Below are 53527 nucleotides of genomic sequence, written 5' to 3'. Positions count from 1 at the left end.
CCACCGCGCTGCCCCTCAAGGGCGAATTCGTGGCTTACCAGTTCCCGGACACGGCGGGCGGCCGCGGCTGGTCGCTCCAGATCCCGGTTCCGGTCGACTGGGCCGCCACCCACGACAAGGACCGCGCGACCTACCGCCGCGGCGACGTGGTGCTGGAGGTCGACCGGGTGCCGCTCGAGCAGGAGGATCCGATGAGCGGTCTGGTGGCGCTCGACAAGAAGTCCGCCACCCTCCCGGGCCACTCGCCCGGCACCGTCGGCCCGCACGACCCCGTCGGCGGCTACGACGCCGCCAAGTGGGAGTTCAGGTACGAGGGCGACGGTGTCGCCCGGCAGGTCCGCGAGATCGGCATCGGCGTCGGCGAGGCCCTGGTCACCATCCGCTACGACGCCCCGGTGGCGCAGTTCACGGACAACGTCAAGGTCCTCGCCGACGCCCTCCGGGTCACCGGCGCCGGCTGATCACCGGAACGCCGCCTGGAGCGGGCCGACGGCGAAGTACGCCACGAAGGCCAGGGCGATCACCCACATCAGCGGGTGCACCTGGCGGGCCTTGCCGGTCGCGGCGCGGATCACGACGTAGCTGACGAAGCCGGCGCCGATGCCGTTCGCGATCGAGTAGGTGAACGGCATGACGACGATGGTCAGGAACGCGGGCAGCGCGATCGAGTAGTCGGTGAAGTCGATGTCGCGGACCTGCGACATCAGCATCGCGCCGACCACGACCAGCGCCGGCGCGGCCGCCTCGACCGGCACCACCTGGTACAGCGGCGTCAGGAACATCGCGGCGATGAAGAGCACGCCGGTGACGACGTTCGCCAGTCCCGTCCGCGCGCCTTCGGCGATGCCGGACGCCGACTCGACGAACACCGTGTTCGAGCTGGCCGAGCCGAAGCCGCCGGCCGCGCCCGCGAGGCCCTCGACGAACAGCGCCTTGCCGACGTTGGGCAGCTGGCCGTCCGCCGGCAGCAGGTCGGCCTCCTTCGCGAGGCCGGTCATGGTGCCCATGGCGTCGAAGAAGTCGGCGAGCACCAGGGTGAACACCAGCAGGCAGACGGTGATGATCGGCAGCCGCGTCCAGGCGCCGAAGGAGACGTCGCCGACCAGCGAGAGGTTCGGCAGGCCGAGCACCTGGTCCGGCAGCGCCGGGTAGCCGAGGTTCCAGCCCTTCGGGTTGGTGCCCTGCGACGGCCCGGCCTTGACGATCGCCTCGACGACGATGGCGAGCACGGTCGAGGTCAGCACGCCGATCAGGATCGCGCCCTTGACCTTCCGGACCACCAGGATGCCGGTGACCAGCAGGCCGACGACGAACACCGCGGTCGGCCACGAGGCGATCGAGCCGTTGATGCCCAAGCCCACCGGGACGGTGGTGTGCGCGGCGTCCGGCAGCCGTCGCACGAACCCGGCGTCGACCAGGCCGATCAGGCAGATGAACACGCCGATGCCGACGGCGATCGCCGACTTCAGCGCGGCCGGCACGGCCCGGAACACCGCGGTGCGGAACCCGGTGAGCACGAGCAGCACGATGATCACGCCCTCGATGACCACCAGGCCCATCGCCTCGGGCCAGGTCATCTGCGGGGCGATGGTGACCGCGACCAAGCTGTTGATGCCCAGGCCGGTCGCGATGGCGAACGGGTAGTTCGCGACCAGGCCCATGAGGATGGTCATCACGCCGGCGACCAGCGCGGTCACCGCGGCGACCTGCGGCACCGGGAGGATGCCGCCCAGGACGTCCTTGTGCGCGCCCGCGTCGTCGGCCGAGAAGCTGCCGATGATCAGCGGGTTCAGCACCACGATGTAGGCCATCGTGACGAAGGTGACCAGGCCGCCGCGCAGCTCGCGCGGCACGGTCGACCCCCGCTCGGTGATCTTGAAGAACCGGTCCAGTGTGGACGTCCCGGTGCGGGTCGTCTCCTGCTCCGCCATTCGCCCTGCCCATTCTCTCGCTGCTGCGGAGTACCCTTCACCACGTGAGTGAACCGATCAATCCACCGGAGGTTACGGGCTCGTTGCGGCACACGCCGGAGCTGCCCAAGAGGCTCACCGACCTGACGCCGGTGGTGATCGTAGGCACCTCGATCTGGGCTGTCGCGCTGGTGGTGCTCTTCTTCACGACTTCGGGGCTGTGGGTGCAGACGGCGCTGGCCGGCTTCGCGCTCGGCTTCGTCGGCCTGGCGATCATCGCCTGGCAGCGCGCCGCCGCCCGCCGGGGCTCGAAGTCGGCCCAGCGGCTCTGAGGCGCTGACGCTTGCGCTTACGCGAGCAGTGTCCTGGGCGAGGGGTCGTCGAGGAGAGCCGTGATCAGGTGCCGGTCGGGCCAGCGCCCGGCCGCCCAGGCGAACGCGCGCGCCAGGCCCTCCGACGTGTCGGCCGCGTGCAGCCGGTCATCTGACCACCACTGGACGTCGTGTTCGGCGCCCTCGATGCGCACGCTGAGCGGGTCGTGCACCAGGACACCGCCGTCCGGGAGCCGGATGCCGAGCTGGTCCGCGACGAGCTTCAGCGCGGGGAGCTCGGCCCAGGGCGCGTACTCGCCTTCGCTGGTCACCTCGGCGGGCGCGCCGCTCGCGAGCGGCAGGTCGAGCAGGTCCGCGAGCCGCTCCGGGTCCTCGGGGGCGACCACGTACTGGCCGGGCTCGAGCGCCCCGGCGACCCACGGCACGTCCAGGACCAAGGCGTCGTCCACAACGGACCCGTCCGCGGCTCGCACGGCCCGCGGCGCGCCCGGCTCCATTCCGGACTCGACGACGGCGTCGTAGGCGCGCGTGGTCAGCCCGGGCGAGACCACGCGTTCCGGGTCGGCGAGCCGGTCGAGGAGGTCTCTTGCTTCGTCCACACTGGACAATGTGAGGTCCGCGCGCACACCGGCGATCCCGAGCAGGTCTTCGCTCAGGCCGACATCGGGAACCTCGTCGAAGAGTCCGGCCAGATCGGCGTCCGGCAGCCGCCACTCGTTCGGCGCGGCCCCTTCGAGCACGGCGTACTGCGCGATCCACCAAGCGGCGTGCCCGTGCGGCGCGCGCAGGGCGTGCCAGGTTCCGGGTCGCGCGGCGAGCAGGCGCAGGGCGGCGGGCCAGGCGTCGTCGGCGACGAGATCGAGGTCCCGGATCGCGACGAGCGTCGACGGCGGCGCCGGCAGCGAATCCCACCAGGCTTCCTCGTCGGGCAGGTCGTGGTCGGGCTCGTGCGGCTCGTCGTCGACGACCACCGCGAAGGAGTCGAGCACACCGGCGGCTTCGAGCGTGCTCTGCGGCCAGTCCCCGGCGAAGTCCTCGTCGAGGACGTCCATCGCGCCGTCTTCCTCGAAGACCTCTTCGTCGAAGATGTCGAGCAGCGGCGACGTCGGCAGGACGAGTTCGTCGGCCCGGCGCCAGGTGTCGGTGCCGGGCAACGCGAGCGCACCGACCCAGCGCGGGGCGTCGTCGCCGCAGTCGGCGATCAACCGCAGCACCGCACCGGCGAGCGTCGTACCGTCCAAACCGGACTGGACGTCTTCGGTACTGCGCTCGACGGCCTCACGCAGCTGATCGGCGTTGAGCAGCTCGCGGGCGTCGGCGTGCTTGGCACCCAGGCGTTCCAGGAGCGGGTGCGACGCGGCCGGGTGCACCAGCCGCAGTCCCGGGATGTCCACATCGGACAGCAGATCGAGCAGTTCGGCCGAGCCTTCGACGAGCAGGCAGCCGCGGGCACCCGGCAGCGTCCGGCCGTCCGACAGGGGGACGGGCAGGCCGTCCAGCCGTTCGGCGGCGAGCGCGTGCGACTCGACGGCGATCGCCAGGGCCGCGTAGAGTTCCCGCCACCAACTCGGATCGCGCGTGACGCCGGTGAGCGTGTCCAGCACCTCTTCGATGCCGATCACTTGCCCCGAAACGGCTTTGAGGACTTGCGCGGGCCCTTCGACCAGACCGGGCACGAGATCGGCGAGCAGCGCGGGCAGACCGGGCACATCGACGTCGAGCACCCGTGCCTGACGACCGGATACTTCCTTGCCGTCCTGAGTGGACAGCCACGGTTCCACCGCGAGGACGGCCAGTACTTCGTCACGCAGCTTGTTGTCCACAGTGGACTTGGGAAAACCCGGCACCGGGACGAGCGCGAACCGTTGCGCGGGCGGCAGCAGCCGGACGAGCCCGGTGTATTCCTTCGCGGCCGCCTCGAGCGCTTGCGCCAGTTCGGGTCCGGGCAGCGCGCGACGTCGCGACGGTTCGACCGGAACCGAGGCGAGCAGCCGGGCGGGCAGCGACAGCCCGTCGTCGGTGGGTGTCGGGGCGTGCAGAACGTCCTCGTCGAGCGGCCGGGGCGCCCCATCGGCGCCGACCGGGACGGCCCACACGACGTCGCCGCGATGAGTCAGCCAGCGCGTTTCTTTTTCTGGACCACGGATTTCGACGAGGTCACCATCGGCTTGGCGCGTCCAAACGCGACCGTCGACGTCGAATTCCGCCAGCCAGGGCAGGGCCAGCAGCAGATCGGCGACGTCCCGGGCGAGTTCGCCGAGAAGGGCCTGCCCGTCGACGCCGTCCCGCAGCGGCAGCCGGACTTCGGTGTCGAAGCCGGGCGGCACGTCGGCGGGAACGGGCCACGGGAGCCGCAGGACGGGAACGTCCCCGTCGATGCCGGCGGCTTGCCGGGTGCGTTCGGCGGAGAAGGCGACCCCACCGGTGGTGGAGACGACGCGGGGTTCGTCGGAGACGGTCCGCACGGCGGCGAACCCGACCCCGAAGCGCCCGACGGTCTCGCCGGTCTTGCCGGAGGCCCGCAGCGAGGCGAGCGAGGCAACACCCCGGGCGTCGAGCGGGGCGCCGGTGTTGGCGAACCGCAGTTCGGAGTCCACAAGGGACACCCGAACCCGCCCGGGCGTCCCCCCGGCCATGGCGGCGTCGGCGGCGTTCTGCGCGAGCTCGACGAAGAGCCGATCCCGGTAGGCGCCGACCCGGAGGTCCCGTTCGACGTTGGTGTCCTCGGTGAGCCGGGTGGGCGAGTCCCGCCAGGAGCGCAGGGTGGCCTCGCGCAGCCGCGCGGTCCCGAAGGGATCGCCCGGCTCAGGGGTGTCGCCGGTCACCGTTCGGGAGCGTTGTCGACCTGGGCTTGCGCTTCATCGGCCGGCGAGCCCTCGGTAACGACGTTGTCGGTGAGGACGGCTGGCGGAACTTCGCTGTCCTGAGGTTCACCACCCGCATCGCCCGGAGCCGCCTCGTCAACAGCATCGGTCACCTCAGCCTGGGTCGGCTCGGAGCCGGCGGGTTCCGGCACCACGGCTGCCTGCGGTTCGACAGTCCCATCGGCAGTCTCGACCACCTCCGCCGGAGCCGGTGCCGCGACCTCCTGCGGCCCGGTCTCAGCCGACTCGGTCACCTCGACCGGCTGCGCTGCTTCCTGCGCCTCGGCTTCAGCGACCTCGGTCACCTCGCCCGGGGACGATGCCTCCCCACCAGCCGAGACCGGCTCGGCAGCGAGGTCAGCCGCCTCGGCGGGGACGGGATCCACCTCCGCCGCATCCGACTCGGCAGCCACCGGAATCTCGTCCGCCTCAGCCTCGGCGACCGCTTCGTGCGCCTCGGCCCGAAGCTCGATCGCATCGGTGACCTCAGCCTGGGTCGGCTCGGCTTCCGTGGGCTCGGGCACTTCAGCCACCACCGGCTCGGCGACCGCATCGGTCACCACCGGCGCCACCACCGGCTCGGCCGGCTCGGGCGCTTCCGCTGCTTCACCCGGCTCGGCGACCTCACCAGCCACCTCCGCCGGCTCGGCGACTGCATCGGTCACCACCGGCTCGGCCACCACGGGCTCGGCCGGCTCAGACACTTCCGCTGCTTCACCCGGCACGGCGACCTCACCAGCCGTCACGGGCTCAGCCGCCTCGACCGCCGTCTCCGAAGCCGCTGTCTCCGCAACAGGCGCGTCCGAAGCCGCCTCAGGTGACTCCGCCTGTGCTGTCTCCGGCTCGACCTCCGCCGGCGACAGGTCCGACTCCGCGATCCCCGTCTCCGGCTCGGCCGCCGCCGTCTCCACGATCGCCGGTGCCGGTGCCGGCGTGAAGTCCAGCAAAGAATCGTCGTACACCAGCTCGGCCACCGGGACCGATGAGGTCACCTCGACCTCTACCTCCGAGTGCGCTCCGCACCCGTACTCCACGTCCACCACGTGGCCGTCCGCCGGGGCGATGTCGTTGCCGCACACCCCGAACACGCCGCGCAACGAGCCCGCCAGCGGTACGAAGAACCCGCATGTCCCGCACACGTCCGGTGCGCTGCGGGCCATGTCCGACCGCGGCCCGAACTCGCCCGCGTGCCACCTCGCCGCCGCCTCCGTGCGGCCGAAGCGGGACAGCGCGTGCACCCGGCCCAAGCCCGCCTCGCGGCTGACCTCCTCCACCGCCGGGTCGTCCGACTGGAGGTACGCCGGCACCAGGCGGGGGTCGTTCTCCGCCGCCGGGAAGATGTCGCCCACTCCGAGGTCGCCCGCGCGCACCCGGCGCTCCCAGGGCACCCAGGCCGGGGCCACCAACGCCGAGGGGCCCGGCACCAGCACCACCTCGCTGACCGTCACCGGCTCGTCCTCGCCCGCGGCCGCGACCGTGACCGACCAGCGCCAGCCCCCGTAGCCCGGGACCTGGGCCTCGAACAGGTGACTCGCCGTGACCGCGTCCTCGCGGGTGACGCCCACATGGGCGCCGAGCTGCTCCTCGGGTGCGTCCTCCAGCACCGCAGCTCGCGCGAACTCCACCGCTTCGGCGAGTTTGCGCTGCACGGAACCGTCGTCCAGGGTCAGCAGCAGAGTCATGCGGCCAATTGTGCCGCACGCATCCGCGGCGCCCGTGCCAGGCTGTTCAACGTGCGCACGCCGATCGTCACCTCGCTGCTGTTGGCCGCCGCCCTCGGCGGCTGCGCCGGTGCCCCCGCGCAGGAGCCGGGCCCGGAACGCCTCACCGTCCAGGTGCTCACGACCCTCCCCCACGACCCCACCGCTTTCACCGAAGGCCTCGAGTTCGCCGGGGACACCCTGTACGAGAGCACCGGGCTCGCCGGGCGGTCGACGCTCACCGCGGGGCCGGCGGGCGGCGGGCCCCGGACCACGGCCACGCTGCCGTCGCCGCTGTTCGGCGAGGGCGTCACCGTCCTCGGGCCGACGCTGTGGCAGCTCACCTGGCAGGACGGGTTCGCCATCGAACGCGACGCGACCACCCTCGCCGAGCTGCGGCGCGTGCCGTTCCAGGGCGAAGGCTGGGGCCTGTGCCACCAGGAGGGCGGACGGCTGGTGATGAGCAACGGCTCCTCGCGGCTGACCTTCCGGGACCCGAAGACCTTCGCCGTCACCGGTGGCGTCGACGTCGGCCGCGACCAGCTCAACGAGCTCGAATGCGTCGGCGGCGACGTCTACGCAAACGTTTGGCACACCGACACGGTCCTGCGGATCGAGGCCGCGACCGGACGCGTGACCGGGACGATCGATGCAGGTCAGCTGCGCGCGGAAGTGAACGCGACGGGCGCCGAAGACGTGCTCAACGGTATCGCCGCCGTCCCCGGCACCGGTGATTTCCTGCTCACCGGGAAGCAGTGGCCGGTCACGTTCCGGGTGAGGTTCGTCCCGGCTCGGGCGTGAAAGCACGGATGAGCAGGCGGAACCGGCCCCCGGTAAGGCAGGATTGACACGTGGCACTCTTCGGCTCCCGCTCCGGCTCCGACGGCACCCCGTCGGGTCAGCCGCACGGCCGGAAGTCCAAGCGGCGCTGGACGCCGGAACCGGGCGCCGCGCAGGCCCGGTCCTGGCGGGACGCCGCCGCGCCGCGCGCCGAGCACGGCAGCCCGCCGCCACCCACCCGTGTCCAGCGGCCCGCGTCCCCGCGTCCGGGGTTCCACGACGGCCGCGTGCCGAACGCCGACGAAGCCCCCACCGCGGCCGCACCGGCGAACCACCGGCCGCCGCCGCCCCCGCGCGGAGCCCGGCCGTATGACCCGCACCGCACCGAGCCGGTGCGCCGCGAGCCGCCCGCCGGCGGCTTCTACCAGGGCGAACGCTACCCGGGCAGCGGCGAGTACGAGCACTACGACACCGGCGGCTACGCGGGCGAACCGCGGCCGCCGGAGCCGGCGCCCCAGCCGCCGCGGGAAGAGCCGCGCACGCCGGGCGGCACGCCGAAGCTGCCGAAGAAGATCACCGTCACGCGGGTGGCGGCGATGCGCAGCCGCCAGCTGACCGGCCAGGCCGTCGACGCCTTCCAGCGCGCGACGAAGGCCGACGGCGCCGAGAAGTCCGGCCTCACCTCGCTGACCTACGCCGTGATGCTGAACTACGCCAGCGACGCGGCGATGGCGATCGCGCTGGCCAACACCCTCTTCTTCGCCGCCACCAGCGGCGAGAGCAAGGGCAAGGTGGCGCTCTACCTGCTCATCACGATCGCGCCGTTCGCGCTGGTCGCGCCGGTGATCGGGCCCGCGCTCGACAAGGTGCAGCGCGGACGGCGGCTGGCCATGTGCGCGTCTTCCGTCGGCCAGGGGCTGATGGCCGTGGTGATGGCGCTGCACTTCGACGACTGGCTGCTCTACCCGGCCGCGCTCGGGATGATGGTGCTGTCGAAGTCGTTCACCGTGCTCAAGGCGGCGGTGACACCGCGGGTGCTGCCGTCGGAGATCACGCTGTCCAAGACGAACGCCCGGCTGACCACGTTCGGCCTGGTCGCCGCGGGTGTGTTCGGCGCGGTGGCCAGCGGTATCAACGCGATCTCCGGCTCGGCGGGTGCGCTGTGGTTCACGGCGTTGATCTGCGTCGCCGCGGCCGTGCAGTCGATGCGCATCCCGGCCTGGGTGGAGGCCACCGAGGGTGAAGTGCCGACTTCCCTTTCGGCGCATCCGAAGGAGAAGAAACGCCGTCAGCCGATGGGGCGCCACATCGTCGTCGCGCTCTGGGGCAACGGCTCGGTGCGCGTGCTCACCGGCTTCCTCATGATGTTCGCCGCGTTCGCGGTCAAGGCGCAGACCGAGGGCAGCGGGCAGACGCCGTTCATGCAGCTGCTGCTGCTCGGTGTGATCGGCGCGGCGGCGGGGGCCGGCGGGTTCCTCGGCAACGCGCTGGGCTCGCGCCTGCACTTCGGCAGCCCCGACCAGGTGATCGTCGGGTGCGTCGCGGGCTGCGTGCTGGCCGCGCTGGTCGCGACGATCCTGCCCGGCCTGGCCACGGCCGCGATCGTCGGCCTGGTCGGCGCGACGGCCAGCGCGCTGGCCAAGATCAGCCTCGACGCCGTCATCCAGGAAGACCTGCCCGAGGAGTCGCGCGCTTCGGCGTTCGGCCGCTCGGAAACCGTGCTGCAGCTGGCCTGGTGCGTCGGCGGCGCGGTCGGCCTGCTGCTGCCGCCGACGTACTGGATCGGCTTCCTGGTGATCACGGTCGTGCTGGCCGTCGGGTGCGCGCAGACGTTCCTCGTGCGCCGCGGTGGCTCGCTCGTGCCCGGCCTCGGCGGCGACCGGCCGCTGCGCCCCGAGCCGACCGGCAGCTTCCCGGCCCAGGGCCTGCCCAGCGACCCGCGGGCCCGCCGGTAGGCTCCGGCCATGCGACGTTCCCGGGTGGTGGCCCTGTTTGCGGCCGGTGGGTTCGCGGTGGCCGGCTGCTCGGCACCCGGCCCGGCCGAGGTCACCTTCTACGCCGACGGCCACACCGTCAACACCACGCCCGTGCTCACGTGCGACTACTCGCAGAAGCTCGCGCAGCCGTGCAACGCGAAGGGTTCGACGCAGACGCTGAAGGTCCGCCCGGGCAAGCCGGTGCAGATCTCGGTGCCCGGCGAGGTCGCGGACTCGCCCTGGCAGATCGTCTACGAGTACGTGACCCCGCAGGGCGAGTTCAAGCAGAGCGACCCGATCCCGTTCACATCGCTGGACCGCTACGCCTACACGGTCACGCCGCCGACGCCCGCCGACCGCATCTCGGCGGTGGACGTGCAGAAGTACACGGCCGTGCTCAACGCGGACACCGGCGAATCGGGCCTGCTGCCCAGCGACGTGTGGGGTCTGCGGCTGGAGGCTTAGGGATCGATGTCGCGGGCGACCGCGCGCATGATCTCGGCGATCTGCTTGGTGTGCTTGCGGTCCGGGTAGCGGTTGCGCCGCAGGTCCGGCTGCACCTTGAGCTCGAGCAGCTTGATCATGTCCTCGATCAGGCCGTGCAGCTCCTCGGCCGGGCGGCGCCGCGCCTCGGCGACGGACGGCGGCGGGTCGAGCAGCCGGACGGAGAGCGCCTGCGGCCCGCGGCGGCCGTCGGCGACGCCGAATTCCAGCCGCTGGCCGGCCTTCAGCCCCTCGACGCCCTGCGGCAGCGCGGCCTTGCGAATGTAGACGTCGGCGCCACCGTCCTGCGTGACGAACCCGAACCCCTTCTCCGCGTCGTACCACTTGACCTTGCCGGTCGGCACTTCCCTCACCAGTCCTTCTGCTGTCCGCTCACGACGAACGCGCCCGGGGCGTACCCAGGGCGCGCTGGGTAAAGGGTATCTCGCCAGAGGCCCTGGGGAGAAGTCGATACCGCCGGATACCCTCTTGCGTCATGAAGAGCACGACGAAGGAGGCGGGCGTGGCCGCTCCCGGCAAACCGTTCCTGATGCGCGTCGGCATCGGGCTTTTCGGCCTCGGCATGCTCGCCGTACTGGCGGTTTTCATCATGTTCGCCGCCGGTTTGGAGAACCTGCCGATCTGGCTTTCGGTCGCCGCCGGGGTCATCACGCCCCTTGGCCTGCTACTGGGCTTGATCGCGCTGGTGATCGAGGCGCGCGGCAAGAAGGAAAGCTAGGGCACCGCGCTCCCCGCGAACGTCTTCTCGAACCACTCCGGGAATTCCGTCAGCGATTCGAACACCACCTCCGCCCCTTCGCTCAGCAGGAGCGTGCGGTCGCACGGCCCGGTGGTGACGCCGACCGGGATCGCCCCGGCGGCGAGCGCACCCCGGATGTCACCGGCGTGATCTCCGACATACACGCGGGCGTCGTGCGCCAGCAGTGCTTCGGCCTTCTGCGTCGACCACAGCTCGCCGATGACTTCGTCGACGTCGAGCCCGAGCGCGTCCACGTGCAGCTGGGCGTTGGGCCCGTACTTCCCGGTGACGACCAGCGTGCGCCCGCCGGCGGCCCGCACCGCGCGGAGGGACTCGACCGCGCCCGGCAGCGCGACCGCGCTCGGCACGACCACCTCGGGGTACATCGCGCGGAACCGGTCGACGAGCCCGGGGATGCGCTCCTCGGGCGCTTCGAAGCCGCGCAGGATGTCGTCGAGCGGTGGCCCGAGGTTGGCCGCGAACGCGTCGCCGTCCAGCGGCAGGCCGGATTCGACGCCGAGCGCGTTCATCGCCGCGGCCATGCCCGGCCGCGCGTCGATCAGTGTCATGTCGAGGTCGAACCCCACGGTGATGCCCACGATCAACACGGTAGCCGCCACCACCGACAGTTTTACACCGCAAGCAACGGTGTACAGCACCTTGACAGCAGCGCGATCTGTGTCAAGGTGAAGGTGTGACCAGCTTCACCCAGCGGACGAAGGCGTCCCTCCGCGAAGCGCTCCTCGACGCCGCCGCCGACCTGCTGCCGGACCGCGGTCACGCGGGCCTGCGGATGGCCGACGTCGCCGCGAAGGCCGGGGTGAGCAGGCAGACGGTCTACAACGAGTTCGGGAACAAGGCGGCGCTGACCCAGGCGGTGGCGCTGCGCACCGCGTCGGAGTTCCTCGAGGGGATCCGGCAGCGGTTCGAAACGGCGGACGGGCTCCTGGCGGGCATCCACCACGCCGTCGTCTACACGATCGAGCACGCGCGGGAAAACCGCCTGGTCGCGGCGGCGCTCGGCACCGAAGCCGGTGAGGACCTGCTGCCCTTGCTGACGACCCGGGGCGAGCCGATCCTCACCGCGGCCGCGGACCTCGCCGCCGGGCAGTACCGCGAATTCGAACCAGGGCTCTCCGCCGAAGCCGCGGCCCTGCTCGCGGAGACCGTCGTGCGCCTTTCCCTGTCGCACCTGGTGCTTTCCACGCACTCGGCGGCGGAGGCGGCCGACGCCGTCACCGCGGTCGTGGAACCCGCCATCCGCCAATTCGTCCACTGAATCGCCTATCGGAGTGAACCGATGACCGACACCCTCCCGGAGCTCCGGACCGGTTTTTCCTCGCTGCGCAAGGGCGGGCTGAACTGGGATTCGTTCCCGCTGCGCCTGTTCGTCAAGGGCAACAAGAAGTTCTGGAACCCGGCCGACATCGACTTCGGCCGCGAGCGCGAAGGCTGGGACACGCTCAACCCGGAACAGCAGCGTTCGGCGACCTACCTCGTCGCGCAGTTCATCGCCGGCGAAGAAGCCGTCACCGAAGACATCCAGCCGTTCATGCGGGCGATGTCGGCGACCGGCCGGTTCGGCGACGAGATGTACCTGACGCAGTTCTGCTTCGAGGAAGCCAAGCACACGGAGGTGTTCCGGCGCTGGATGGACGCCGTGGGGCTGACCGAGGACCTGCACCCGTTCGTCGCCGAAAACCCGCACTACCGCAAGCTGTTCTACGAAGAGCTGCCGCAGTCGCTGCGGGCGCTGGAGGACGATCCCAGCCCGCTCAACCAGATCCGGGCGAGCGTGACGTACAACCACGTCATCGAAGGCAGCCTCGCGCTCACCGGGTACTACTCGTGGCAGCTGATCTGCACCCAGCACGACATCCTGCCGGGCATGCAGGAACTGGTCCGCCGCATCGGCGACGACGAGCGCCGCCACATGGCCTGGGGCACGTTCACCTGCCGCCGGCACGTCGCCGCGGACGACTCACTGTGGGACGCGGTGCAGCAGCGGATGGGCGAGCTGCTGCCGCACGCGCTCAACATGATCCAGTGGGTGCAGGACCAGTTCGAGGAACTCCCGTTCGACAACGACCCGCAGGAGATCGTCCAGTACGCGGCCGACCGGGCGCAGCGGCGGCTGGGCGCGATCGAGTCGGCGCGCGGGATGCCGGTGGAGCAGATCGACGTCGACTACTCGCCGGAGCAGCTCGAAGAGACCTTCGGCGAGGAGGACGCGAAGGCGATCGCGGAGGCCGCCGCGGCGGTGGGCTGAGGACGCTCGCCGGGCGGTGCGGACACCGCCCGGCGAAGGTCCGTCAGCTCGCCGGCCAGTAGACCGCGTGCCAGCCGTAGGACCGATCGGACCTGCCGATGATCGTCCCGTCGGTGGCGATCCCGGTCGCCCAGCTGTATTGGCCGCCGGGCAGGGTGCCGAGGATCGTTTCCGTGCCGTCGGCGTCCCAGCGGGCCGCCACCGATTCGACGTTGCCGACGATCGTGCCCGACGCGTTGAGCGCCACCGCCGCCGAACGCCGCGCGCCCTCCAGCACAGTGGTCCCGCTCGCGGACCAGCCCACCGCTCGGTTCTCGGCGAAGTCGACGTACCCGCTGCCGACGACCACCCCGGCGCGGTTGATCGCCCGCGGCGTCGCGGAGGCGGGCGAAGCCGGCCAGCCGAGCCGCACCTGCCGTCCGTCCCGCTTCCAGACGACCGGAGCCGGCCAGCCGGCCTCGGTGACGGCCCCGGCGATCACGCCGAAGTCGTTGATGGCGGCCGCCGTGGCGCCGGGGTTGCCTTGGTTGCCCGGTGAGAGATCGGTGATCGCGCCGGTGGCGGTCCAGCGGACCGCGTGCTGGTTGCCGGCGGCGTCCGTGGCTTCGCCGCTGAGCAGTGCGCCGTCCCCGGTGATCCCGGTGACGTGGGTCTGCCCGCCGCCGGGCAGCGCCGCGAGCCGGGTGACCGAGCCGTCCGGGGCCCAGCGGACCGCGTGCACGCCTTCGTGCCCGTCGAAGGCCCAGCCCACGGCCACCCCGGCGTCGTTGACGGCGACCGCCGAGCCCTGTTCGCCGCCCAGTGTCGGCAGGGCGCTGATGCGGCCCTGGCGGTCCCACTTCACCGGGTGGTACCGCAGGCGCACGTCCTGCGGGTACGACTGACCGACCATCGTGCCGGTGGCGTTGATCGCGGCCACGTCGCTGAACTGGTCACCCGGCAGGGTGGCCAGGTCGACCGGCCCGGCGGTGGCCGCCGCAGCGACTCCTGGCAGGCTCAGCGCGGCCGCCGCGAGCAGCGTCCCCACGGTGAGCGGTTTCTTCAGGCAGGACAGCATGACTGCCTCCTCCGGCGGCATCCGTCGCTTCCGTCCGGAAGCGCCCCCTTCCGCCGCGAAGGGACCACGCCCGCCCCGATCGGTTTAGGCGCTGTCCCCGAGGCGCGTGCGGGGCACCTTCGCGAAGGTGCCCCGCACGGGTTCACCACTCCCAGCCGGAGATGATCATCACTTGCCTCCCTTCGCGGAATCGCGAAGGAGACACGCCCGGCCGTCCCGAGCGGTTTAGGCGTGCTTGGCCGCCGCGGCCTGCTCCAGGCCCAGCAGGCTGATCGACTTCTCGCGCATCTCGACCTTGCGGACCTTCCCGGTCACCGTCATCGGGAACTCCTCGACGACGTGGACGTACCGCGGGATCTTGTAGTGCGCCAGCTTGCCGCTGCAGAATTCGCGCACCTTCTCCGCCGTCAACGGGGAAGCACCCTCGCGCATCCGGACCCAGGCCATCAGCTCTTCGCCGTACTTCTCGTCGGGGACGCCGATCACCTGCGCGTCGAGGACGTCCGGGTGCGTGTACAGGAACTCCTCGATCTCGCGCGGGTACAGGTTTTCACCGCCGCGGATCACCATGTCCTTGATGCGGCCGGTGATGTTGACGTAGCCGTCGGCGTCCATCACCGCCAGGTCGCCGGTGTGCATCCAGCGGGCCGCGTCGATCGCCTCGCTCGTCTTGTCGGGCTGTTCCCAGTACCCGAGCATCACCGAATACCCGCGCGTGCACAGCTCGCCCGGCTCGCCGCGCGGGACCGTCAGGCCGGTTTCGGGGTCGACGACCTTGACCTCCAGGTGCGGCCCGACGCGCCCGACCGTCGACACGCGCCGCTCGATCGAGTCGTCGGACCGGGTCTGCGTCGACACCGGGGACGTCTCGGTCATGCCGTAGCAGATGGACACCTCGGCCATCCCCATCCGGTCGATGACCTGCTTCATCACCTCGACCGGGCACGGCGACCCGGCCATGATCCCGGTGCGCAGCGACGACAGGTCGAACTCGCCGAAGTCCGGGTGGTTGAGCTCGGCGATGAACATCGTCGGCACGCCGTAGAGCGACGTGCACCGCTCGGCCGCGACCGCTTCGAGGGTGGCGCGCGGGTCGAACGCCGGGGCGGGGATGACCATGCAGGCGCCGTGGCTGGTGCAGGCCAGGTTGCCCATCACCATGCCGAAGCAGTGGTAGAACGGCACCGGGATGCACACCTTGTCCTGCTCGGTGTAGCCGCACAGCTCCCCGACGAAGTAACCGTTGTTGAGGATGTTGTGGTGGGACAGCGTGGCGCCCTTGGGGAAGCCCGTGGTCCCGGACGTGTACTGGATGTTGATCGGGTCGTCGGCCGACAACCCGGCCTGCAGGTGCGCCAGCTGCGCCGGGTCGCCCCCGCGGCCGGCCTCCAGCAGCGCCTGCCAGCCCTCGCCGCCCAGGATCACGACCTGCTCCAGTGCCGCGCACTTCTCGCGCACCTCGTCGGCCATCGCGGGGTAGTCGGACGTCTTGAACTTGTCCGACGCGACCAGCAGCCGGATGCCGGCCTGGTTGAGCACGTACTCCAGCTCGTGCGCGCGGTAGGCCGGGTTGATGTTGACCAGGATGGCGCCGATCTTCGCCGTCGCGTACTGGAGGAATGTCCACTCCGCCCGGTTCGGCGACCAGATGCCGACCCGGTCGCCCTTGCCGATGCCCTGCGCGACCAGCCCCAGGGCCAGCGCGGTCACCTCGGCGGCCAGCTCCCGGTAGGTCCACCGCCGGCCGGCGGTGCGGTCCACCAGCGCGTCCCGGTCCCCGAACGCGGCCACCGTCCGGTCGAAGTTGCCGCCGATGGTGTCCCCGAGCAGCGGGACCTCCGACGTCCCCGAGGCGTAGCTCGGCAGAGCGGGCGCGTCAGGCATGGTGCCTCCTGAAGTCGACGGTGACTGCCGCCGAGTCTAAGAACGAGGTACCGGGTCAGCCAGCTCGGTGGCAGGATCCCTCTGGGAAAAGGGGAGGGAACCCGATGCGAAGAATCCTGGCTCTGGCGTCCGCCGTCCTGCTGCTCGCGGTGGCCGCACCGGCGTCCGCGGCGACGAAGGTGATCGTGCTGCCCGGCGCCACGTCCGCCGAAGGGATCACCGCCGCCGGCGGCGGCACCTACTACACCGGCGACCTCATCGCCGGCACGATCTTCCGCGAGGACATCCGGCGCGGCACGGCCGAGCGCTTCATCGAAGCGCCGCCCGGCCAGATGGCGGCCGGGGTGGACTTCGACCGGCGCCACGGCCTGCTGTTCGTCGCCGGCGCGATCGGCGGCAAGGCCTACGTCTACGACGTCCGCACCAAGGCGAAGGTCGCGGACTTCACCTTCGGCGACCCGCAGACGTCCTACGTCAACGACGTGGTGGTGACACCACAGGGCGCGTGGTTCACCGACTCCTACCACCCGCAGCTGTTCTTCGTGCCGGTCGTGGCCGGCCGGCTCGGGACGCCGCGCACCCTGCCGCTGACCGGGCCGGGCGCGGGCGGCTCGCCGGGGAACTTCTTCATGAACGACGTCATCGCCACGCCGTCCGGCAACACCCTGCTCGTGGCCGCGACGATCCCCGGCAAGGTGTACACGATCAACCCGCACACCGGGGTCAGCGAAGAGATCGCGGGCGTGGCCGCGCCCAGCGTCGCCAGCCTCGTGCTCGAAGGGAACCGGCTCTGGGCGGTGCAGCTCGATGACAAGATCACCCGATGGTGTCTCGACGGCAACCTGAGCCACGGCACCCCCGCCGGCACGATCACCGACCCGCTGTTCGACCAGCCGGTCTCGGCGCTCAAGGTCGGCAGTCATCTCGCCGTGGTCAACTCCCACATCTACAGCGGCTACCCGCCCACCAGCCCGACCTACGAGGTCCTCGTCGTCGACGCGTGAGTTGGTAGTGTCCGAACGGACTCCGAGGGGGGCGATCGATGGCGGGGTTCCGCGACGAGCTGACCCAGCTGCTGCAGGCGCGCTACCCGCTGCTCGTCGTCGAGACGCACGAGGAGCAGCGGGTGCTGCGGGAAATCCGTGCCGTCGCCGAAGACGCCCACCGGCTGCGCACCCCGCGGCGCGTCTACGTCTGGTCGTCGACCACCGGCCTGGCACCCGCGGGCGGCCCGCCGATCAGCGAGACCCGCACCGCGTCGGCCGCTCTGGAACGCGTCTACGGCTGGGGTGAGCCCGCCGTCTTCGTGTTCGCCGACCTGCATCCCTCGCTGGTGTCCGAAGGCGGGCACCGGCCCGATCCCGACGTCGTGCGCCGGCTGCGGGAGCTCGCCGCCGCGTTCAAGACCCGCCCGGTGCCGCTCAGCCTGATCCTCGTGTCGCCGTCGCTGCCCGTTCCGCCGGAGCTGGAGCACGACGCGACCGTCGTCGACTTCCCGCTGCCCGACCAGCGCCAGATCGGCGAGCTGCTGGACAGCATGGTCGCCGCGCACCGGCAGAACGTCCGGATCAGCATCGACCGCGACGACCGCGACATGATCGTCGCCGCCGCGCGCGGGCTGACGCTGCCGGAGGCCGAAAACGCGTTCGCCAGGGCCCTGGTCGAGGGCGGCGGGCTCGATCCGAGCGACCTCGAGCTGATCCTCGCCGAGAAGCGCCAGGCCGTGCGGCGGTCCGGGATGCTCGACATCGTGCCGGCGGAGACGAGCTTCGACGCCGTCGGCGGCCTCGACCGGCTCAAGCGCTGGCTGACCAAGCGCACCGGCACCTGGACACCCGCGGCGTCGGCGTACAACCTCGCGGCGCCGAAGGGCCTGCTGCTCACCGGCGTCCCCGGCTGCGGCAAGAGCCTGTCCGCGGTGTGCGTCGCGAACATGTGGCGGCTGCCGCTGCTGCGGCTGGACCTCGGGCGCGTCTTCGCCGGGCTCGTGGGCTCGAGCGAGAAGAACATCCGCACGGTCATCCGCACCGCGGAGGGCATCGCGCCGTGCGTGCTGTGGGTCGACGAGATCGAAAAGGGCCTCGCCGGTGCCGGCGGCGGGGGTGACGGCGGCACCGCGCGGCGCGTGTTCGGCACGTTCCTGTCCTGGATGCAGGAGAAGTCGGCGCCGGTGTTCGTGATGGCGACGGCGAACCAGGTCGGCTCGCTGCCGCCGGAGTTCCTGCGCAAGGGCCGGTTCGACGAGATCTTCTTCGTCGACCTGCCCTCGGCGCCCGAGCGCGCCGCGATCTGGCGGATCCACCTGGGCAGGCGCGTCACCGATCCGTTCGTGGGCAGCGAACTGCGGCTGGACGACGCGCTGTTCGCCGAGCTCGCCGACGTCAGCGCGGGCTACAGCGGCGCCGAGATCGAGCAGGCGGTGCTGTCCGGACTGGTCGACGCGTTCGCCGAGAAGCGGCCCCTGCGCCGCGACGACCTGGTGCGGGCGGTGAAGTCGACCGTGCCGCTGTCGGTCACCCAGGCCGACGAGATCCTGGCCATCCGGAACTGGGCGGAGACCAGGGCCGTCGCCGCCACGGACACTTCGGTGCCCGTTTCGGAGCCCGTCGCGCCGCCGCCTCCGGCGGCACCGAGTGGGAGGACGATCGACGTATGACGCACCGCGTGACCGTGACGATCGGCAAGGACGGCTCGATCAGCGCCGAGACGCACGGCGTGACCGGCTTGAAGTGCCTCGACTACATCCCGCTGCTGGAGGACCTGCTCGGCGCGGAGACCGTGACGTCGGAGTTCACCGCGGACTACCGGCGTACGACGGCTTCCGCGGAAGACACCGCTTCGCAGCAGCAGTCGCAATGGAACTCCTGAACCTCCACCGGATCTTCGACACCACCGCCGCCGAGGGCCCCGGCGTCCGGTGTGCCGTGTGGACGCAGGGGTGTTCGGTGCGCTGCCCGGGCTGCTTCAACCCGCAGACGTGGACGACCCGCGGCGGGTTTTCCCTGTCGTGGCAGGACCTCGTGGCGCGCGTGCTCGCCGTCTCCGGGATCGAAGGCGTCACGCTGCTCGGCGGTGAGCCGTTCGACCAGGCCGGCCCGCTGGGTCTCTTCGCCGCGGCGGTGCGCTCGGCGGGGCTCTCGGTGATGACGTTCACCGGGCACGTCCGGGAGGAGCTGCCGCCGTCGAAGCTCCTGGACTCGACGGATCTGCTGGTGGACGGGCCGTTCCTGGCGGATCGGCCGGAGCCGTCCCGGCCGTGGGTCGGCTCGGCGAACCAGCGGTTCCACTTCCTGACCGACCGCTACGACGAGTCGATCTTCACCACCCCGAACCGCCTGGAACTGACGATCGCCCGCGACGGCGCGATCGAGCTGAACGGGTTCGCCACCACCGAAGTACTCGAAGCGCTGCTCGAAGGGGATCGCCGATGAGTGTCACGCTCAAGCTGCGCAGTGAAGCACTGGCCCAGCTCGACGCCGCCACGATCGCGGCGCACGCGCAGGCGCGGCCGGGGGTCGTCACCGTGCGGACCCGGATGCGCCACCGCGATCTGCTGGCCCGCGCGCTCGCCGGGCTGCGGGCCCAGGTCACCGACGACGGCACGTCCGTCGTCGCCGCTTGGGAAGGGCGGCGGATCACGTTCGGCTACGGCCCCGAAGGCGTCCAGGTGGCGCACGTCGACGGGCCGGGCCTGGAGCCTGCGGAAGCTTCGCGGCTGGTGTTGTCGGTCGATGAGGCGTACGCGGCCGAAGTGCAGCGGGCGGTACTGGCCCGACTGAAGGACCGGGCGGCCCAGGCGGGCATGCGCGTCGAGGCGGAGCGGGTCAACGCCGACCAGTCGATCAGCGTCACGCTGGCCGCCACGTCGTGACCGAGACCAGGGTCGGGCTGATCGAGTTCGGCAAGGCGATCCACGACTCGGTCACCGTCCCCGGCCTCGGGGAGCTGCCGGGCGGGCAGGTGAGCGCGGGGCGCGCGGTCCGCGGCGCCCGCGCACGGCTCCGCCGGGGCGACCGGATCGTCGAGGACAACCTGCGCCTGGGGATCATGGTGCGGAAGAAGTTCTTCTCCAGCGAAGTCGAGCCGGTGACCGACGCCGGATTCCTCAAGGACGTGTTCGTCGCCGTGGGGCGGCGGGATCTCGGCAACGGCGACGCGCTGGAGCTGTACACCGATGACACCGCCGGGCCGGACATGAGCCGTCAGGAGGGCGCCGCATCGGTGGTGGCGCCGGCTTTCGAGCCGCTGACGGGGTTCCACGCGCAAGTGCACGTCCGCGAAGGCGTCCTGCGGTTCGGGGCGCTGTGTTCTTCGGCGCGCGGCGGCCAGCCGATGCGGGTGCTCGGGCTGTTCGGGCCCGCGGGGCCGCTCGAGGAGCTGGCGTCCGGCCAGGTGGGGACGGTGTTGCTGGGCTTCCAGTGCGACGTGCCCCCGTTGGCAGGCGACGTGCTGACGGCGTTCCCGTCGCCGGAGTTCGTGGAGCAGCGCGACGGAACGGCGGTGGTGCACGGCGTCAGCGACCTCGGCCACGGCTCGGTGGTGGCGGCGGTCGAGGTGCCGGAGGGCCGGAGCGCGGCGTTCACGGTGGGTGTGCGGACCAGGGTGCTGCGCCCGATCGGGACGACGTTCAACGAGCGGAGCACGGTCATCGCGGCGGAGCTGCCGGTGCTTTCCCTGGCGCGCGACGGGATCGCGGTACGGACGACGGCGGGATCGCGGGTGTTCACGGTCGGGCTCGGGACCAGGGATCTGCGGCAGAACGACGTGCTCGAGGCTTATGTCCCGGCGGTTCCTCCGTTGGCACCGCCGCCTGCTCCGCCGGTGGCACTGGTGGACGTCAACGCGGCTTCGGAGGCTTCGCTGGCAAGCCTGCCGGGCCTGACGCCATCACGGGTGGCTTCGGCGTTGGAGCTGCGACAGCGTCAGGGCGGCTTCCCGGACGTGGAGGCGTTCGGAGTGGCGATCGGCTTGCAGCCGCACGAAATAGTCCGGTTGCGCGGACGGGCGACGGCCGGCCGGGTGGCGTTGCCCGAGACGGGCGTGCGCCAGCTCGACATCTGAGGGCGCGGGGTGCCGGTTCCGCTACGCTCGGGAACGTGCCGGAGGAATTCTCGCTGGGGTTGCCGGAGGTCGCCGCCGCGGTCCGGCGCACGGGCCTCCCGGCGCACTGGCACCCGTTCGAGATCCCCAGCCCGGGCCACACGCTGGAGGAGCACGACCGCATCCTCGCGGCGGCGTGGGACGCGATGCGAGCGCGGGGGCTGGCGGGCCCGGAGAAGCTGGACATCGAGGTGGAGCAGACGCTCCGGGCGTGGACGCAGCCGGAGGTGTTGATCATCGTCCGGGCAGCGGAGGTGACGGACGGCCGCCAGGTGTTCTACCGAGCCACCATCGGCCACGGCTTGGGCGTGTACTCGGAGCGGGTGCCGGACGCGATCAATTTCGTCCAGATCCGCCCCGACCACCTGGTCGACGCCCTGGTCGGCATCCTCCCCCGCTACGGACCGCTGCCGGTGGCCCCGGTGACGTCGACGCTGGGCCCGGGCCGGCCACCGGACACCGAAGCGCTGCGGGAGTACGCCCAGTGGATCCCGCACCGCCACGGCACGTTCGAGCTGTCGACCCGAGCCGGCCAGGGCAACCTCCGCCCGGTGGGCACGGTGACGTTCGTGGACACGGACGCGGGCCGCTACCTGACGTTCACGGAGTCCCTGTCCGGCGGCGAGTCCCGGTTGAGGTTCGTCCCCTCGGACGGGGGACACCTGAGAGGGTGGCTGCACGAGCGCATCGCGGAGACGACCCACCGGTGATCCGCGTCCTCGCGGTCCGGCGTGGCCTACCCGTAGTGTTCAGGTCGTGACCCGAGCAGTTCGCCTTCGCGCCACCGTCCTCGTCTTGGCCACCTTGGCGCTCGCGCTGAGCGCCTGCGACAGCAAGGTGGGGGGAACGCCGCAAGCCGCGGACACGTCGTCGAGCCCAAGCCCCACTTCCACCACGGCGACCGGCAGTCCTGGCGACAACCCGTTCGGGGGCTTGAGCCCCTGCACGATCATCGACCAGGTCATGGCGGGCGAGGGATTCCCGGCGGCGGCTCCCGGCACCGTGGACCGCGAACGGAGCTGCGCCTCGAACAAGCCGGGTGACGCCGCCGTCGGCGTTGCGCTCCAGGACAACACCGGCTACGACCAGGGCATCCCGGACCCGTCGAAGGCTTCGCGAGGCCATGTCGGACCGCGGAACGCGATCATCGAACGCGGATCGATCGGCGCCGAGGGCCAGTGCTCCATCTCCATCGAGGTCAAGCCGAAGTCGCGGGCACTCGTTTCCGTCTCCGGCAACGGCACGACCGAGCAGGCCTGCGACCGAGTCACCGGCATCGCGGTGAAGGTGGAGAAACTGCTGCCACCCAGCACCTGAGGCCGGCGCCCCGGGAGTGACATACGTCCGGCTGTCACCTCTGCCGCCGACGGCCGGTCACAACTACAGTAGGACCTGGGCACCCAGAGTGTTGTTCGACGGGAGGGGAACCCGACGTGAGCTCGGACGCGAGTTTCAGTGACCAGCCGATCGCCGCACCGGCCTCGGGGGACGCAGGCTCGAACTTCCTCTCCGGCCTCCTCAACACCCAGGCCGACCCGGAAGGGGCGAAACGCCTCAACGCAGGTGCCGAAGGGCTGAAGAACTTGGCCTTGAAGGGTGGCTTCGCCATCAACCAGGCCGGGCTCGAGAAGTACACGAAGGTCTGCGACGAATTCATCGACGGTTACCGTGGCATCGAGTACGAGCTCGAGGTCCTGGCCTGGAAACCCCGGATGGGCTCCAGCGAGTACGCCGACCAGGTGGCTCAGTTCAACGTGAAGGTCGCGGCGGGCGACGAGCAGTCCCTCGTCCCGAACCTCGAGCTGCTCATCAAAGGCTTCCAGCAGGTCAAGGAGGCGCTGGCGATCGCTCGCAAAAACTATCGCGAGACCGAGGACGCCCACACCCAGACCTTCGCCAAGCTGCGCGGGAGTGAGTGACGATGGCTCGAGAGCACGCCGGACATCGGCAGTACGAAGGCGACTTCTACGCCCAGACGCAGCAAAAACTCCAGCAGAACGTGCACCGATTCGGCGCCGAAGACCAGGGTGACGCTCGCGACGGCGTAACACCGCAAACTCAGAACCAGGCCGCCCAGTACTCGGTCGAGCAGGGCAAGGTGCTCCTGCACAACCAGTCCACGCGCGGCGACGCGCCGGTACCGGGGCAGAACTACCCGGCCAGCACGCACGAGGACCTGTACAACATGGTCCACACCAACATGGACCCGAAGGACCTGGACGACCGGGGACGGCTCGCCAACCGGATCGGCAACTGGCTCACCGACGTCTCCAACGCGGCGAACGACGCCGTCAACTCGAGCGAGATCCAATGGCAAGGCTCCGGAGCCGCCCAGGCGCACAGCTTCTTCCAAAGCACCGCCGCCTACACCGGGGACACCGCGAACGCCGCCCAGCTCAGCTCCAACCGGTACTCGCAGCAGGCGGCCGCTGCCGACTACGCGCAGAAGAACATGCCCGAACCCACCGGGTTCAACCAGCAGGCCGAAATCACCAAGGCCACCGTGCAATACCAGTCGGGGGACGTCGTCGGCGCGACGCAGACCATGAACGACGTTGCCGCCAAGCAGCAGCAGGCCGATGCCGCTCATCAGCAGGCCGTTCAGGTTCTCCAGAACCTCGACTCCACCTACCACGAAACCGCCAGCACCCAGCCCACCTACACCCCGCCGCCGCAGCTGGGGCAAGGTGACTCCACCTCCGCCAGTGGCTTCCACGGCACCAGCAGCGCCGGCTTCAGCGGTACCCCCTCCGTCGGCGGCACCGGCCCGGGCACCGCCCCCGGTGGCACCAGCGGCAGCTTCACACCGGGAGGCCCGGGCGGACCCGGCGGAACCGGCGGCCCCAGCGGAACCGGGGTCGGACCGGCAGGCCCGGGCGGCACCACCTACATCCCCCCGGGCACCAGCAGCGGCACCGGCACCTTCAGCGGCAACTCCAACTTCCGCGCCGCCCCCGCCGCCGGCGGCTTCGGGCGCGTCACACCCGACGGGCTCGCCATGCCCGGGACCGCCTCCGGCGGCACCTCCGGAGGCGGCGGCGGGGACGTCACCCGCGGCAAAGGCATCGGCTCCGGACGCGCCGGGACCGGGTTCGCCGGGTCGCGAGTGTCGGGTAGCTCGGGAACCAAGGAAACGCCCGGCGAAGGCAGCAAGACCGGGAGCAAACCCGGCGAACGGCTCGAGCGCGGAGCGACCGCGGCCGCCGCGGCCAAGGGTGGCAAAGGCGGCGCCGGGGCCGCCGGGGCAGCTGGGGCCGGGAAAAAGAAGGAAGACGACAAAGAGCACAAGAACAAGTACGCCGTCGACGAAGAGGTCTTCGACCTCAAGCCCGAACGCGGTCCGGACGGGGAAAAGATCGTGAAGCCGACCATCGGGGAAACCACCTAAGGGACAGACCCGAGGGAAGCCGGAAAAACCCCGGCTACATTGGGAACATGCGCTTCTTCATCGTCGACGCCTTCACCGATCGCGCCTTCGCCGGGAACTCCGCCGGGGTCGTCCTGCTGGACGAGCCCGCCGACCCGGCCTGGATGCAGGCCGTCGCCGCTGAGATGAAGCACGCCGAGACCGCCTTCGTCGTCACCGGCACCGCAGGCCCCAAGTCGCTCAGGTGGTTCACCCCCGCCGTCGAGGTCGCCCTCTGCGGGCACGCCACCCTCGCCGTCACGCACGTTCTCGGCGGGGAACAGACCTACACCACCAAAAGCGGCGAACTGCGGGCCAGCGCCGAAAACGGCTGGGTCGAGATGGACTTCCCCTCCGATCCGCCGCACCCCACCGACGACGACCTGTCCGGAATCCTTCCCGGCGTCGACATCGAGTACACCGGACGCGGCGTCGAGAACCTCTTCGCCGTCGTAGCGGACGCCAAGACCGTCCGCGCCCTCGAACCGGACCTCGAGCAGCTCAAGCACACCTGGACCGGACGCCTGCTGGTCACCGCGAGAGACACCGCGGGGGACAACGACTACGTGAGCCGCTTCTTCGCCCCCGGCGTCGGCATCGACGAAGACCCCGTCACCGGCTCCGCGCACTGCATCCTGTCGCCCTACTGGTCCGGACGACTCGGCAGCACCGAACTGACCGGCGAACAGGCGTCCCGGCGCGGCGGCATCGTCCGGACCCGCCAGGACGGCGACCGCGTCCACCTCGCCGGCCAGGCCGTCACCGTCCTCAGCGGGGAGCTGCACGTCTGATGCGCACCCTGCTGAACATCATCTGGCTCGTCCTGTGCGGCTTCTGGATGGCCGTGGGCTACCTGGTCGCCGGCGTCATCTGCTGCGTCCTGATCGTCACCATCCCGTTCGGGCTGGCGTCGTTCCGCATCGCGCGCTACGCGTTCTGGCCGTTCGGGCGCACCGTCGTCGACCGGCGGGACGCGGGCGCCGCGTCGTGCGTCGGCAACGTCGTCTGGGTCGTCTTCGCCGGGTGGTGGCTGGCGCTCGGGCACGTCTTCACCGGCATCGCGCTCTGCATCACCATCGTCGGGATCCCGCTCGGCATCGCGAACTTCAAGCTGATCCCGGTGTCGCTGGTGCCGCTCGGCAAGGAGATCGTCGAGATCGCCTAGGACTCCGGCTCGTACGGCAACTCGACGACCAGGCACGGCCCGCCGACGAACAGGCCGCCGTCGACGCCCAGTGCCTTGCCGCCCGCGTACAGGAACGGGCCCTCGATCTGCGTCGGGTGGATGCCCAGCTGGTCGGCGATGACGCTGTGGCCGTGCACGATCCGCGAGCCGCCGAGGGCGTCCATCAGCTTCTGCGCGTTTTCCTCGCCGTCCGGGCCGCGGAAGGCGTAGCGCGTCGTCATCCGGCGCCAGACGTCCCACCACGCCTCGATGTCACTGCCCTCGAGGATGTCGCGAGCCGCCTCGTTGATCTCGTCGAGCGACGAGCCCCAGTCGAGGTACTCCAGCGTGTCCGAGTGCAGCAGCAGGTGGTCGGCGGCGAGCGCGGCCAGCGGGCGCGCGGTCAGCCACTCGATGTGCTCCGGGGTCAGCCGGTCCTGGTCCGACAGCAGGCCGCCGTTGATCTCCCAGCTGCGGGCGAAGCTGCGCGGGCCGAAGTCGGACGGCACCGGCTCGTCGCCGAAGTGGTACATCCCCAGCGCGAGGATCTCGTGGTTGCCCAGCAGCGTCTGGACCTGGCCGCCGGCCTCGGCCGCCTGCGCTTCGAGCCGCATGACCAGGTCGATCGCCCCGACGCCGTCCGGGCCGCGGTCGACGAAGTCGCCGAGGAACCACAGCTGGTCCTCGCCGCCGGACCAGTTGTCCTCCTCGTCGACCAGGCCTTCGGATCTCAGCGCGTCGGCGAGTTCGTCACGGTGGCCGTGGACGTCGCCGACCACGTACGTCGACTTGCTCATCCGCTGACGATATGCCCTGCGGCCGTCCGGCTCGCGCTCAGCCTTCGCCGAACGGGTCCCCGGTTCGCCCGATCAGGTCGGCGATCGAGTCGATCACCATGGTGGGCCGGTACGGATAGCGTTCGGCCGACTCCGGGGTGGATATGCCGGTGAGGACCAGGATGGTCTGCAGCCCGGCCTCGATGCCCGAGTGCACGTCGGTGTCCATCCGGTCGCCGATCATCAGCGTCGACTCCGAGTGCGCGCCGAGCCGCCGCAGCGCCGAGCGCATCATCAGCGGGTTCGGCTTGCCGACGTAGTACGGCGAGCGCCCGGTGGCCTTCTCGATCAGGGCCGCGACCGATCCGGTGGCCGGCATCGAGCCCTCCACGCTCGGGCCGGTCGCGTCGGGGTTCGTCGCGATGAACTTCGCGCCGCCCTCGATCAGCCGGATCGCGCGCGTGATGGCGCTGAAGCTGTACGTGCGGGTCTCGCCCAGCACGACGTAGTCCGGGTCGCGCTCGGTCAGCACGTAGCCGACCTCGTGCAGCGCCGTCGTCAGGCCCGCTTCGCCGATGACGTACGCCGAGCCGTTCGGCCGCTGCGACGAGAGGAACTTCGCGGTCGCCAGCGCCGAGGTCCAGATCGACTCCTCGGGGATGTCGAGCCCGGTGCGCTCCAGCCGCGCCCGCAGGTCGCGCGGGGTGTAGATCGAGTTGTTCGTCAGCACCAGGAAGTCGATGCCGTTCGCCTTCAGCTCGGCGAGGAATTCATCGGCCCCCGGGACGAGGTGCTCCTCCTTCACCAGGACGCCGTCCATGTCGGAGAGGTACGTCCACCGGCGTTCGTTCATGGTCCGGAACCTATCACGCGCGCGAGACACCTGCGGTGCACGCGGAAAAGGGCTACCATTGAAATTGCCGGTATCGCGAGGGGAGTCGCGTACCCGGTCACCGAGGGGGTTCGGGGGAATACTTTTCGACGTCGACGGCGTGCGCGCCGCCGCGCAATTCTTCCTGCCCCCGCACCGAAGGGGGAGAACCATGACCGAAATCATCGAGCGCCCGGCGACGACCGGGCCGATCACCGCGCCGAACTGGGGACTCACCAAGTTCCTGGACCCGCTGCGCATTCCACCCGTGCTCCGGCCACACAACCGGGAAATGATCACGATTCCGATGATCACGAAGCGGCAGCGGCTGCACTCGGAATTGCCCGAAAGTACGCTGTGGACGTACGCGGGGCATTTCCCGGGGCCGACGATCGAAGTGCGCAGCGGCAAGCAGCTACGGATTTCGTGGTCGAACGAAATCGACGGTGAGTTCCCGCTCGTTGCCGTACAGGGGCCGCTCGCCGACGCGCCGACGAGCCGCCCCGGCCGCGAACTGGACAAGACGGACTACTCGATCGTCGAGGGCGTCGCGGACCTGCCGGCGTGGACGGTCGTCCACCTCCACGGCGCGCGGACCAACGCGGGCAACGACGGCTGGGCGCACAACGCCGGCCTCGAGGGCACGTCCCAGCTGGCCGAGTACCCGAACCGCCAGCCGGCGATGCCGCTCTGGTACCACGACCACGCCATGGCGATCACGCGCTTCAACGTCCACACGGGCCTGGCCGGGATGTACCTGATCCGCGACGACGAGGAGGACGCGCTCGGCCTGCCGCACGGCGACCACGAGATCCCGCTGATCATCACCGACCGGAACCTGGACCTCGACCCGGCGACCGGCGCGCTCACCGGGCAGCTGCTCTTCAAGTTCCCGTTCATCCCGCCGGCCGGCCCGGCGATCCCGTTCTCGGGCCCGTTCAACCTGGTCAACGGGGTGATCTGGCCGCACCTGGACGTCGACGCGCGGTGGTACCGCTTCCGGCTGCTCAACGCGGCCAACTCGCGGTTCTACACGCTGAACCTGGTCGACGAGAACAATGTCCCGGTCAACGACGCCGTCCGGCTGATCGGCACCGACGGCGGCCTGCTGCCCGCGCCGGCGCCGCTGCCCACCGGCGGACTGACCGTCGCCCCGGCCGAGCGCTTCGACGTCCTCATCGACTTCAGCCGCTTCAAGGGGCAGAAGCTCAAGCTGCGCAACGCCGACCCGCGGCTGGGCATCGTCGAGCCGGACCTGATGGAGTTCCGGGTGGACGGCCGGCCCAAGCACGACCCGTTCGCGCTGCCGGAGAAGATCTCGACGTCGTACGTCCGGGTGCAGCACGGCACGACGCTGCCGGAGGACCACGACCACGTCTGGATCGCGCTGCTGCTCAACCAGGCGGGCCACCCGGAACTGTGGGACCTCGAGCAGGTCGAGGCCGACCCGGGCGGCGAGGGGATCATCCAGGTCCAGGACCCGAACGGCGGCCTGAAGACGTTCCGGATGGTCGGGCGGATCTTCGACGACACGACCGGGATCTTCATCGACCACGACCGGTGGGCGGTGTGGAACATCCTGCACGTGGCGAACGGCGGCCCCGCGCACCCGATCCACATCCACCTGACGGAGTTCCAGGCGCTGTTCCGGCGGCGCTTCACGACGACGTTCGACCAGGCCGCGGAGCGGACGACCGCGCCGATCGACGGGTTCACCGACGTCCCGCTGGAGGAGTACGAGGCGGGCTGGAAGGACACGATCATCGTGAATCCCGGCCAGTGGGTGAGCGTCGCCGGGCAGTTCGGCGGCGGCACCGGCGAGTTCATGTACCACTGCCACATCCTCGACCACGAGGACGAGGGCATGATGCGGCCGTTCGTCGTGCACCCGCCCGAGGTGGCGAAGTTCCACGTCCACCCGGGCGGCGGCCACCACCACGACGCCGCCTGAGGTCAGGAGGCCGCGGCCGGGTGGATCGCCACGGTCGCGGCCTTCACCGAAAGCGTCACCGCCGAGCCGGGCTCCAGCGCGAGCTCGGCCACGGCGGCCGGGGTGAGGTCGGCGGTCAGGCCGTGCGCCCAGCCGTCGCCCCCGGCCCGGACGCGGATCACCGGCCCGTGCGGCTCCAGGGCCGTGACGACCGCGTCGGTCGTGTTGCGGGGGCTGCCGCGGTGCTCGCCGTCGCGGGTGTAGACGGCGACGGCGTTCGGCGGGAACACCGCCACCGCGGGCTCCCCCGGCACCACGTCGGCCGCCGGGAGCCCGCTGACGACCTCGCCCGACGCCGTCCGCAGCCCTTCGGCGACCGCGGTGCCGGCGACGAGGTTGAGCCCGGCGATCCGCGCGGTGAACGCCCTCCGCGGCGCCGAAAGAACCTCGCGGGTCGGGCCGCGTTCGACGATCCGGCCGTCGTTCATCACCGCGACGTGGTCGGCGAGCGCGAGTGCGTCCAGCGGGTCGTGCGTGACGAGCACCGTCGTCGGCCCCGTCTTGAGGACCCGCCGAAGCAGGCCGCGGATCGCCGGCGCGGCATCGACGTCGAGAGCGGCGAAGGGCTCGTCGAGCAGCAGGAGATCCGGTTCGGCGGCCAGCGCCCTGGCGATCGCGACGCGCTGGGCCTGGCCGCCCGACAGCTGCCCGGGCCGCCGGTCGGCCAGCGGGACGGCGTCGACCTCGGCCAGCCAGAAGAACGCGCGCTCCCGGGCGGCGCGGCGGCCGGCGCCGGTCGAGCGCGGCGAGAACGCCACGTTGTCCACTGCGGACAGGTGCGGGAAGAGCAGGGCGTCCTGGGAGAGCAGCCCGATCCCGCGGCGGTGCGGCGGGACACCGGCCAGCGCGCGGCCGGCCACCGTGATCTCCGCCGACGCCGGCGTGATCAGCCCGGCGAGACAGCCCAGGACCGTCGACTTGCCGGAGCCGTTCGGCCCGAGCAGCGCCAGCACGTGCCCGGTCGGCACGTCGAGGCCGACGTCCAGGTCGAACGAGCCGCGCACGGCCTCGATCCGGGCGGTCAGGCTCACCGCAGGCCGCCTTCCCACGAGCGCGGCCGCGCGACGGCGATGACCAGGACCGCCACGACGATCAGCAGCAGCGAGAGCGCGACGGCGCTGTCGATGTCCACTTCGGCCTGGGTGTAGACCTCCAGCGGCAGCGTGCGGGTGACGTCCTCGAGGCTGCCGGCGAAGGTGATCGTGGCGCCGAACTCGCCGAGCGCGCGGGCGAAGCTGAGGACGACGCCGGAGCCGAGCGCGGGCAGCAGCAGCGGCAGCGTGACCCGGCGGAACACCGTCCACGGGCGCGCGCCGAGCGTCGCGGCGACCTGCTCGTAGCGGTCGCCGGAGCCGCGCAGCGCGCCTTCGAGGCTGACGACCAGGAACGGCATCGCGACGAACGTCTGCGCGATGACCACGGCGGTCGTGGTGAACGGCACGGACTCCCCGGTCAGCGTGGTGATCAGCATGCCGAGGAAGCCCTTGCGGCCGAGCAGGTAGAGCAGGGCGAGACCGCCCACGACCGGCGGGAGGACCAGGGGCAGCAGCACGATCGAGCGCAGCAGCCGGACCCCGCGGAAGCGGGCCCGCGCGAGCACGACGGCCAGCGGCACCCCGAGCAGCACGCAGGCCAGCGTCGACAGCGCCGCCGTGAGCAGCGAAAGCCGCAGCGCGTGCCACGACGACGGCGTGCCGATCAGCGACGGCAGCCGCGTCAGGTCCGAGCGCACCAGCAGCCCGACGACCGGCAGGACGACGAGGGCCAGCGCGGCCGTCGCCGGGATCCCCAGCACCCACGGGACGCGCGAGTGGCCGGCCGGGACGTCGCCCCGCCGGCCACCCGCGGAACGCCTACTGCGCAGGACCGAACCCGGCCTTCGTCAGCTCGTTCTTGCCCTGGGTGCCGAGCACGAACTCCTCGAACTGGTGCGCCAGGTCGGCCTGGCCGCCCTTGACCGCGGCAATCGGGTAGCTGTTGACCGCCTGGGCCGCCTCGGGGAGGTCGACCTTCGCGACCTTGTCCGCGGCCGAGGTCGTGTCGGTGACGTAGACCAGGCCGGCGTCGGCGTCACCGGAGGCGACCTTGTTCAGCACCTGCTTGACGTCCTGCTCTTCGCTCTTCGGCTTGAGCGTGACGCCGGTCGCCGTCTCGACCTTCTTCGCCGCCGCACCGCACGGCACCTGCGGCGCGCAGGTGATCACGGTGAGGCCGGCCTTGTTCAGGTCGGCGAAGGACTTGATGCCCTTGGGATTTCCGGGCGCGACGGCGATGGCGAGCTTGTTGGTCGCGAAGACCGCCGGCTGGCCGTCGATCACGCCGCCCTGGACGGCCTTGTCCATGTTGGCCTGGTCGGCCGAGGCGAAGACGTCGGCCTTGGCGCCGTTGGTCAGCTGCTGGGCCAGGCCGGACGAGCCCGCGAAGCTGAACTTCACGGTGACGCCGGCGTGCTGGGCTTCGAACGCCTTGCCGAGCGCGGTGAACGACTCGGTGAGCGACGCGGCGGCGAACACGGTCAGCGTGCCGCCACCGGCCTTCGCGGCCCCCTTGGGCGCGGGCGCGGTGACCGACGCGCCGGGCTGCGTGCTGGGCTCGTCCGAGCTGCTGCACGCACCCGCGAACAGGGCGACCGCCGCCACGGCGAGAGCGAGCTGTGACAACCGGGGCTTCGCCCCGGGCCGGGGGCTTCGCCACCCGGACCCCCGAAAAGCGGGCTTCTTCATCGACTTCCTTCCGGCGTTTCCACCACAACGGTGGTGGCTTTGACCACAGCGACCGCGAGCACCCCCGGGCGCAGGCCCAGCTCGCGGACGGCTTCCGTACTCATCAGGGACACCACGCGGTGCGCCCCGCACTGCAGTTCCACCTGGGCCATCACCTTGTCGGTGATGACCTCGGTGACCAGCCCCACGAACCTATTGCGGGCGGACCGCCCGACCGCGGACGGGTCGTCGGGCGCGGTGGCCTGTGCCCGGGCGAAGCCGGCGAGCTGGGCGCCGTCGACGACCTTGCGGCCGGCGGCGTCGTCGGTCGCGGTCAGCTGCCCCGCGCGCACCCACCTCCGGACGGTGTCGTCGCTGACGCCGAGCAGGCGCGCGGCCTCGGACAACCGAAATTGCGGCATGCCGCAGACATTATCTCCGCAGTTGAGGAAAAGCTACGCGAGGTGCGCATTGCCCATCACTTCGGCGCGCAGCTCCTCGAGCATGACGTTCTGATAACGCTCGATCACTTTTCGCTCCGCCGGGGAGAACTGGGCGAGCAGCTCGCGAAGGGCGTCGAAGGCCGACTCGAAGAGCGGCAGGAAGCGTTCGGCTGCCCCCGGCACGACCTCGACGAGGACCTTGCGCCGGTCCTCGGGATCACGCACGCGGCGGACCAGCCCGACCTTCTCGAGCCGGTCGATGACGCCGGTGACCGCGCCGGTGGACAGGCCGGTCAGCCCGGCGATCCGGCCGGCCGTCAGCGGCCCGCCGGCCTGGATGACCAGGTCGAAGGTCTTGTGGTCGGTGCCGGACAGGCCCATCCGCTCGGCGATCCGCGCGTGCCGCAGGACGGTGAAGGTGCTGCCCTGGCGGCCCAATTCCGCGAAGCGGAAGAGTTCCTCTTCGGTGACCGGGTAAGTCTTTTCCGTCACGGGCCCTCGTTTAGTTCGTCCGCTGAACCACTCACTGCGCAAAGTATCTCAACGGGGCGATGCGGGGCTACTCTGTGCGTAATGACAGCAGTGGATCTCGGGTTTCCTCGCGTCCCCGGTACACGAGGATCTTCTCGCGTGCCCCGGCCCGAGAACCCCCATCTCATCGACACCTTCGGCCGGGTGGCCACCGATCTGCGGGTTTCCCTGACCGATCGGTGCAACCTGCGCTGCACCTACTGCATGCCCGCGGAGGGCCTCGACTGGATGCCGGGCGAGCAGGTGCTGACCGACGACGAGCTGCTCCGGCTGATGCGGATCGCCGTCGAGATGCTCGGCGTCACCGACATCCGGCTCACCGGCGGCGAACCGCTGCTGCGGCCGGGTCTCGAGGACCTCGTCAAGCGGATCACGGCCTTATCGCCCCGGCCGCGGTTGTCCATGACCACGAACGGGATCGGGCTGGCCCGGCGGGCGGCGGGCCTCGCCGAGGCCGGGCTGAACCGGATCAACGTCTCGCTCGACACCGTCGACCCCAACCTGTTCAAGACGATCACCCGGCGCGACCGGCTCTCCCACGTGGTCGCGGGCCTCGCCGCGGCGCGGGACGCCGGGATGTCGCCGGTGAAGGTCAACGCCGTGCTGATCCGCGGGCTCAACGAGACCGAAGCCGTGCCGCTGCTCAGGTTCTGCCTCGACGAGGGCTACCACCTGCGGTTCATCGAGCAGATGCCGCTGGACGCCCAGCACGGCTGGAACCGCGGCGAGATGATCACCGCGGCCGAGATCCTCGAGATGCTGGGCACCGCGTTCAGCTTGACGCCGTTCCCCGCCGAGCGCGGTGGCGCGCCGGCCGAGCGCTGGCTGGTCGACGGCGGGCCCGGCGACGTCGGCGTGATCGCGTCGGTGACCCGGCCGTTCTGCTCGGCCTGCGAGCGGACGCGGCTGACCGCCGACGGCGCGGTGCGCTCCTGCCTGTTCAGCAACGACGAGACGGATCTGCGGTCCCTCGTGCGCGCGGGCGCGAGCGACGATGAGGTCGCGGACGCCTGGCGCGCCACGATGTGGGGCAAGCTCGCCGGGCACGAGATCAACGACGCCGGGTTCGCGCAGCCGATCCGGCCGATGAGCGCGATCGGCGGTTGAGGTGGCGACGGTGACCATCGCGGTCCGGTACTTCGCGGCGGCGCGGGCCGCGGCGGGCGTGGAAGAGGAGAAGGTGCAGCTGCCGGCCGGGGCGTCGGTCGCCGACGCCGTGGCCGAGCTGGCCCGCCTGCACCCGGCCGGCCTCCCGCGGCTGCTGGAGGCGGTCAGCTACCTGCTGGACGGCATCGCGGTCCGCGACCTGACCCGCCCGCTGCGCGACGGCGCGGAGCTGGACGTCCTCCCTCCCTTCGCCGGCGGCTGACCACCACGCCCGATTCGCGTGCTTGAAGGGTCGACTCGCGTGCTTGAGGAGCCAACTCGCGTGATTGAGGGGTCGACACGGGCGCAAGCAGGCCCGCGCAGCGTGTCGACCCTCTGATCACGCGTGTCGACCTTCTGATCACGCGTGTCGCCCCTTCAAGCACGGGAGCCTGGGCCGTGGCGGCACGGAATTGCTCCGTCCGGACCAGCGGGTGCGAGTTCGCCTTCCCTGTAAATCGGCGACCGCTCGGGTACGGGGGCCGACCGCTCGCCGACCGGCGGCGCGGCCCCCGGCGTGGCGCGTCACCGATTCCGGGTGTTCGCGAGAAGCTGATCGCGACCGGTCACCACGCCTTCCGGTGACCTGTTTCACCTGGTCCGTCGCCCTGCGTCGGCATGGGTGCCCGGGTGGGACGGTCCACGTCGCTCCGACCGGGTCGGGAAACCCCACGAACAGGTGGGGCTGTTGTGACTCTTGGGGCAAGTGGTGCAGGATTGTCAAGTCTGGCGCCGTACCCCCGGGGCTCTTAAGATGCGCGCTTCAATCGCGATCCCGAGGGCGCGAATGGCCCATTCGCGCCGCGAAACACGTGATGCAAGCCTCACGATCCGTGTTTTATCTCGGGTAGGAAACGGCCAGGTAACGGCCCGCTGACCAGCACAAACAGGCATATCGGCAGGGGTTGCGTGCCGTTACTGTGACGTAGGTCACGCCCTGAATAATTTCCGATCACGGCCATCGTTACGTACCGTCGCTTTTCGGTTGGCCCCGACCAACCAGCACGACCGGGAATCCGTAGCGCCTAGCCCTGTCCGACGGATCCCCGGACCCATACCCCGAGCGAAAGCATTTCCGGACAGGGACGAGGGGACGACGAAGACGCGCCGTGCGTCGGACTCGCCTGCCGGCCTGGGATGGCCGGCGCCAGGACCCCGATCCTGACCCTCACATCGGTTCGTAGGCGCTGGGAAACCGAGAAGCATCCAAATGTCTTACCGAGGCAAGCACCGCAAGATGTCCGCTGCCACCCGCACCGTCGCTCGCGTCGCCATCGCGGGCATTGCGGTCGGCGCTCCCCTCGCGATCGCTGCGACCCCCGCGTCGGCGACCAACTGGGACGCCATCGCGCAGTGCGAAAGCAGTGGCAACTGGAACACCAACACCGGCAACGGCTACTACGGCGGCCTGCAGTTCTCGCAGAGCACCTGGAAGGCCTACGGCGGCACCGGCAGCGCGGCGAACGCGTCCCGCGATGAGCAGATCGCCGTGGCCGAGCGCGTCCTGCAGGGTCAGGGCATCGGCGCGTGGCCGGTCTGCGGCAAGAAGGGCGGCAGCGGTTCGGCGGCCCCCAAGGCCAGCGGCAACACCACCAAGAAGGTGACCCCGAAGAAGAGCACGACCGCGCCCGCCCCCAAGAAGGCGACGCCGGCGGCTCCGGCGGCGGCCCCCGTGGCGACCGGCGTGAGCAGCTCCAACCCGGCCGGTGACTACACCGTCGTGGCGGGCGACACCCTGTCCAAGATCGCCGGCAAGTTCAACGTCCAGGGCGGCTACAAGAAGCTGCAGGACCTGAACGCGAAGTACATCCCGAACGCGGACCTGATCCTCGTCGGGCAGAAGATCGCCACCAAGTGACGATCTCGCAGTGATGCGTGAGTCCGGCCTCGAGCCGTGACCTGACAGGGCTCCCACCGCCGATCCCCCGGGCGGTGGGAGCCTTTCACGCGTTCCGGGCTGCCGAGCGCGCACAGACCCGCTCCGGCGCCGTCAGCGCGTACGAATGCGCTCCGCCGCCGCCAGCTGCATCCGCTCGCCCTTCCGCAGCACCTCGATGAGCAGCTCCAGCTGCTCCGGCGTGTACTCCGCCAACAGCGCCCGGCCCGCCCGTTCGATCGGGCCGTAGACCTCCTCCAGCAGCTCCGCCGCCTTCGGCGTCAGCTCCACCACCGCCCGGCGGCGGTCGTCCGCGTCCGTCCGGCGGGTCAGGTGGCCCGCGTTCGCCAGGCGCTGGATCGCGGTCGTCGTCGCGGCCGGGCTCAGGTTCGCCTCCGTGGCCAGCTGCCCCGCCGTCAACGTTCCCGCCGCCGCCACCAGGCCGATGATGCGCAGGTCCGTGCGGTTCACCCCGAACGCCGCCGCGGCGGCCTCGTCCACCACGTCGTTCGCCGCGCCGAACGCCGCTGCCGCGTGGGTTGCCTCGGTGACCAGTGATTGCTTCGACACTCGAAAGAGTCTACCTTGACCGGTAAGTATTTCGATCGTCGAAAGGATTGGCCGTGCCGACCACCCGTCAGGCCCTGCCCCGCTGGCTCCGCCCCGCCAACCGCCTGGTTCGCCTCCTGACGCGCCTGGGACTGCGGCTGGGCACCGTGCACGTCCTGACCGTCCCGGGCCGCCGCTCGGGCGCGCCACGGCCCACTCCGGTCTCCCCGCTCACCGTCGACGGTGAGCGGTACGTCGTCGCCGGCCTGCCGGACGGCGACTGGGCGCGCAACGTCCGCGCCGCCGGCCGGGGCGAGCTCGCCCACGGACGCCGGCGGCAGGCCGTGACGCTGACCGAGGTCGCCGACGCCGAAGTGCGCGAGCGGGTCATGCGCGCCTTCCCGCGCGAGGTGCCGCACGGCGTGCCCATGTTCGTCCGGCTGGGCCTGGTCACCGGTCCCGACCCGGACGAGTTCGCCGCCGCCGCTCAGCGGGTCGCGGCGTTCCGGATCACGGCGAGTTGACCCACTCGTCCGTGCCGTCGGTGAAGTGCTGGTGCTTCCAGACCGGCAGCCGCGCCTTGACCTCGTCGACGAGCTCCGAGCACGCCGCGAACGCCTCCCCGCGGTGCTCGGCCGCCACGGCGCACGCCAGGGCGACGTCGCCGATCGTCAGCGCCCCCAGCCGGTGGCTCACGGCGACCGCGCGGACGCCGGTCCAGCGCGCCGACAGGTCCGCGACGACGTCCGCGATCACCTGGTCCGCGCTCGGGTGGCCCTCGTACGTCAGGTCGCGGACGCCCTTGCCGCCGTCGTGGTCGCGGACCACCCCCGCGAAGGTCACCACCGCGCCCGCCGCGTCGTCCTCGACCAGGCGGGCGTGCTCCTCGACCGACAGCGGTTCCTCGGTCACCAGCGCCCGCGCGACCCGCACCTCGGGCTTTTCGGGGGTCCGGGTGGCGAAGCCCCCGGCTCGGAGCGAAGCTCCGGTTGTCACCGAGGGCGCCGCGGCGGCCGGACGCGGGTGGTCGCCACCGGCCAGCTGGTCGACGGCGTGCTCCAGGATGCCGTCCAGGACGCCCAGGCCGTCCTTGACGCCGCCACTGGAGCCGGGGAGGTTCACGACCAGGGTGCGGCCCGCCACGCCCGCCACCCCGCGCGACAGCACCGCCGTGGGCACCTTCGGCAGGCCGGCGGCGCGGATCGCGTCCGCGACGCCCGGCAGCTCGTGGTCCAGCAGTGCGCGGGTGACGTCCGGGGTGCGGTCGGTCGGCGAGATGCCGGTACCGCCCGTGGTGAGGACCACGGCGACGCCGTCGGCCAGCGCGGCCCGCAGCGCGCCGCCGACCGGGTCGCCGTCCTCGACGACGACCGGCGCCGGCACGTCGTAGCCGCGGTCGGCGAGCCAGGCGGCGATCACCGGGCCGGTCTTGTCCTCGTAGACGCCCTTCGCGGCGCGGTTGGACGCCACGATCACACGCGCGCTGCGCTTCACGGCCGCTCCCAGGTTCCGGTCTTGCCGCCGTCCTTGCGGAGCAGGCGGACCTCGTCCAGCGTCGCCGCCGGGTCGACGGCCTTGATCATGTCGTGCAGCGTCAGCCCGGCGACGGCCACCGCGGTCAGCGCTTCCATCTCGACCCCGGTGACGTCGGTGGTCTTCGCCGTCGCGCGGATGCCGACCTCGGCCTCGCCGAGGGTGAACTCGACCTTGACCCCGGACAGCGCGATCTGGTGGCACAGCGGGATCAGCTCGGGCACCCGCTTGGCGCCCATGATCCCGGCGATGCGCGCGGTGGCGAGGGCGTCGCCCTTGGGGAGGCCGTCGGTGGCCAGCAACCGGAGCACCTCGGCGGTGGTCCGCACGGTCCCGGCGGCGAGCGCGGTGCGCGCGGTGGCGGTCTTGCCGGAGACGTCGACCATCCGGGCGGCACCGGTCGCGTCGACGTGGCTGAGTTCACTCACAAGGGCGAGGCTACTTCCGCCGTGAGCGGACGACGCCGCGGCCGGTGGTTCAGAATCCCGGAATCAGATAATCTGATTGCGTGAGGGAACTGTCCGCGTCAGAAGCGTCCCGGTCGTTCTCGGCGGTCCTCGACGAAGCCGAGCGGGGCGAAACGATCGTCGTCACCCGCAACGGCAGGCGGGTGGCGCTCATCGTGCCCGCGCCGCGCGCGAACGGGGCCGAGGTGTGCGCGGTGTTCCACCGATGGGCCGGAAAGCTCGGCGTCGACGACCGGTTCGAGGAAAACGTGGCGAAGGTCCGCGAGACGGCGGCCGCGGAGCTGGACGGCGACCCGTGGCTCGACTGATCCTCGACACCGGGATCCTCATCGACGCCGCGCGGCAGCGGCTGCCCGCGGGAGCGATCGGCGAGGAGGACGACGTCGCGGTGCCGGCCTTGGCGATCACCGAGTACCAGGTGGGCCTGCGGCTCGACCCGGACCCGGCCCGCCGGGCGGCGCACAGCGCGTTCCTGGCCGAGTTCCTGGCCGTCACACCGGTGGTCGACTACACGACGAGCGTCGTCGAGCACCACGCCGAACTGCTGGCCCACCTCCAGCGGGCGGGGCAGGGCCGCGGCGCGCACGACCTGATCATCGCGGCCACCGCCCGGGCCACCGGCCGCACGCTGGTGACCACGGACGGCCGGGCCCGGTTCGAGGAGCTTCCGGAGGTCGAGGTGAGGCTGCTGGAGCGGATCGGCTGAGGCTCAGCGCTCCGCGAGCACAGCCTTCCGGACGGCCTCGGCGACCGCGGGCGCGACAGCGCTGTCGAACACGCTCGGCACGATGAACGACGCGTTCAGCTTCCCGTTGTCCACCACGTCCGCGATCGCGTCGGCCGCCGCCAGGAGCATCGAGTCGTCGATGTTGTGGGCGTTCGCGTCCAGCAACCCCCGGAACACGCCCGGGAACGCCAGGACGTTGTTGATCTGGTTCGGGTAGTCGCTGCGGCCCGTCGCCACCACCGCCGCGTGCTTCTGGGCCTCCATCGGGTCGACTTCCGGGTCCGGGTTGGCCAGGGCGAAGACCACCGCGTCCTTGTTCATCGTCGCCACCTGCTCGGCGCCGAACAGGTTGGGCGCCGACACCCCGATGAACACGTCCGCGCCGTTGAGCGCCTCGTGCAGGGTGCCGCTGACCTGCTGCTTGTTCGTGTGCGACGCGATCCACGCCAGGTTGTCGTCGAGGTTGCCGCGCGCCGGGTGCACGATGCCGTCGATGTCCGCCGCGACGATGTCGCCCGGGTTCTTCTGCAGCAGCAGGCGGATGATCGCCGAGCCCGCCGCGCCGACGCCGCTGACCACGATCTTGCAGTCTTCGATGCTCTTGCCCACCACGCGCAGGGCGTTGCGCAGCGCCGCGACGACCACGATCGCCGTGCCGTGCTGGTCGTCGTGGAACACCGGGATGTCGAGCTGCTCGCGCAGGCGCTTCTCGATCTCGAAGCAGCGCGGTGCGGCGATGTCCTCGAGGTTGATGCCCGCGTACACCGGGGCCAGCGCCTTAGCGATCAGGATGATCTCTTCGGTGTCCTGGGTGTCCAGGCAGACCGGCCACGCGTCGACGTCGGCGAACTTCTTGAACAGCGCCGCCTTGCCCTCCATCACCGGCAGCGCGGCGGCGGGGCCGATGTTGCCGAGCCCGAGCACCGCGGAACCGTCGGTGAGCACCGCGACGGTGTTGCGCTTGATGGTCAGCCGGCGCGCGTCCTCGGGGTTGGCGGCGATCGCCTGGCAGACGCGGGCCACACCCGGGGTGTAGGCGCGGGAGAGGTCGTCACGGTTGCGGAGCGCGACCTTGGGGGTGACCTCGATCTTGCCGCCGAGGTGGATCAGGAACGTCCGGTCGGAGACCTTGCGGACCTTGACGCCGGGCAGCGAGTCGAGCGTCTGGGTGATGTCGTTCGCGTGGTTCTCCGACAGCGCGTTGGCGCTGATGTCGACCACGATCGAGTCGGAGTGGGACTCGACGACGTCGAACGCGGTCAGCACCCCACCGACACGGCCGACGGCGGCGGTCAGGTCACCGGCCGCGGTGACCGAGGCCGGGGCCTCCACCCGGACGGTGATCGAATATCCGGGACCGGGAACCGGCATGGCACTACCCCCGTGTGGGAAAGGTGGGCTGGGACGGGAGGAAACCTACTCCCGTGACCGCCCTCACGAGGGGCCGATACCGGTACTGACCAGTAACTATGCGATCAGCGGTTGATCTCGGTCTCCGGGTGCACGTAAGGCACCGTGTCGAGGGGGAAGGTGACGTCGCCGAACGGCGAGAGCGCGCCCTGGCGGTCGGCCGCGAGCTCGGTGACGGGGTGCTCGCCGTCCTCGCCCGGCCAGGTCGGGTCGATGCCCTTGTGCTTCTTCTCACCCTTGGCCACAACGTCCTCCCACCACCGGTTCTTCGGCTGACGCAGACAGTCTGCCTCAGCCCGCGCGGCCCGGCGCAACCGCCCGGTATCCTGATCCTCTATGCCCGCGACCTCTCTGGCGGACTGGCTGCGTGCGGAGTCCGACGACGCACTCGCAGAGCTGCTCCGCACGCGGCGCGACCTGTCCACGCCCCCGCCCTCCGACAGCACGGTGCTGGCCACCCGGGCCGGCACGCCGGGCTCGGTCGCGCGCGCCTGCGAGGACCTCGACACCTTCACCCTGGCCGTGCTCGAAGCGTGCCTGCTCGCCGGGGCGGACCGCGACCCGGTGCCGGTCGAAGACGTCGCGAAGCTGATCGGCGACGACGTGGCCGCGCCACTGGCCCGGCTCCGCGCGCGGGCGCTGGTCTGGGGCCCGGACGATGCCCTGCGCGTGCCGCCCGCGGCCAGGGAAGCCCTCGGGCCGTTCCCCGCCGGGCTGGGCTCGTCCTCGCCGGCGCTGGCCGGGGAGGACCTCGGCGCACGGCTCGCCGAGCTGTCCGACGACGAACGCGGCGTGCTGACCGCCCTCGCCGCGGGCCCGCCGATCGGCCGCACCCGCGATGCCGGGCTGGACCTCCCGCTCGAGAAGGCCGGGACGCCGGTGCAGAAGCTGCTCGCCCGCGGCCTGCTGCTGCGGCGTGACGATCAGACCGTCGAGCTGCCGCGCGAGCTCGGCATCGCGGTGCGCGGCGGGGCGTTCGCGCCCGGCACGCTCACCGAGCCCGAACTGCCGGTTCACCCGCATCAACCGTCCATTCTGGACGAGGCGGCGGCCGGTGAGGCGATGGAGTTCCTGCGCCACACCGAAGCCCTGCTGCGCGCGTGGTCGGCGGCCCCGCCGCCGGTGCTCAAGTCGGGCGGCCTCGGTGTCCGGGAGCTGAAGAAGCTCGCCAAGGACCTGGAGATCGACGACACCCAGGCCATCCTGCTGGCCGAACTGGCCGTGGGCGCCGGGCTCGTCGCCGACAGTGAGGCGAGCGTGCCCGAGTGGGTGCCGACGACGCTGACCGACTCGTGGCTCGCGTCGCCGACCGCGCAGCGGTGGATGACGCTCGCCCAGGCGTGGCTGGAGCTGCCGCGCCTGCCGGGGCTGGCCGGCGGGCGCGACGCCAAGGACAAGCCGATCCCGCCGCTGTCGGAGGACCTCCGCCGCCCGCTGGCCCCGGTCGCCCGGCGGCGGATCCTCACCGCACTGGCCGACCTGCCGCGCGGGGCGGGCGTGAAGAGCGTCGACGAGCTCGTCGCGGTGCTGGCCTGGCGAGCCCCTCGGCGGGGCGGGCGGCTGCGGGACGAGACCGTCCGCTGGACGATGGCCGAAGCGAGCGCGCTGGGCATCGTCGGGCTCGGCGGCGTCACGACGGCGACGCGGGCGCTGCTGGCCGACGACCGGCCGGGCGCGGTCGAGGCGATCCTGGACGCGCTGCCCGCGCCGGTGGACCGCGTGCTGCTGCAGGCCGACCTGACGGTCGTCGCGCCGGGGCCGCTGGAACCGGAGCTGGCGGCCGAAATCTCGGCCGCCGCCGACGTCGAGTCGGCGGGGCACGCGACGGTCTACCGGATCACCGAGGGCTCGGTGCGGCGCGCGCTGGACACCGGCCGCACGGCCGACGAGCTGCACGCGCTGTTCAAGTCGAAGTCGGCGACGCCGGTGCCGCAGGGGCTGAGCTACCTGATCGACGACGTCGCCCGGCGGCACGGACGGCTGCGCGGCGGCGTCGCGGCGTCGTTCCTGCGGTGCGACGACGAAGCGCTGCTGGCCGAGGTGCTGGCCCACCCGGTCGCGGCGGAGCACGCACTGCGGCTCATCGCGCCGACGGTCGTGATCAGCCCGGACCCGCTGCACGAGGTCCTCGCGGCGCTGCGCGGCGCCGGGTTCGCCCCGGCGGCGGAGGGTCCGGACGGCCGGGTGGTCGACATCCGGCCCGGCGGCCGCCGGCTGCCGGCGAAAGCACGGGCGGCGCGCCGCAGCCCGGGCGAGCAGGCGGTGCTGACGGAGGACCAGGCAGCCCGGATCGTCTCCAACCTCCGCGCCGGCGACGCGGCTTCGGCCCGCCGCCGCGGCTCCGCCGTGCGGGCGCCGGTCGGGGGCGGCGCGGACACGTCGGCGACGCTGGAACTGCTGTCCCGCGCGACGCTGGAGCGCCGCGAGGTGTGGATCGGGTTCGTGGACTCCCGGGGGACGGCGAGCCAGCGCGTCGTCCGGCCCGTGCGCGTCGGCGGCGGGGTGCTCGAAGGCGACAACAACGAGCGCTACTCCCTGCACCGCATCACGTCCGCCGCGCTCGTGGAGGACTGACGCCGGATCCGGTGAATCCCCGCCGGACTGCTTCGGGCCGGTGGTAAGCGTGGTGCATGAAGCGGGGAACACGCGTGACCGCGCTGGCCGCGGCAACGGTGCTGGGCGGAGCCGGAACCGCGGTGGCGGCCGCGCCGCCCGGCCACTCCGAGTACACCGTCACCGGCACCACGCACATCGCGAAGCCGGACGCAGACCTCGATCTCGGGCCGGGGAAGCTCGCCTTGGACCTTGGGCGGGGCAGCTTCGCCGGCACGATCACGCTGCCGCCGGTCGAGGTCACCCGGTCGGTGCCGGGCGTGGGCCGGGTCGGCGGAACCGTCACGTTCGGCCCCGGCCACGCCGAGGGCTCGGTGACCGGCGGCTTCTCCGGCTCGGCGGCCTGGCCGGTGGCGCTCTCCGACGTCCGCGTCAACGGGGTGCCGTACGACGTCGGCGCGGAGTGCGGTACGACCGAGCCGGTGACGACCGAGTGGACCTCGGACGATTTCGCCGTGGGCAAGGGCGGCCGGCTCGAATCGACCTACGCGATCGGCGCCTTCGAGAACTGCGGCTCGGCGACGCCGCTGATCAACGGGTTCGTGCCGGGTGACGGCAACACCCTGACCCTCGACCTCACCCCGGCTTAGAGGGCGCGCAGGCCGGCCAGGACGCGTTCCATGAACTCGCGGGACGACCGGTCGCCGAGGATCAGCTCGGTCTGGTGGATCAGCACCAGGCCGATGTCGGCCATGTCGCCGACCAGCACCTTCACCACGCCCAGGGGCAGCCGCAGGTGCGCGGCGATCTCCGCCACGGACCGCGTGTCCAGGCACAGGTCGCAGATCCGGCGGTGCTCGACCGAGCGGACCCCGCGGTAGCGGCGCCCGTCGTCGGACGTCGAGACCAGCGCCTCCAGCGCCAGGTTGTGGTCGGACCGCGTGCGGCCGCCGGTGCGGGTGTACGGGCGGACCCGCGACCCCGACGACGCGACAGGCACCGGGCTGGCCACCCGGGCCGGCTCGTTCCAGGCCGGGTCCTCCCACGGTTCCGGGTGCGGGATCCAGCGGGTCTCGGGGTCCGGCGGGGGCGTCCAGCCGGCGGGGGGCGGCGGGCTCCACGCGGGCGGGGGCGCCGCCTGCCGCGACACGGGTGCGGGCGGGGTCGCCGGGTACGCGGGCCGCGACACCGGGGCGGGCGGGCGCGGCGCGGGCGGCCGCGGGGCGGGCGGGTGGTGGACCGGCGGCCGCGGCGGAGCGGGCGGCCGCGCACCCCGCGGCGGGGTCCACGCCGGCTCCAGCGGCGGAGGTTCCGGCTCGAACCTGTCCCCGTCCTGCCACTCAGGTTCGACGGGGTCGTAGCCGTCCTCGGCCACCACCGGCGAGTGCGTGCTCTGGTAGCCCAGGGGTTCCGGAGGGGGGTAGTCGTCGCCGAACTCAGGTGAGCGGCGGCCCTGGTAGCCACCGAAGGCCGGGCGGGCGGCCTCGTCGCCGAACTCCGGCGAGCGCGAGCCCTGGTGGCCCGCGGATTCCGGACGGGCGTAGTCGTCGCGCCCGAACTCCGGCGAGCGCGAGCCCTGGTAGCCGCCGAACGCCGGGCGGGCGGGCTCGTCGCCGAACTCAGGCGAGTGCTCGCTGCGGTAACCCGCGGACTCACCGCGGTCGTGACCGCCGGCGGTGTACTCCGCCGAGCGCCGGCCGGGGAGGGCCCGGGGTTCCGGGCGGGCTTGATCGGCTGCGGCGTACTCCCGCGAAGTCGAGCGCCTGGCGCGGCGGCCCGTCGGCTCGTCGCGGTCGTCATCGTCGCCCGCGAAGTCCGGCGAGGAAGCCTCGTAATCGTCGTCGTCGGCCGATGAGCCCCACTCGCGGGTGTCCTCGTCGGTGTAGCCCTGCGGGTCCGGCTGGGGGCGGGACGGCTTGCGCTTGGGCATGATCATCGACAGCGTCGACATGTCGAACTTGCTGGGCGAATCGAAACCCTCGCGCTCGGTGCCGCGGTGCAGTGCGTCCCAGCCGCTGGAGTCCGGATCGTCGAATCCCGAAATCCTCATCTCGCCCTACCCACGCACGCCGCCCTGGAGCTGGGCGCGCAGCTCGGGGGTGATCTGCTGGCCGACCCGCTCGACGAGCAGGGTCATCTCGTAGGCGACCGTGCCGATGTCGCACGTCGGCGCGGCGAGCACCGCCAGCGACGAACCGTCCGAAACGGACATCAAGAACAAGTAGCCGCGCTCCATCTCCACCACGGTCTGGTTGACGCCGCCCGCTTCGAAGCAGCGCGCCGCCCCCGCCGTCAGGCTGATCAACCCGGACGCCACCGCCGACAACTGCTCGGCACGTTCCTGGGGCAGCCCCTCCGACGGTGCCAGCAGCAACCCGTCCGCGGACACCAGAACGGCGTGCGCGGCACCGGGTACCCGGCGGACGAAGTCCGTGATGAGCCAGCCGAACGTGCCCTGGCCGGAAGCCGTCACTCCTGCTCCTCCTTGCTCGTGCGGCGTCGCCCGCCGCACCCCGGAGCGCCCGGCACGGCCGGTCGGCGACGCCACGGTAAAGCGTATTCGCACCGCCGGTGGTGTCGAGCCCGCCACCGGCCGGCCGCTGCGCACCCTACGTGTGCACCCGGCCGAGTTCCGCGGCAGCCCGGCTTGCCTCCCCCATCCGGGGGACGCACCACGGCGTCGCCCACGGCTCGCACCCGTGGGCTGTCCACGCAGGTCAGCCCGGGTGCGACCAGCCCAGGCGGGCACCACGCTCGCCGGCGCCGGCGGACCGCCCCGGCCGGCTACTCCTCCGGACGGTGACAGCACTCCCCGAAGTGGGTGAAGCACGCGGAGTTCACTCCAACGGCCGCATCCGGATCGGGGCGTCATGGGCTATCCCGCGCGCAGCGCCGAATCGTGCGCGATCGCGTGCTGGACGACCGAGATCAACACCTGCTTCGCGGACTCGCGCTCCCGCGCGTCGCACGCCATGATCGGGACCGACGGCGCGATGGTCAGCGCGTGCCGGACGTCCTCGATCTGGTGGTGCAGCAGCCGGTCGAAGCAGTTGATGGCCACGACGTAGGGCAGCTTCCGGTTCTCGAAGAAGTCGATCGACGGGAACGCGTCGGCCAGCCGCCGCGTGTCGACCAGCACGACCGCGCCGATGGCGCCGACCGCGAGGTCGTCCCACATGAACCAGAACCGGTGCTGACCCGGGGTGCCGAAGACGTACAGCACCAGGTCCGAGTCCAGCGAGATGCGCCCGAAGTCCATCGCCACGGTGGTGGTGGTCTTGTTCGGCGTCGCCGAGGTGTCGTCGTGTCCGACGCTGGCCTCGGTCATCATGGCCTCGGTGGTCAGCGGGTCGATCTCCGAGATCGCCCCGACCATCGTTGTCTTCCCCGAACCGAACCCGCCGGCGACCACGATCTTGGCCGACGAGGTCGGACCCGTCACCTGCGGCGCGTTCGCGTCGGAGTCAAATTCTCCGAAGCCCACTGAGCACCCTTTCCATGAACTCGATACTCGGGCGGTCGCCCACGGTCGGGCTGCTGGAGTGCACCAGCACCAGCCCGAGGCCCGCCACGTCACCAATCAACACCCGCACCACGCCGAGCGGCAGGCGCAGCAGCGCCGCCACTTCGGCCACCGACCTGGTGTCGAGGCACAGGTCACAGATCGACCGGTGCTCGGGCACCCGGACCCGGTCGAGCATCCGGCCCTGCTCACTGGTCGAAATCAACGCCTCGATGGCCAGGTCCAGCGTCGCCTTCGTCCGGCCCCGGGTCCGGAAGTACGGCCGGACCAGGCCCGAAGTCTCCATCTCCGTCGCCGGCGGCTCGTCGACGTACTCCTGGTGGGCCTGCCGCGGCAGCGCCGCGGCCAGCTCCCCGGAGTCCGGCCCCGACGAGAAGTCCCGCTCGGCGCTGTACGCGGCGAACTCGTGCGCGTCGTACAGCGGCCCGCTCGAACCGCCGAACAGCTCCGCGCCCGGACCACCGAGCAGGCGGTCGCGGTACTCGGTGCCCCCGGCGATCGGCCGGAGCGGTTCCTGCCCGGCGTTGCTGTCGGTCAGCCAGTTCGGCGGCTCCCGCACGGGGTCGCTGTCGGAGGCCTGCACCCGCCGCGCGCGCCACTCGCGGTCGACGCGGTCCCGGAACGACTGCCAGTCTTCCCGGCCGTCGTCCGACTGGTCGGACCACCCGCCGGAGAAGTCGTCACCGAGCCGCCCTTCACCCCTCAAGCGCCCGTCGTCCACGGCTCTCTCCTCGGTTCCCAGGTCCTCAGCGGCGGACGGCCGCACCCTGCAGTTGCGCCCGCATCTCCGGAGTCAGCTGCTGGCCGACCCGTTCCACCAGCAAGGTCATCTCGTAGACGACCAAGCCGATGTCACTCTCCGGCGAACCGAGGACCGCCAGGCACGAACCGTCGGAAACCGACATGAGGAAGAGGAAGCCGTTCGCCATTTCGACGACGGTCTGCGCCACCGTCCCGCCTTCGAACACCTTGGCCGCGCCGCGCGCGAGGCTCGTGAGCCCCGACGCCACCGCGGCCAGCTGGTCCGCCCGGTCCTTCGGCAGACCCCGCGAGGCCGCCAGGAGCAGGCCGTCGGCCGACACCACGACCGCGTGGGCCGCGCCGGGCACCCGGTGCACGAAATCCGTGATCAGCCAAGCGAAGCTGCCGGCATTGTTCGCCTTGGCATGCGCCTGGCCGTTCGGCTGCGCGGAGCCACCCGGCTGCATTGCACCCGCCCGTGTCACTTTCACTCCTCACTGCTGTCTGTGGTGTTGCCACGCCCCGGAACCCTGCTGCCTTGCAGCTGTTCTTCGGCCGGGAGTTCCTTCAAGGCGTGCCGTCCCGAGGTGTAGCCCCGTTGGAAGCTTGCCATCCGGCTCCGCGCCGCGGACGCCGAGCGGGTGATCGCACCCGTTCCGGGCATCCCCGCGGTGTTGTCCGCGAAGCTGTTTTGCGGCGGCGCGTCGACCGAAGGACTGCTGATCGACCCCGGCACCAGGTAGGCGTTCGGGACGCGTTTCGGCAGCCCGGCCGGGGTGATCTCCTCGTTCTTGGACTCGAGCAGCGACTGCGCCGCCTGCCAGCCGTCGTCGGAGGCGCTGTGCCAGCCGTCGTCGGCCGGGAGGAGCGGGTGCCGGGTCGCCGCGGTCGGCTGGAGCTCGTCACGGGACGGCTCGGCCGGCGCGGGCGGCGGCGGGGCAGGCTGCTCGTCGGTACCGGTGAGCGGCGGCAGGTTGGGGTCTTCGCCCTCGCTCTGCGTCGGCACCGGGTCGGCTGCCGCGTCGTCACCTTCACTGAACCAGCGTGACAGCACCGACTGGTAGATCGGCAACCGCCGGGTGGGTACATCGTCTTCGAGCGCCGACGAACCCACCTCGTTCGCGGGTGGCGGCGGCGCGGGTGGCTCCTCCGGCGGCACGAACTTCGGCTCGCGCTTGGGCAGCACCAGCGGCGCGAACTGCGTGTCGGCGGCCCGCGAGCTGGCCCCGTCGCCGTTCGACGAAGGCGCCAGCGGCGCCAGGTCCTCGGCGGTCGGCCAGGCCGGCGTCTCGGGCTTCGGCAGGTCCGGCGACAGGAACGGGCCTGCCGCGCGGCCGCCGCTGACCAGGTCGTCCAGGCTGATCGGCTGGTCGAGCGGCACCAGGCCGCCCTGGTTCGGCACCGGCTCGTGCACCGGGGGCGGTGGCGGCGCCGAAGGCGGCGTCTGCGCGAACGACTGCGTCTGGTCGAAGTCCGAGCGTGCGGCCGGGATCGGGATGCTCGGCATCGACATCGACGTCTCGGAGCGGTTCGCCGGCGGCGGGGTCTGCCGCTGCATGCCCGGGCGGAGCTGGGTCAGCAGCTCGGCCGGGACGACGACCCGGGCGATCACGCCACCCTCGATGTCCTCGTTCTCGCGCAGCCGGACCTCGATGCCGTGGCGCTTGGCCAGCCGCGAAACCACGTACAGGCCCATTCGCCGGGTCACCGACACGTCCAGGTCCGGCGGGTCGGCCAGGCGCGCGTTGACCTCGGCCAGCCGCTCCTCGCTCATGCCGACACCGTGGTCGGTGACCTGGATGGCCAGCGCCTTGCGCCGGGTCACCACGGCCCGCACGATGACCTTCGTCTCCGGCTCGGAGAAGTAGGTCGCGTTGTCGAGCAGCTCGGCGAGGACGTGCACGAGGTCGTGGATCGCCAGGCCCTGGACCGCGACGTCGGGCACGATGCCGACCTCGATCCGGGCGTACTGCTCGATCTCCGACACCGCGGCGCCGATGACGTCGGCGGCGGGCACCGGCTTGGGCACCGACTTGGCCAGGCCGGCGCCGGAGAGCACCAGCAGGGACTCACCGTTGCGCCGCAGCCGCGTCGCGAGGTGGTCGAGCTCGAACAGGCTGGCCAAGTGGTCCGGGTCCTGCTCGTCGGCCTCGAGCCGGTCGATGACGCCGAGCTGGCGTTCCACCAGCCGCTGCGACCGGCGGGACAGGTTCACGAAGATGCCGTTGACGTTCTCGCGCAGGAGGGCCTGCTCGGCGGCCATCTTGACGGCCTGTTCGTGGACGATGTCGAACGACCGCGCGACCTCGCCGATCTCGTCGCGGGTGTTGACGGGCACCGGCTGGACGGCTCGCTTCGAGGCGCCGACGGGGTCCGGGTCGTCCAGGATCCCCTGCACGGTCTCGGGCAGCCGGGTGTAGGCGATGTCCAGCGCGCTCTTCCGCAGCACCCGCAGCGGGCGCAGCATCAGGCGGGCGACGACGAGCATCAGCGCGATCGCGGCCGCCAGCGCGGCGAGCACCACGGCACCGCCGACCCAGGCCGAGTTCACCTTCTGCGTGGCGAGGTCGTCGGCGCGGGTCTTGAGCTGGGCCAGCAGGTTCGACTCGACCGCGTGCAGCTTGTCGGCCGACACGGTGCTGTCCTTGCCGAGCGCGGTGGTGTCGATGTTCGGCGGGTCACCCAGTTGCGCGAAGGAGAACGCCGAGGTCTGGATCCGGCGCCGGTCGTCGACCTCCGGACCGGAGTACGTGTCGTTGTAGAGCTGGCGCTGGTCGTCGTCGGCGTTCGCGAGGAAGGCCGCGACGGAGGCGTCCGCGCTGGACGCCGACGCGCGCGTCTGGTCCAGCAGGTCACCGGGGAAGTTGCCGCGGAACGCGGCGATCTGCAGCTCGGCGTCGGAGCGGGTGGTGAACTCCTTGGCCTCGCTGACCGCCTGCGTGCTCGTGCCCAGCCGCAGCACGTCCCGGTCGGTGACCGCGGTGGTCACCTCGCGGCCGAGCTCGATGAGCGAGTCGACGATGCCCGAGTAGGCGGTGAGCACCGTGATGTCGGGCAGGCTGTTGGAGGTGTTGAACGCCGCCCGCAGCGGACGCAGGGCGTCGAGGCGCTGGAGACCGCGGGTGTAGCGGTCCTTGGTCGCCTGGTCGTCGTAGTCCAGGGTGCGTGCCGCGTCGCGCAGGTCCTGGACCTCGCGGTCCACCTTCGCGATCTGCGAGTCGAGCCCGGTCTGCAGCAGCTGGTTCTGCGACGAGATCCGCGCAACGGACAGCGAGCGCTCGTTCTGCAGCTCGTGCACCACTGTGGTGACCTTGACGGCGAACGCCACCTGGTCGGCGGTGCGCTGGAACTCGGCCGCCTCGCGGGCGTCGTCGACCACGCGCACCGCGCCCAGCGCGAGCGCGGTCAGGGTCGGGATGATCAGGACCGCGGCCAGCTTGGACCGCAGCCGCCAGTCACGCATGCCGGAGAACAGCCCGGTCTTCCGGCCCGGATCCGCTCCGGGCGACTGCGCAGGGGCCCCTCCCACCCCCGCGGCGTCTTCGTTCGGCACCGCCGCTCCACCATCATCGTTCGTGCTCGGGAAACCCTGGTCGGTCCAGCGCCCGCCAGGGCGCATCGCGTTCTCCTCAGCCACTCGTCTGCACGCTCCCGGCGTTCCGGCGCTCCGGCCCATCGGAAGGAGCCCAGCGCAAGACGCTACCCGTACGGGTGAAAAGATCGTCTCCAGTGTCGGCACTGGAGGTACCTGAACCCCGTCCAGCCGGACGGAATCGGTTCAGCTCGAGCATCACGGTCGGGTCCCTGCGCTGGTCCTGCATCGGTCTGTTGGTCGGCCTAATCCACCGGCGCGGCGGTTGTGCCCGGCCAGGCAGTGGTCTTTGCGGGGAAGATTCTCTCAGGAAAAGCACAGTGTGTGCTGGTACACCGAAGCGGGACTTCTTGATCGGCCATCCAGGCACTCTCTCTCACTACATCGGAGGTTGATACCTCCCCGCAGGTGCAGAGGGTAGCGAACGGCCGGGGAAGATGTAACCCTCCCGACAGGACCCACTCAATCTTGCACAGCGTTCGCTCAGTCGACGCACAGCAGCCGTCGCGAATTCAGGAACCCCACCCTACGCTGGGTGAACAGCTACGGCGAGTGGAGCAGTGGGTCTAGACCAGAGGCCGAAAGAGTGACGTGCGCCACTCGGTCAGGTAGTGATTCCACCCATTGTGAGCAAGCTGTCACGTTCTCTACAGTGGCCGCGTGACTTCCGAGAATGAGTCACGCACTTCCACCGGAATCGGTTCCCGAACCGTCACTTTCTTCAAGGAGCAGGCCTTGCTTGGAAACGCCATGAGCAGTGGCCGGGTTCGCACTCGCCGCGCCGCGCTCGGGCTCGCCCTCACCGTCGCAGCCGCCACGGCCCTCACCGGCTGCAGTGCGCTCGGCTCGGACAGCTCGAACGCCTCGTCGAACGGGGGCGGCCTGGAGAAGTCGAAGATCAAGGTCTCCATCATGCCGACCACGGACCTCGGTCCGTTCTGGCTGGCCCAAGACGGCGGCTACTTCAAGGCCGAGGGTCTCGAGGTCGAGCAGATCGTCGCCAAGAGCGGGCAGGAGTCGATGCAGAAGGCGATCTCCGGCGAAGCGGACATCGCCCTCTCGACCTACACGCCGTTCTTCGTCGCCAAGAGCAAGGGCGCCGCGGACATCCAGCTCGTCGCCGACGGCACGTCCGTCAACGCGAAGAGCAACGCGATCGTCACGGTGCCGACCTCGCCGGTGAAGACGGTCAACGACCTCCAGGGCAAGCGGATCGCGATCACCGCCATGAACACCGCGTCCGACATCCTCACCAAGTCCGTCATGAAGGACCACGGCGTCGACTTCAACGGGGTCAAGTGGACCCTGATCCCGCTGCCGAACATGGCGGCGGCGCTGAAGGACAACCAGGTGGACGCGGCCTACATGCCGGAGCCGATGCTCACGCAGGCGGCGAAGACGGTCGGCGCGACGCCGGTCATCGACATCAACACCGGCGCCAGCCAGGACTTCCCGCTGACCGGCTACGGCTCGACGGCGAAGTGGGTGCAGGCGAACCCGAAGACCCTCTCGGCCTTCCAGCGGGCGATGAAGAAGGCCACCAGCGACGCGATCAACGACCGCTCGAAGGTCGAACCGCTGCTGGTCAAGTACGCGAAGATCGACGAAGACACGGCCAAGCTGCTCACCCTGCCCGGCTACGGCTCCGTCCTGGACGCCCGGCGCCTGCAGCGGGTGCCCGACCTGCTGCTGCAGATGGGCGTCATCACCAGCAAGGTCGACGCCGCGCCGATGATCGCCCCGCAGGCGACCAACTGACGTGAAGAAACTGCTTCGCGGCCTGGCCGGCCTGGTCGGCTTCCTCCTGTTCTGGGAGGTTGTCGTCCAGGTCGGCCTGGTCAGTAAGACGTTCACCCCGCCGCCCAGCGTCGTGCTGGTCACCGTCGGGGATCTGCTGGGCGACCCCGAGTTCATCCGGGACATCGTCGCGACCATGCTGGCCTGGCTGATCGCCATCGTCGTCGCGATCGCGGTCGGCGTACCCGCCGGGCTCCTGCTGGGCAGCGTCCCGGCCTTGCGCACGGCCACCGCCGCGATCGTGGAGTTCCTCCGGCCGATCCCGATCACCGCGCTGGTTCCCCTGGTGCTGCTGGTGATCGGCTCCGGGCCCGAAGCGAAGATCACCCTCGCCGTCTACGCCTCGCTGTGGCCGATCATGTTCAACACGATCTACGGCATGGGCGAAATCGACCCGGTGCTGATGGAGACCGCCCGCGCGTGCGGGACCAGCCGGTTCCGCATCCTGACGTCGGTCGCGCTGCCGCAGACCGCGCCGTTCGTCTTCACCGGCGTCCGGCTGTCGGCGACCATCTCGCTGATCGCCGTCGTCAGCGTCGAGTTCCTGGCCGGTTCCCAGCTCGGCCTGGGCAGCTTCATCATCGTCGCCAGCACCGGTTCGATCCGGTTCGACC

Annotated in this window: 56 protein-coding genes; 31 read left to right on the top strand and 25 right to left on the bottom strand. The window is 71.4% G+C overall.

Going from position 1 to position 53527, the window contains the following annotated elements; translation table 11 throughout:
• The coding region (locus ACFVYA_RS30865; RefSeq protein WP_387049946.1) for a hypothetical protein at positions 1-461 on the top strand (461 nt) is incomplete at its 5' end.
• Here the strand turns inward: ACFVYA_RS30865 and ACFVYA_RS30860 are convergent.
• Complete coding sequence (locus tag ACFVYA_RS30860) at positions 462-1931, bottom strand: NCS2 family permease (protein WP_285986727.1); 1470 nt, start codon at positions 1929-1931, stop codon at positions 462-464.
• Between the two features lie 83 nt (positions 1932-2014).
• Here ACFVYA_RS30860 and ACFVYA_RS30855 point away from each other — a divergent pair, with 83 nt between their 5' ends.
• Positions 2015-2242, top strand: coding sequence for a DUF2530 domain-containing protein (locus ACFVYA_RS30855; RefSeq protein WP_285993979.1), 228 nt, complete (start codon positions 2015-2017; stop codon positions 2240-2242).
• 17 nt (positions 2243-2259) lie between these two features.
• On the opposite strand, the gene ACFVYA_RS30850 is transcribed toward ACFVYA_RS30855, so the two are convergent.
• Together ACFVYA_RS30850 and ACFVYA_RS30845 are read right to left on the bottom strand one after the other, a co-directional pair.
• Positions 2260-5067 (bottom strand): sacsin N-terminal ATP-binding-like domain-containing protein, encoded by a 2808-nt coding sequence (locus tag ACFVYA_RS30850; RefSeq protein WP_387049944.1) that lies wholly within the window; start codon positions 5065-5067, stop codon positions 2260-2262.
• A complete protein-coding gene (locus ACFVYA_RS30845; RefSeq protein ID WP_387049942.1) occupies positions 5064-6788 on the bottom strand; it encodes a DUF3027 domain-containing protein in 1725 nt (574 codons plus the stop codon). The genes ACFVYA_RS30850 and ACFVYA_RS30845 overlap by 4 nt, the downstream gene beginning before the upstream one ends.
• A gap of 51 nt (positions 6789-6839) precedes the next feature.
• Between ACFVYA_RS30845 and ACFVYA_RS30840 the strand changes: the two genes are divergently transcribed.
• Genes ACFVYA_RS30840 through ACFVYA_RS30830 form a run of 3 tightly spaced genes read left to right on the top strand, consistent with a single transcriptional unit; the run spans position 6840 to position 10027 of the window.
• Complete coding sequence (locus ACFVYA_RS30840; RefSeq protein ID WP_387049941.1) at positions 6840-7607, top strand: glutaminyl-peptide cyclotransferase; 768 nt, start codon at positions 6840-6842, stop codon at positions 7605-7607.
• A gap of 50 nt (positions 7608-7657) precedes the next feature.
• On the top strand, positions 7658-9541 hold the full coding sequence (locus ACFVYA_RS30835) for an MFS transporter (protein WP_387049940.1): 1884 nt from the start codon (positions 7658-7660) through the stop codon (positions 9539-9541).
• Positions 9542-9550: 9 nt separating this feature from the next.
• Positions 9551-10027: a DUF2771 family protein gene (locus tag ACFVYA_RS30830; protein WP_285986731.1), complete on the top strand. Its 477-nt coding sequence runs from the start codon at positions 9551-9553 to the stop codon at positions 10025-10027.
• Here the strand turns inward: ACFVYA_RS30830 and ACFVYA_RS30825 are convergent.
• Positions 10024-10410 (bottom strand): cold-shock protein, encoded by a 387-nt coding sequence (locus ACFVYA_RS30825; RefSeq protein WP_013230216.1) that lies wholly within the window; start codon positions 10408-10410, stop codon positions 10024-10026. The genes ACFVYA_RS30830 and ACFVYA_RS30825 overlap by 4 nt on opposite strands.
• A gap of 131 nt (positions 10411-10541) precedes the next feature.
• On the opposite strand from ACFVYA_RS30825, the gene ACFVYA_RS30820 reads away from it, so the two are divergent.
• Positions 10542-10784 (top strand): hypothetical protein, encoded by a 243-nt coding sequence (locus ACFVYA_RS30820; RefSeq protein WP_285986732.1) that lies wholly within the window; start codon positions 10542-10544, stop codon positions 10782-10784.
• Here ACFVYA_RS30820 and ACFVYA_RS30815 read toward each other — a convergent pair.
• Positions 10781-11404, bottom strand: a complete 624-nt coding sequence (locus ACFVYA_RS30815; protein ID WP_285986733.1) for an HAD family hydrolase — start codon at positions 11402-11404, stop codon at positions 10781-10783. The genes ACFVYA_RS30820 and ACFVYA_RS30815 overlap by 4 nt on opposite strands.
• A 95-nt stretch (positions 11405-11499) precedes the next feature.
• Here ACFVYA_RS30815 and ACFVYA_RS30810 point away from each other — a divergent pair, with 95 nt between their 5' ends.
• Together ACFVYA_RS30810 and ACFVYA_RS30805 are read left to right on the top strand one after the other, a co-directional pair.
• A complete protein-coding gene (locus ACFVYA_RS30810) occupies positions 11500-12084 on the top strand; it encodes a TetR/AcrR family transcriptional regulator (protein ID WP_387049939.1) in 585 nt (194 codons plus the stop codon).
• 21 nt (positions 12085-12105) lie between these two features.
• Positions 12106-13074 (top strand): R2-like ligand-binding oxidase, encoded by a 969-nt coding sequence (locus tag ACFVYA_RS30805; protein WP_285986735.1) that lies wholly within the window; start codon positions 12106-12108, stop codon positions 13072-13074.
• Between the two features lie 43 nt (positions 13075-13117).
• Here the strand turns inward: ACFVYA_RS30805 and ACFVYA_RS30800 are convergent, their stop codons facing one another.
• Both ACFVYA_RS30800 and ACFVYA_RS30795 read right to left on the bottom strand, forming a co-directional pair.
• Complete coding sequence (locus tag ACFVYA_RS30800) at positions 13118-14131, bottom strand: hypothetical protein (protein WP_387049937.1); 1014 nt, start codon at positions 14129-14131, stop codon at positions 13118-13120.
• Positions 14132-14356: 225 nt separating this feature from the next.
• Entirely contained in the window at positions 14357-16015 is a 1659-nt protein-coding gene (locus tag ACFVYA_RS30795) for an AMP-binding protein (protein WP_387049935.1), read from the bottom strand.
• Between the two features lie 104 nt (positions 16016-16119).
• On the opposite strand from ACFVYA_RS30795, the gene ACFVYA_RS30790 reads away from it, so the two are divergent.
• The 12 genes from ACFVYA_RS30790 (at position 16120) to ACFVYA_RS30735 (ending at position 25686) form a co-directional block, all read left to right on the top strand.
• Positions 16120-17019, top strand: a complete 900-nt coding sequence (locus ACFVYA_RS30790; RefSeq protein WP_285986738.1) for a hypothetical protein — start codon at positions 16120-16122, stop codon at positions 17017-17019.
• A 38-nt stretch (positions 17020-17057) separates the two neighbouring features.
• Positions 17058-18671, top strand: a complete 1614-nt coding sequence (locus ACFVYA_RS30785; RefSeq protein WP_387049934.1) for an AAA family ATPase — start codon at positions 17058-17060, stop codon at positions 18669-18671.
• Positions 18668-18883: a DUF2997 domain-containing protein gene (locus tag ACFVYA_RS30780; protein ID WP_387049932.1), complete on the top strand. Its 216-nt coding sequence runs from the start codon at positions 18668-18670 to the stop codon at positions 18881-18883. The genes ACFVYA_RS30785 and ACFVYA_RS30780 overlap by 4 nt, the downstream gene beginning before the upstream one ends.
• Positions 18871-19446, top strand: coding sequence for a 4Fe-4S single cluster domain-containing protein (locus ACFVYA_RS30775; protein WP_387049931.1), 576 nt, complete (start codon positions 18871-18873; stop codon positions 19444-19446). The genes ACFVYA_RS30780 and ACFVYA_RS30775 overlap by 13 nt, the downstream gene beginning before the upstream one ends.
• Positions 19443-19886 (top strand): hypothetical protein, encoded by a 444-nt coding sequence (locus tag ACFVYA_RS30770; RefSeq protein WP_387049930.1) that lies wholly within the window; start codon positions 19443-19445, stop codon positions 19884-19886. Before ACFVYA_RS30775 ends, ACFVYA_RS30770 begins: the two co-directional genes overlap by 4 nt.
• Positions 19883-21076 carry a helix-hairpin-helix domain-containing protein gene (locus tag ACFVYA_RS30765; protein ID WP_387049929.1) on the top strand — a complete coding sequence of 398 codons (1194 nt, stop codon included), beginning with the start codon at positions 19883-19885 and terminating at the stop codon, positions 21074-21076. Before ACFVYA_RS30770 ends, ACFVYA_RS30765 begins: the two co-directional genes overlap by 4 nt.
• A 35-nt stretch (positions 21077-21111) precedes the next feature.
• Complete coding sequence (locus ACFVYA_RS30760; RefSeq protein WP_387049927.1) at positions 21112-21825, top strand: ESX secretion-associated protein EspG; 714 nt, start codon at positions 21112-21114, stop codon at positions 21823-21825.
• 46 nt (positions 21826-21871) lie between these two features.
• Positions 21872-22432 carry a DUF3558 family protein gene (locus ACFVYA_RS30755; protein ID WP_387049925.1) on the top strand — a complete coding sequence of 187 codons (561 nt, stop codon included), beginning with the start codon at positions 21872-21874 and terminating at the stop codon, positions 22430-22432.
• A 116-nt stretch (positions 22433-22548) separates the two neighbouring features.
• Complete coding sequence (locus ACFVYA_RS30750) at positions 22549-23034, top strand: hypothetical protein (protein WP_387049924.1); 486 nt, start codon at positions 22549-22551, stop codon at positions 23032-23034.
• A 2-nt stretch (positions 23035-23036) separates the two neighbouring features.
• Positions 23037-24503 (top strand): hypothetical protein, encoded by a 1467-nt coding sequence (locus ACFVYA_RS30745; protein ID WP_387049922.1) that lies wholly within the window; start codon positions 23037-23039, stop codon positions 24501-24503.
• Positions 24504-24550: 47 nt separating this feature from the next.
• Complete coding sequence (locus tag ACFVYA_RS30740; protein WP_387049920.1) at positions 24551-25312, top strand: PhzF family phenazine biosynthesis protein; 762 nt, start codon at positions 24551-24553, stop codon at positions 25310-25312.
• On the top strand, positions 25312-25686 hold the full coding sequence (locus tag ACFVYA_RS30735; RefSeq protein ID WP_285986749.1) for a YccF domain-containing protein: 375 nt from the start codon (positions 25312-25314) through the stop codon (positions 25684-25686). The genes ACFVYA_RS30740 and ACFVYA_RS30735 overlap by 1 nt, the downstream gene beginning before the upstream one ends.
• On the opposite strand, the gene ACFVYA_RS30730 is transcribed toward ACFVYA_RS30735, so the two are convergent.
• The gene (locus tag ACFVYA_RS30730) at positions 25683-26483 is read right to left on the bottom strand and encodes a metallophosphoesterase (protein WP_387049918.1); all 801 of its coding nucleotides are present in this window, start codon (positions 26481-26483) and stop codon (positions 25683-25685) included. The two genes, ACFVYA_RS30735 and ACFVYA_RS30730, sit on opposite strands and share 4 nt — an antisense overlap.
• A gap of 37 nt (positions 26484-26520) precedes the next feature.
• Positions 26521-27315 carry an HAD-IIA family hydrolase gene (locus tag ACFVYA_RS30725; protein ID WP_013230236.1) on the bottom strand — a complete coding sequence of 265 codons (795 nt, stop codon included), beginning with the start codon at positions 27313-27315 and terminating at the stop codon, positions 26521-26523.
• Positions 27316-27505: 190 nt separating this feature from the next.
• On the opposite strand from ACFVYA_RS30725, the gene ACFVYA_RS30720 reads away from it, so the two are divergent.
• Positions 27506-29284 (top strand): multicopper oxidase family protein, encoded by a 1779-nt coding sequence (locus tag ACFVYA_RS30720; RefSeq protein ID WP_387049916.1) that lies wholly within the window; start codon positions 27506-27508, stop codon positions 29282-29284.
• 2 nt (positions 29285-29286) lie between these two features.
• Here ACFVYA_RS30720 and ACFVYA_RS30715 read toward each other — a convergent pair whose 3' ends face one another.
• Genes ACFVYA_RS30715 through ACFVYA_RS30695 form a run of 5 tightly spaced genes read right to left on the bottom strand, consistent with a single transcriptional unit; the run spans position 29287 to position 32960 of the window.
• On the bottom strand, positions 29287-30354 hold the full coding sequence (locus ACFVYA_RS30715) for a sulfate/molybdate ABC transporter ATP-binding protein (protein WP_387049914.1): 1068 nt from the start codon (positions 30352-30354) through the stop codon (positions 29287-29289).
• On the bottom strand, positions 30351-31118 hold the full coding sequence (locus ACFVYA_RS30710; RefSeq protein WP_387049912.1) for an ABC transporter permease: 768 nt from the start codon (positions 31116-31118) through the stop codon (positions 30351-30353). The genes ACFVYA_RS30715 and ACFVYA_RS30710 overlap by 4 nt, the downstream gene beginning before the upstream one ends.
• A 58-nt stretch (positions 31119-31176) precedes the next feature.
• Positions 31177-31983 (bottom strand): molybdate ABC transporter substrate-binding protein, encoded by an 807-nt coding sequence (modA, locus tag ACFVYA_RS30705; protein WP_387049911.1) that lies wholly within the window; start codon positions 31981-31983, stop codon positions 31177-31179.
• Between the two features lie 59 nt (positions 31984-32042).
• Positions 32043-32447, bottom strand: a complete 405-nt coding sequence (locus tag ACFVYA_RS30700; RefSeq protein WP_014467790.1) for a molybdopterin-binding protein — start codon at positions 32445-32447, stop codon at positions 32043-32045.
• Positions 32448-32480: 33 nt separating this feature from the next.
• Complete coding sequence (locus ACFVYA_RS30695; protein ID WP_387049909.1) at positions 32481-32960, bottom strand: MarR family winged helix-turn-helix transcriptional regulator; 480 nt, start codon at positions 32958-32960, stop codon at positions 32481-32483.
• Between the two features lie 138 nt (positions 32961-33098).
• Here ACFVYA_RS30695 and moaA point away from each other — a divergent pair, with 138 nt between their 5' ends.
• From moaA to ACFVYA_RS30680, 3 genes are all read left to right on the top strand, one after another.
• A complete protein-coding gene (moaA, locus tag ACFVYA_RS30690) occupies positions 33099-34106 on the top strand; it encodes a GTP 3',8-cyclase MoaA (RefSeq protein WP_387049908.1) in 1008 nt (335 codons plus the stop codon).
• Between the two features lie 10 nt (positions 34107-34116).
• Complete coding sequence (locus ACFVYA_RS30685; protein WP_285986758.1) at positions 34117-34368, top strand: MoaD/ThiS family protein; 252 nt, start codon at positions 34117-34119, stop codon at positions 34366-34368.
• A gap of 987 nt (positions 34369-35355) precedes the next feature.
• The gene (locus tag ACFVYA_RS30680) at positions 35356-36003 is read left to right on the top strand and encodes a transglycosylase family protein (protein WP_285986759.1); all 648 of its coding nucleotides are present in this window, start codon (positions 35356-35358) and stop codon (positions 36001-36003) included.
• Positions 36004-36135: 132 nt separating this feature from the next.
• Here the strand turns inward: ACFVYA_RS30680 and ACFVYA_RS30675 are convergent, their stop codons facing one another.
• Entirely contained in the window at positions 36136-36591 is a 456-nt protein-coding gene (locus tag ACFVYA_RS30675; RefSeq protein ID WP_285986760.1) for a MarR family winged helix-turn-helix transcriptional regulator, read from the bottom strand.
• Between the two features lie 53 nt (positions 36592-36644).
• Here ACFVYA_RS30675 and ACFVYA_RS30670 point away from each other — a divergent pair, with 53 nt between their 5' ends.
• Complete coding sequence (locus ACFVYA_RS30670) at positions 36645-37094, top strand: nitroreductase family deazaflavin-dependent oxidoreductase (protein WP_387049905.1); 450 nt, start codon at positions 36645-36647, stop codon at positions 37092-37094.
• Here the strand turns inward: ACFVYA_RS30670 and ACFVYA_RS30665 are convergent.
• Entirely contained in the window at positions 37081-38064 is a 984-nt protein-coding gene (locus ACFVYA_RS30665; RefSeq protein ID WP_387049903.1) for a molybdenum cofactor biosynthesis protein MoaE, read from the bottom strand. The genes ACFVYA_RS30670 and ACFVYA_RS30665 overlap by 14 nt on opposite strands.
• On the bottom strand, positions 38061-38531 hold the full coding sequence (moaC, locus tag ACFVYA_RS30660; protein WP_013230248.1) for a cyclic pyranopterin monophosphate synthase MoaC: 471 nt from the start codon (positions 38529-38531) through the stop codon (positions 38061-38063). The genes ACFVYA_RS30665 and moaC overlap by 4 nt, the downstream gene beginning before the upstream one ends.
• An 80-nt stretch (positions 38532-38611) precedes the next feature.
• Here moaC and ACFVYA_RS30655 point away from each other — a divergent pair, with 80 nt between their 5' ends.
• Positions 38612-38878, top strand: coding sequence for a type II toxin-antitoxin system Phd/YefM family antitoxin (locus ACFVYA_RS30655; RefSeq protein WP_387049902.1), 267 nt, complete (start codon positions 38612-38614; stop codon positions 38876-38878).
• On the top strand, positions 38866-39276 hold the full coding sequence (locus ACFVYA_RS30650) for a PIN domain-containing protein (RefSeq protein ID WP_387049900.1): 411 nt from the start codon (positions 38866-38868) through the stop codon (positions 39274-39276). The genes ACFVYA_RS30655 and ACFVYA_RS30650 overlap by 13 nt, the downstream gene beginning before the upstream one ends.
• Before the next feature lie 3 nt (positions 39277-39279).
• Here ACFVYA_RS30650 and ACFVYA_RS30645 read toward each other — a convergent pair whose 3' ends face one another.
• Complete coding sequence (locus ACFVYA_RS30645) at positions 39280-40668, bottom strand: NAD-dependent malic enzyme (RefSeq protein WP_285986764.1); 1389 nt, start codon at positions 40666-40668, stop codon at positions 39280-39282.
• A gap of 104 nt (positions 40669-40772) precedes the next feature.
• On the bottom strand, positions 40773-40952 hold the full coding sequence (locus ACFVYA_RS30640; RefSeq protein WP_013230250.1) for a hypothetical protein: 180 nt from the start codon (positions 40950-40952) through the stop codon (positions 40773-40775).
• A gap of 91 nt (positions 40953-41043) precedes the next feature.
• Here ACFVYA_RS30640 and ACFVYA_RS30635 point away from each other — a divergent pair, with 91 nt between their 5' ends.
• Complete coding sequence (locus ACFVYA_RS30635; protein WP_285986765.1) at positions 41044-43281, top strand: helicase-associated domain-containing protein; 2238 nt, start codon at positions 41044-41046, stop codon at positions 43279-43281.
• A 56-nt stretch (positions 43282-43337) separates the two neighbouring features.
• Positions 43338-43910 (top strand): hypothetical protein, encoded by a 573-nt coding sequence (locus tag ACFVYA_RS30630; protein WP_387049898.1) that lies wholly within the window; start codon positions 43338-43340, stop codon positions 43908-43910.
• Here the strand turns inward: ACFVYA_RS30630 and ACFVYA_RS30625 are convergent.
• The 6 genes from ACFVYA_RS30625 to ACFVYA_RS30600 form a co-directional block, all read right to left on the bottom strand.
• Positions 43907-45310: a DUF742 domain-containing protein gene (locus ACFVYA_RS30625; protein ID WP_387049896.1), complete on the bottom strand. Its 1404-nt coding sequence runs from the start codon at positions 45308-45310 to the stop codon at positions 43907-43909. The genes ACFVYA_RS30630 and ACFVYA_RS30625 overlap by 4 nt on opposite strands.
• Before the next feature lie 6 nt (positions 45311-45316).
• Complete coding sequence (locus ACFVYA_RS30620; RefSeq protein ID WP_003085368.1) at positions 45317-45733, bottom strand: roadblock/LC7 domain-containing protein; 417 nt, start codon at positions 45731-45733, stop codon at positions 45317-45319.
• Between the two features lie 402 nt (positions 45734-46135).
• Positions 46136-46744, bottom strand: coding sequence for an ATP/GTP-binding protein (locus tag ACFVYA_RS30615; protein WP_285986767.1), 609 nt, complete (start codon positions 46742-46744; stop codon positions 46136-46138).
• The gene (locus ACFVYA_RS30610; RefSeq protein ID WP_387049894.1) at positions 46725-47504 is read right to left on the bottom strand and encodes a DUF742 domain-containing protein; all 780 of its coding nucleotides are present in this window, start codon (positions 47502-47504) and stop codon (positions 46725-46727) included. The genes ACFVYA_RS30615 and ACFVYA_RS30610 overlap by 20 nt, the downstream gene beginning before the upstream one ends.
• Positions 47505-47529: 25 nt before the next feature.
• Entirely contained in the window at positions 47530-47991 is a 462-nt protein-coding gene (locus ACFVYA_RS30605) for a roadblock/LC7 domain-containing protein (protein ID WP_003085376.1), read from the bottom strand.
• Positions 47992-48011: 20 nt separating this feature from the next.
• Positions 48012-51143, bottom strand: coding sequence for a nitrate- and nitrite sensing domain-containing protein (locus ACFVYA_RS30600; protein WP_387049892.1), 3132 nt, complete (start codon positions 51141-51143; stop codon positions 48012-48014).
• A 723-nt stretch (positions 51144-51866) separates the two neighbouring features.
• On the opposite strand from ACFVYA_RS30600, the gene ACFVYA_RS30595 reads away from it, so the two are divergent.
• The gene (locus tag ACFVYA_RS30595; RefSeq protein WP_387049947.1) at positions 51867-52874 is read left to right on the top strand and encodes an ABC transporter substrate-binding protein; all 1008 of its coding nucleotides are present in this window, start codon (positions 51867-51869) and stop codon (positions 52872-52874) included.
• Between the two features lies 1 nt (position 52875).
• On the top strand, positions 52876-53527 hold a 652-nt coding region (locus ACFVYA_RS30590), incomplete at its 3' end, for an ABC transporter permease (RefSeq protein WP_387049890.1).

The sequence above is a fragment of the Amycolatopsis sp. NPDC058278 genome (genome assembly GCF_042881395.1).
GTDB lineage: Bacteria > Actinomycetota > Actinomycetes > Mycobacteriales > Pseudonocardiaceae > Amycolatopsis.
The sequence above is the reverse complement of the archived record's forward strand: the minus strand, read 5'-3'. Positions and strand labels throughout refer to the sequence as shown.

Bases quoted from the DNA above. Each gene is read 5' to 3' on its own strand.
- ACFVYA_RS30860 (WP_285986727.1), bottom strand. From the start codon at position 1,931: ATGGCGGAGCAGGAGACGACCCGCACCGGGACGTCCACACTGGACCGG.
- ACFVYA_RS30845 (WP_387049942.1), bottom strand. From the start codon at position 6,788: ATGACTCTGCTGCTGACCCTGGACGACGGTTCCGTGCAGCGCAAACTC.
- ACFVYA_RS30830 (WP_285986731.1), top strand. From the start codon at position 9,551: ATGCGACGTTCCCGGGTGGTGGCCCTGTTTGCGGCCGGTGGGTTCGCG.
- ACFVYA_RS30820 (WP_285986732.1), top strand. From the start codon at position 10,542: ATGAAGAGCACGACGAAGGAGGCGGGCGTGGCCGCTCCCGGCAAACCG.
- ACFVYA_RS30805 (WP_285986735.1), top strand. From the start codon at position 12,106: ATGACCGACACCCTCCCGGAGCTCCGGACCGGTTTTTCCTCGCTGCGC.
- ACFVYA_RS30800 (WP_387049937.1), bottom strand. From the start codon at position 14,131: ATGCTGTCCTGCCTGAAGAAACCGCTCACCGTGGGGACGCTGCTCGCG.
- ACFVYA_RS30795 (WP_387049935.1), bottom strand. From the start codon at position 16,015: ATGCCTGACGCGCCCGCTCTGCCGAGCTACGCCTCGGGGACGTCGGAG.
- ACFVYA_RS30790 (WP_285986738.1), top strand. From the start codon at position 16,120: ATGCGAAGAATCCTGGCTCTGGCGTCCGCCGTCCTGCTGCTCGCGGTG.
- ACFVYA_RS30785 (WP_387049934.1), top strand. From the start codon at position 17,058: ATGGCGGGGTTCCGCGACGAGCTGACCCAGCTGCTGCAGGCGCGCTAC.
- ACFVYA_RS30780 (WP_387049932.1), top strand. From the start codon at position 18,668: ATGACGCACCGCGTGACCGTGACGATCGGCAAGGACGGCTCGATCAGC.
- ACFVYA_RS30775 (WP_387049931.1), top strand. From the start codon at position 18,871: ATGGAACTCCTGAACCTCCACCGGATCTTCGACACCACCGCCGCCGAG.
- ACFVYA_RS30770 (WP_387049930.1), top strand. From the start codon at position 19,443: ATGAGTGTCACGCTCAAGCTGCGCAGTGAAGCACTGGCCCAGCTCGAC.
- ACFVYA_RS30745 (WP_387049922.1), top strand. From the start codon at position 23,037: ATGGCTCGAGAGCACGCCGGACATCGGCAGTACGAAGGCGACTTCTAC.
- ACFVYA_RS30740 (WP_387049920.1), top strand. From the start codon at position 24,551: ATGCGCTTCTTCATCGTCGACGCCTTCACCGATCGCGCCTTCGCCGGG.
- ACFVYA_RS30735 (WP_285986749.1), top strand. From the start codon at position 25,312: ATGCGCACCCTGCTGAACATCATCTGGCTCGTCCTGTGCGGCTTCTGG.
- ACFVYA_RS30730 (WP_387049918.1), bottom strand. From the start codon at position 26,483: ATGAGCAAGTCGACGTACGTGGTCGGCGACGTCCACGGCCACCGTGAC.
- ACFVYA_RS30725 (WP_013230236.1), bottom strand. From the start codon at position 27,315: ATGAACGAACGCCGGTGGACGTACCTCTCCGACATGGACGGCGTCCTG.
- ACFVYA_RS30720 (WP_387049916.1), top strand. From the start codon at position 27,506: ATGACCGAAATCATCGAGCGCCCGGCGACGACCGGGCCGATCACCGCG.
- ACFVYA_RS30700 (WP_014467790.1), bottom strand. From the start codon at position 32,447: ATGCCGCAATTTCGGTTGTCCGAGGCCGCGCGCCTGCTCGGCGTCAGC.
- ACFVYA_RS30680 (WP_285986759.1), top strand. From the start codon at position 35,356: ATGTCTTACCGAGGCAAGCACCGCAAGATGTCCGCTGCCACCCGCACC.
- ACFVYA_RS30645 (WP_285986764.1), bottom strand. From the start codon at position 40,668: ATGCCGGTTCCCGGTCCCGGATATTCGATCACCGTCCGGGTGGAGGCC.
- ACFVYA_RS30635 (WP_285986765.1), top strand. From the start codon at position 41,044: ATGCCCGCGACCTCTCTGGCGGACTGGCTGCGTGCGGAGTCCGACGAC.
- ACFVYA_RS30630 (WP_387049898.1), top strand. From the start codon at position 43,338: ATGAAGCGGGGAACACGCGTGACCGCGCTGGCCGCGGCAACGGTGCTG.
- ACFVYA_RS30625 (WP_387049896.1), bottom strand. From the start codon at position 45,310: ATGAGGATTTCGGGATTCGACGATCCGGACTCCAGCGGCTGGGACGCA.
- ACFVYA_RS30605 (WP_003085376.1), bottom strand. From the start codon at position 47,991: ATGCAGCCGGGTGGCTCCGCGCAGCCGAACGGCCAGGCGCATGCCAAG.
- ACFVYA_RS30600 (WP_387049892.1), bottom strand. From the start codon at position 51,143: ATGCGCCCTGGCGGGCGCTGGACCGACCAGGGTTTCCCGAGCACGAAC.
- ACFVYA_RS30595 (WP_387049947.1), top strand. From the start codon at position 51,867: ATGAGCAGTGGCCGGGTTCGCACTCGCCGCGCCGCGCTCGGGCTCGCC.